Source organism: Haemophilus sputorum HK 2154 (assembly GCF_000287615.1).
Lineage (GTDB): Bacteria > Pseudomonadota > Gammaproteobacteria > Enterobacterales > Pasteurellaceae > Haemophilus_A > Haemophilus_A sputorum.
Genome location: NZ_ALJP01000019.1, coordinates 1 through 57,671 on the forward strand (window position 1 = coordinate 1; position 57,671 = coordinate 57,671).

At 39.5% G+C, this 57,671-nt stretch carries 50 protein-coding genes and 1 pseudogene (1 of these 51 running past the window's edge); 22 read left to right on the plus strand and 29 right to left on the minus strand.

Features of this window, described 5'->3' with window-relative positions; translation table 11 throughout:
* Positions 1 to 255: 255 nt before the first annotated feature.
* Positions 256 to 2,205: an exodeoxyribonuclease V subunit alpha gene (recD, locus tag HMPREF1128_RS08210; RefSeq protein ID WP_007526380.1), complete on the minus strand. Its 1,950-nt coding sequence runs from the start codon at positions 2,203 to 2,205 to the stop codon at positions 256 to 258.
* A 119-nt stretch (positions 2,206 to 2,324) separates the two neighbouring features.
* On the opposite strand from recD, the gene alr reads away from it, so the two are divergent.
* Complete coding sequence (gene alr / locus HMPREF1128_RS08215; RefSeq protein WP_007526386.1) at positions 2,325 to 3,449, plus strand: alanine racemase; 1,125 nt, start codon at positions 2,325 to 2,327, stop codon at positions 3,447 to 3,449.
* Between the two features lie 42 nt (positions 3,450 to 3,491).
* Here alr and HMPREF1128_RS08220 read toward each other — a convergent pair whose 3' ends face one another.
* The 5 genes from HMPREF1128_RS08220 to HMPREF1128_RS08240 form a co-directional block, all read right to left on the minus strand.
* Positions 3,492 to 4,673: an aspartate aminotransferase family protein gene (locus HMPREF1128_RS08220; protein WP_007526298.1), complete on the minus strand. Its 1,182-nt coding sequence runs from the start codon at positions 4,671 to 4,673 to the stop codon at positions 3,492 to 3,494.
* Between the two features lie 24 nt (positions 4,674 to 4,697).
* Entirely contained in the window at positions 4,698 to 5,552 is an 855-nt protein-coding gene (gene argB / locus HMPREF1128_RS08225; protein WP_007526287.1) for an acetylglutamate kinase, read from the minus strand.
* A gap of 12 nt (positions 5,553 to 5,564) precedes the next feature.
* A complete protein-coding gene (gene argC / locus HMPREF1128_RS08230; protein WP_007526346.1) occupies positions 5,565 to 6,506 on the minus strand; it encodes an N-acetyl-gamma-glutamyl-phosphate reductase in 942 nt (313 codons plus the stop codon).
* Positions 6,507 to 6,661: 155 nt separating this feature from the next.
* Complete coding sequence (deoD, locus tag HMPREF1128_RS08235) at positions 6,662 to 7,384, minus strand: purine-nucleoside phosphorylase (protein WP_007526416.1); 723 nt, start codon at positions 7,382 to 7,384, stop codon at positions 6,662 to 6,664.
* A 120-nt stretch (positions 7,385 to 7,504) separates the two neighbouring features.
* Positions 7,505 to 8,767, minus strand: coding sequence for a NupC/NupG family nucleoside CNT transporter (locus tag HMPREF1128_RS08240; RefSeq protein ID WP_007526343.1), 1,263 nt, complete (start codon positions 8,765 to 8,767; stop codon positions 7,505 to 7,507).
* A 220-nt stretch (positions 8,768 to 8,987) separates the two neighbouring features.
* Between HMPREF1128_RS08240 and yczE the strand changes: the two genes are divergently transcribed.
* Complete coding sequence (yczE, locus tag HMPREF1128_RS08245) at positions 8,988 to 9,644, plus strand: membrane protein YczE (protein WP_007526289.1); 657 nt, start codon at positions 8,988 to 8,990, stop codon at positions 9,642 to 9,644.
* A 37-nt stretch (positions 9,645 to 9,681) separates the two neighbouring features.
* Here the strand turns inward: yczE and priA are convergent, their stop codons facing one another.
* The 5 genes from priA to HMPREF1128_RS08270 form a co-directional block, all read right to left on the minus strand.
* Entirely contained in the window at positions 9,682 to 11,895 is a 2,214-nt protein-coding gene (gene priA, locus HMPREF1128_RS08250; RefSeq protein ID WP_007526365.1) for a primosomal protein N', read from the minus strand.
* 8 nt (positions 11,896 to 11,903) lie between these two features.
* Positions 11,904 to 12,524 (minus strand): LysE family translocator, encoded by a 621-nt coding sequence (locus tag HMPREF1128_RS08255; protein ID WP_035530476.1) that lies wholly within the window; start codon positions 12,522 to 12,524, stop codon positions 11,904 to 11,906.
* Positions 12,525 to 12,537: 13 nt separating this feature from the next.
* Positions 12,538 to 13,398, minus strand: a complete 861-nt coding sequence (rarD, locus tag HMPREF1128_RS08260) for an EamA family transporter RarD (protein WP_081496170.1) — start codon at positions 13,396 to 13,398, stop codon at positions 12,538 to 12,540.
* A gap of 6 nt (positions 13,399 to 13,404) precedes the next feature.
* Entirely contained in the window at positions 13,405 to 14,295 is an 891-nt protein-coding gene (rarD, locus tag HMPREF1128_RS08265) for an EamA family transporter RarD (RefSeq protein WP_007526286.1), read from the minus strand.
* A gap of 134 nt (positions 14,296 to 14,429) precedes the next feature.
* On the minus strand, positions 14,430 to 15,647 hold the full coding sequence (locus HMPREF1128_RS08270; RefSeq protein WP_007526357.1) for a pyridoxal phosphate-dependent aminotransferase: 1,218 nt from the start codon (positions 15,645 to 15,647) through the stop codon (positions 14,430 to 14,432).
* Between the two features lie 149 nt (positions 15,648 to 15,796).
* Between HMPREF1128_RS08270 and HMPREF1128_RS08275 the strand changes: the two genes are divergently transcribed.
* From HMPREF1128_RS08275 to HMPREF1128_RS08310, 8 genes are all read left to right on the plus strand, one after another.
* Positions 15,797 to 17,077 (plus strand): isochorismate synthase, encoded by a 1,281-nt coding sequence (locus tag HMPREF1128_RS08275; RefSeq protein WP_007526360.1) that lies wholly within the window; start codon positions 15,797 to 15,799, stop codon positions 17,075 to 17,077.
* Positions 17,078 to 17,176: 99 nt separating this feature from the next.
* Positions 17,177 to 17,518 (plus strand): YggL family protein, encoded by a 342-nt coding sequence (locus tag HMPREF1128_RS08280; protein WP_007526399.1) that lies wholly within the window; start codon positions 17,177 to 17,179, stop codon positions 17,516 to 17,518.
* Between the two features lie 82 nt (positions 17,519 to 17,600).
* Positions 17,601 to 18,140: a YggT family protein gene (locus HMPREF1128_RS08285; protein WP_007526362.1), complete on the plus strand. Its 540-nt coding sequence runs from the start codon at positions 17,601 to 17,603 to the stop codon at positions 18,138 to 18,140.
* The gene (yggU, locus tag HMPREF1128_RS08290) at positions 18,140 to 18,448 is read left to right on the plus strand and encodes a DUF167 family protein YggU (protein WP_007526421.1); all 309 of its coding nucleotides are present in this window, start codon (positions 18,140 to 18,142) and stop codon (positions 18,446 to 18,448) included. The genes HMPREF1128_RS08285 and yggU overlap by 1 nt, the downstream gene beginning before the upstream one ends.
* Positions 18,449 to 18,495: 47 nt before the next feature.
* The gene (gene glmM, locus HMPREF1128_RS08295) at positions 18,496 to 19,827 is read left to right on the plus strand and encodes a phosphoglucosamine mutase (RefSeq protein WP_007526317.1); all 1,332 of its coding nucleotides are present in this window, start codon (positions 18,496 to 18,498) and stop codon (positions 19,825 to 19,827) included.
* A 74-nt stretch (positions 19,828 to 19,901) separates the two neighbouring features.
* Positions 19,902 to 20,561, plus strand: coding sequence for a ribose-5-phosphate isomerase RpiA (gene rpiA, locus HMPREF1128_RS08300; RefSeq protein WP_007526411.1), 660 nt, complete (start codon positions 19,902 to 19,904; stop codon positions 20,559 to 20,561).
* Positions 20,562 to 20,726: 165 nt separating this feature from the next.
* Complete coding sequence (serA, locus tag HMPREF1128_RS08305) at positions 20,727 to 21,959, plus strand: phosphoglycerate dehydrogenase (RefSeq protein WP_007526285.1); 1,233 nt, start codon at positions 20,727 to 20,729, stop codon at positions 21,957 to 21,959.
* Between the two features lie 319 nt (positions 21,960 to 22,278).
* Positions 22,279 to 23,595 (plus strand): MFS transporter, encoded by a 1,317-nt coding sequence (locus HMPREF1128_RS08310; protein ID WP_007526325.1) that lies wholly within the window; start codon positions 22,279 to 22,281, stop codon positions 23,593 to 23,595.
* Positions 23,596 to 23,635: 40 nt separating this feature from the next.
* On the opposite strand, the gene HMPREF1128_RS08315 is transcribed toward HMPREF1128_RS08310, so the two are convergent.
* The gene (locus HMPREF1128_RS08315) at positions 23,636 to 26,122 is read right to left on the minus strand and encodes a class I adenylate cyclase (protein WP_007526302.1); all 2,487 of its coding nucleotides are present in this window, start codon (positions 26,120 to 26,122) and stop codon (positions 23,636 to 23,638) included.
* A 251-nt stretch (positions 26,123 to 26,373) separates the two neighbouring features.
* Here HMPREF1128_RS08315 and fabB point away from each other — a divergent pair, with 251 nt between their 5' ends.
* Positions 26,374 to 27,591, plus strand: coding sequence for a beta-ketoacyl-ACP synthase I (fabB, locus tag HMPREF1128_RS08320; RefSeq protein ID WP_007526292.1), 1,218 nt, complete (start codon positions 26,374 to 26,376; stop codon positions 27,589 to 27,591).
* 113 nt (positions 27,592 to 27,704) lie between these two features.
* Here fabB and aldA read toward each other — a convergent pair whose 3' ends face one another.
* Positions 27,705 to 29,150 (minus strand): aldehyde dehydrogenase, encoded by a 1,446-nt coding sequence (aldA, locus tag HMPREF1128_RS08325; protein ID WP_007526342.1) that lies wholly within the window; start codon positions 29,148 to 29,150, stop codon positions 27,705 to 27,707.
* Positions 29,151 to 29,238: 88 nt separating this feature from the next.
* Positions 29,239 to 30,117, minus strand: coding sequence for a cupin domain-containing protein (locus HMPREF1128_RS08330; RefSeq protein WP_007526336.1), 879 nt, complete (start codon positions 30,115 to 30,117; stop codon positions 29,239 to 29,241).
* 102 nt (positions 30,118 to 30,219) lie between these two features.
* Here HMPREF1128_RS08330 and HMPREF1128_RS08335 point away from each other — a divergent pair, with 102 nt between their 5' ends.
* Positions 30,220 to 30,561 (plus strand): carboxymuconolactone decarboxylase family protein, encoded by a 342-nt coding sequence (locus HMPREF1128_RS08335; protein ID WP_007526339.1) that lies wholly within the window; start codon positions 30,220 to 30,222, stop codon positions 30,559 to 30,561.
* Between the two features lie 36 nt (positions 30,562 to 30,597).
* Here the strand turns inward: HMPREF1128_RS08335 and HMPREF1128_RS08340 are convergent, their stop codons facing one another.
* Entirely contained in the window at positions 30,598 to 31,509 is a 912-nt protein-coding gene (locus HMPREF1128_RS08340; RefSeq protein ID WP_007526419.1) for a lysine exporter LysO family protein, read from the minus strand.
* A 93-nt stretch (positions 31,510 to 31,602) separates the two neighbouring features.
* On the opposite strand from HMPREF1128_RS08340, the gene dinB reads away from it, so the two are divergent.
* Positions 31,603 to 32,685: a DNA polymerase IV gene (gene dinB, locus HMPREF1128_RS08345; protein ID WP_007526409.1), complete on the plus strand. Its 1,083-nt coding sequence runs from the start codon at positions 31,603 to 31,605 to the stop codon at positions 32,683 to 32,685.
* Positions 32,686 to 32,769: 84 nt separating this feature from the next.
* Positions 32,770 to 33,639, plus strand: a complete 870-nt coding sequence (htpX, locus tag HMPREF1128_RS08350) for a protease HtpX (RefSeq protein ID WP_007526321.1) — start codon at positions 32,770 to 32,772, stop codon at positions 33,637 to 33,639.
* A 63-nt stretch (positions 33,640 to 33,702) separates the two neighbouring features.
* Here the strand turns inward: htpX and HMPREF1128_RS08355 are convergent, their stop codons facing one another.
* Positions 33,703 to 34,200: a YqaA family protein gene (locus HMPREF1128_RS08355; RefSeq protein ID WP_007526304.1), complete on the minus strand. Its 498-nt coding sequence runs from the start codon at positions 34,198 to 34,200 to the stop codon at positions 33,703 to 33,705.
* Between the two features lie 204 nt (positions 34,201 to 34,404).
* Here HMPREF1128_RS08355 and focA point away from each other — a divergent pair, with 204 nt between their 5' ends.
* The 3 genes from focA to pflB all read left to right on the plus strand — a co-directional run bounded on the left by focA (position 34,405) and on the right by pflB (position 38,105).
* The gene (gene focA / locus HMPREF1128_RS08360) at positions 34,405 to 35,229 is read left to right on the plus strand and encodes a formate transporter FocA (protein WP_007526377.1); all 825 of its coding nucleotides are present in this window, start codon (positions 34,405 to 34,407) and stop codon (positions 35,227 to 35,229) included.
* 2 nt (positions 35,230 to 35,231) lie between these two features.
* The gene (locus HMPREF1128_RS08365) at positions 35,232 to 35,687 is read left to right on the plus strand and encodes a hypothetical protein (protein WP_007526382.1); all 456 of its coding nucleotides are present in this window, start codon (positions 35,232 to 35,234) and stop codon (positions 35,685 to 35,687) included.
* Between the two features lie 93 nt (positions 35,688 to 35,780).
* Positions 35,781 to 38,105: a formate C-acetyltransferase gene (pflB, locus tag HMPREF1128_RS08370; protein ID WP_007526284.1), complete on the plus strand. Its 2,325-nt coding sequence runs from the start codon at positions 35,781 to 35,783 to the stop codon at positions 38,103 to 38,105.
* 67 nt (positions 38,106 to 38,172) lie between these two features.
* On the opposite strand, the gene HMPREF1128_RS08375 is transcribed toward pflB, so the two are convergent.
* The 5 genes from HMPREF1128_RS08375 to HMPREF1128_RS08395 form a co-directional block, all read right to left on the minus strand.
* Positions 38,173 to 40,227 (minus strand): ATP-binding protein, encoded by a 2,055-nt coding sequence (locus HMPREF1128_RS08375; protein WP_007526296.1) that lies wholly within the window; start codon positions 40,225 to 40,227, stop codon positions 38,173 to 38,175.
* Positions 40,228 to 40,290: 63 nt separating this feature from the next.
* Positions 40,291 to 41,532, minus strand: a complete 1,242-nt coding sequence (locus HMPREF1128_RS08380; protein WP_007526341.1) for a PD-(D/E)XK nuclease family protein — start codon at positions 41,530 to 41,532, stop codon at positions 40,291 to 40,293.
* Between the two features lie 18 nt (positions 41,533 to 41,550).
* Positions 41,551 to 42,303, minus strand: coding sequence for a PP2C family protein-serine/threonine phosphatase (locus HMPREF1128_RS08385; protein WP_007526300.1), 753 nt, complete (start codon positions 42,301 to 42,303; stop codon positions 41,551 to 41,553).
* Positions 42,303 to 43,148 carry an SIR2 family NAD-dependent protein deacylase gene (locus tag HMPREF1128_RS08390; protein WP_007526327.1) on the minus strand — a complete coding sequence of 282 codons (846 nt, stop codon included), beginning with the start codon at positions 43,146 to 43,148 and terminating at the stop codon, positions 42,303 to 42,305. Before HMPREF1128_RS08390 ends, HMPREF1128_RS08385 begins: the two co-directional genes overlap by 1 nt.
* On the minus strand, positions 43,145 to 43,345 hold the full coding sequence (locus HMPREF1128_RS08395) for a DNA translocase FtsK (protein WP_007526313.1): 201 nt from the start codon (positions 43,343 to 43,345) through the stop codon (positions 43,145 to 43,147). The genes HMPREF1128_RS08390 and HMPREF1128_RS08395 overlap by 4 nt, the downstream gene beginning before the upstream one ends.
* Positions 43,346 to 43,576: 231 nt before the next feature.
* Between HMPREF1128_RS08395 and rhuM the strand changes: the two are divergent.
* A pseudogene (gene rhuM, locus HMPREF1128_RS08400) lies at positions 43,577 to 44,578 on the plus strand (RhuM family protein).
* A gap of 51 nt (positions 44,579 to 44,629) precedes the next feature.
* On the opposite strand, the gene HMPREF1128_RS08405 reads toward rhuM, so the two are convergent.
* The 3 genes from HMPREF1128_RS08405 to HMPREF1128_RS08415 are packed head-to-tail and all read right to left on the minus strand — an operon-like array spanning position 44,630 to position 47,243.
* Entirely contained in the window at positions 44,630 to 45,340 is a 711-nt protein-coding gene (locus HMPREF1128_RS08405; RefSeq protein ID WP_007526311.1) for an SIR2 family NAD-dependent protein deacylase, read from the minus strand.
* A gap of 3 nt (positions 45,341 to 45,343) precedes the next feature.
* Positions 45,344 to 46,234: a 5' nucleotidase, NT5C type gene (locus tag HMPREF1128_RS08410; RefSeq protein WP_007526395.1), complete on the minus strand. Its 891-nt coding sequence runs from the start codon at positions 46,232 to 46,234 to the stop codon at positions 45,344 to 45,346.
* A gap of 58 nt (positions 46,235 to 46,292) precedes the next feature.
* Positions 46,293 to 47,243 carry a helix-turn-helix transcriptional regulator gene (locus tag HMPREF1128_RS08415; protein ID WP_007526390.1) on the minus strand — a complete coding sequence of 317 codons (951 nt, stop codon included), beginning with the start codon at positions 47,241 to 47,243 and terminating at the stop codon, positions 46,293 to 46,295.
* 162 nt (positions 47,244 to 47,405) lie between these two features.
* On the opposite strand from HMPREF1128_RS08415, the gene pflA reads away from it, so the two are divergent.
* From pflA to HMPREF1128_RS08435, 4 genes are all read left to right on the plus strand, one after another.
* Entirely contained in the window at positions 47,406 to 48,146 is a 741-nt protein-coding gene (pflA, locus tag HMPREF1128_RS08420) for a pyruvate formate lyase 1-activating protein (RefSeq protein WP_007526375.1), read from the plus strand.
* 146 nt (positions 48,147 to 48,292) lie between these two features.
* A complete protein-coding gene (gene prlC / locus HMPREF1128_RS08425) occupies positions 48,293 to 50,320 on the plus strand; it encodes an oligopeptidase A (RefSeq protein ID WP_007526338.1) in 2,028 nt (675 codons plus the stop codon).
* 114 nt (positions 50,321 to 50,434) lie between these two features.
* Positions 50,435 to 51,592, plus strand: coding sequence for a prephenate dehydratase (gene pheA / locus HMPREF1128_RS08430; protein WP_007526347.1), 1,158 nt, complete (start codon positions 50,435 to 50,437; stop codon positions 51,590 to 51,592).
* A gap of 44 nt (positions 51,593 to 51,636) precedes the next feature.
* Entirely contained in the window at positions 51,637 to 52,206 is a 570-nt protein-coding gene (locus HMPREF1128_RS08435; protein WP_007526344.1) for an anthranilate synthase component II, read from the plus strand.
* 38 nt (positions 52,207 to 52,244) lie between these two features.
* On the opposite strand, the gene HMPREF1128_RS08440 is transcribed toward HMPREF1128_RS08435, so the two are convergent.
* The 5 genes from HMPREF1128_RS08440 to proQ all read right to left on the minus strand — a co-directional run.
* Positions 52,245 to 52,874, minus strand: coding sequence for an MBL fold metallo-hydrolase (locus tag HMPREF1128_RS08440; protein ID WP_007526337.1), 630 nt, complete (start codon positions 52,872 to 52,874; stop codon positions 52,245 to 52,247).
* 13 nt (positions 52,875 to 52,887) lie between these two features.
* Positions 52,888 to 53,445 carry a YcbK family protein gene (locus tag HMPREF1128_RS08445; protein ID WP_007526340.1) on the minus strand — a complete coding sequence of 186 codons (558 nt, stop codon included), beginning with the start codon at positions 53,443 to 53,445 and terminating at the stop codon, positions 52,888 to 52,890.
* A gap of 140 nt (positions 53,446 to 53,585) precedes the next feature.
* Positions 53,586 to 55,139 carry a L,D-transpeptidase family protein gene (locus HMPREF1128_RS08450; protein ID WP_007526367.1) on the minus strand — a complete coding sequence of 518 codons (1,554 nt, stop codon included), beginning with the start codon at positions 55,137 to 55,139 and terminating at the stop codon, positions 53,586 to 53,588.
* Between the two features lie 90 nt (positions 55,140 to 55,229).
* The gene (gene prc, locus HMPREF1128_RS08455; protein ID WP_007526401.1) at positions 55,230 to 57,245 is read right to left on the minus strand and encodes a carboxy terminal-processing peptidase; all 2,016 of its coding nucleotides are present in this window, start codon (positions 57,243 to 57,245) and stop codon (positions 55,230 to 55,232) included.
* 139 nt (positions 57,246 to 57,384) lie between these two features.
* Positions 57,385 to 57,671, minus strand: the 3' portion of a protein-coding gene (gene proQ / locus HMPREF1128_RS08460) for an RNA chaperone ProQ (RefSeq protein ID WP_007526350.1). The gene runs 283 nt beyond the window's last position; only the last 287 of its 570 coding nucleotides appear in the window; the start codon falls outside the window, past its right edge — the gene reads right to left on this strand; it ends in the stop codon at positions 57,385 to 57,387.

The following is a 57,671-nucleotide window of genomic DNA, read 5'->3' on the forward strand; positions in this document are numbered from 1 at the left end:
TAGTTAGCACCTATTAAGACTTCAAAATTAAAAAATATTTTTAAATCAAGTCAATCAACAAGTGCCCACACAGATTGTCTGATATGTTGTTAAAGAACAAAAATAAACGACGCACTGCTTTTTCTAAAGATTCACAACAGCGCGTCGTTGTGTGGGGTGCATTATAGAGAAATCTCAAATCCTTGCAAGTCTTTTTTGCAAAAAAATTTAAATTTTTTACTGATTGTTTACATTTAAACCGATCAGAACAATTTCTTATCCGATCATACGGTTTAATTGTGCACCTAGTCCGCTTTGTCGTTCGATGGCACTTTTAACACCTTGAATCCAAGTTTTTTGTGCACTGAACAAGGTAAAATGCGATTTTGCTCGGGTAATCGCAGTATAGATCAATTCTTTTGTCACTACCGGTGAAAAATTCAATGGCATTATAAAGTAGACATCTTCGAATTCTGATCCTTGAGATTTATGCACTGTCATCACGTAAGCTGGTTCAAAATCAGGTACGCGGCTAAGCGACAAACTATAATGCTCGCCATTTTCTTGCAATGTATCAAAATAAACGCGCAAATTTTTCTCTTCATCATAAAGGATCAACCCAATATCCCCACTATAAACCTGATTCATTGGAGAATTTTGGGTAATTAAAATTGGTTTTCCATGATAACGATCCCGACTATGATTAAACTGAATCAATCTTGCCTGACGTAACGCTTCCGCAATCCCCTGATTCAGGCTCTCTACGCCAAATTCACTCACTCGTAATGCTGATAAAAATCTCACGCGTTGAAATGCAGCAAAGATCTCACTAATTGAAACACTTTTGGGATCTCTTTCTCGCTTGGCTGCAAGCATTAAATATGCGCGATAAGATTCAACTGCTTTTTTTATAATTAACTGACGACAGTATGCTTGCCATTGCCCTTTGTCTGGAAAGTCGGTTACTGATGGATACTCCACACAGGCTAAATCTTCAAAATCTGAATTTGCAAAAATCTCCCAAGATTTGCCCGCTTGCTGAGCATTGACTAATGCAGCCAAATGCCCAATACCTGATTGCTCGTGGAATCGATAACTTTTTCGCAAGTGACAAAGTGAATCACTAATTGCCGAAGCTTGTCCGCTTGATTGTAATTTCTCACCCGTTACTGCATTCAAATAGTCACAATGTGCTTGGCTGTATCCTTGAGTAATAAAATCACCGAGTTCCCCCATAATTGCGCCAGCTTCAACCGAAGCTAATTGATCTTTATCTCCCAATAAAATTAGTCTTGCCTGCGGTTTTAGAGCATTCATCAATTTTTCCATCAACGTTAAATCGATCATTGAAGCTTCATCAACCACTAACAGCCCTATCGGAAGTGGGTTTTGTTGATGATAAGTTGGTAAATCACTTTGCGGACGAATACCAAGTAAGCGATGAATCGTTGATGCTGATGTTTCAATCGCGATATCAGTTTCAATTTGTTGTAAACTTTGATGCAACGACTCTTTTAATCTTGCTGCCGCTTTACCCGTGGGCGCAACTAAAGCAATGTTAAATAATGGTTGTTGTTGATGCTGTTGTTTTTCTTGAAGCGCAACTAAAAGCTTCGCTACTGTTGTGGTTTTCCCAGTTCCTGGCCCGCCAGAAATTACACTAAAGCGATTTTTTAAGGCTGTTGCAACTGCCACTTTTTGCCAATTAATATCGGGGTGTTTTTCTGGAAAAAGCTTTTCTAAAACCGCCCGCTCAAACGCCCAATCACTTGAGCTGCTCTCTTGTGGCAAACTCACCGCATGCTGTAAATAGGTTGCGACGCAATTTTCAGATTGCCAATAGCGGTAAAAATAAACAAGCTCGCCTTGAAACAACATCGGCGCAACTGTTTCTGGTGAATCACTAAAGGCAATATGATCTTTTAAATATTTCGGCCATTCAAGCGGTGGAATTTGATCAATTTTTTGCAAAATTTCTGCCAAGAAATCTCGTTCACTCTTATTTGCCAATAAACCAAACGGATTTTTCAACGCCGTTTCTAAATGCATCGCTGTATGACCTTGCATCATGTGGTAAGAAAGCAACGCAGCAAGTAATATTGCTAAATTTTGCTGAGTTTGCGTGTAATGATAAGGCTGCTGTTTTCGATCAATAAATTTGGCAAATTGGAAATTTAATTCAGAGAGCCATTTTTCAGCTTTGAGATCTTCAAGTAACGCTAGCATAGGCGATAAATCAATAATGATAAAATAGCCAAATTATCCAATTTTCATTCTAGATTGTCCATTTATTCCGAGCAGGCGTATAATAACCACCACATTAATTTTCAACTTAAACAAAACTCATGAAACCTGCAATTGCAACAATCAACCAACAAGCCCTTCGTCATAATATTGAACTCATTAAATCTTTTGCGCCTCAACAAAAATTACTCGCCATGATTAAAGCCAATGCTTACGGGCAAGGTTTATTACCCGCAGCACATGCATTATGTGATTTAGTTGATGGTTTCGGTGTAGCTCGTTTGCGTGAAGCACTAGAAATTCAAGAAACTGGCTACCAAGGCAAAATTTTATTGGTTGAAGGTTTTTTTGATCGGGAAGAATTGTTAAAAACGCTCTCTCGCCGTTTTGATACCGTTATTCACTGCATGGAGCAACTTGAGTTATTAGAACAAGTAGCAAAAGAATGGAATGAAGAACAACAAAAAGGATTTTGGAAACGCAAAGCAAAAATTTATTTTCCCATTCATGTTTGGTTAAAAATCGATACGGGTATGCACCGTCTTGGCGTCCACCCTGAACAAGTCGATCAATTCTATCAACGTTTAAAAGCCTGTTCATTAGTTGAAAGCATTAGTTTCGTTAGCCATTTTAGCCGTGCAGATGAACTAGACTGCGGTTATACCGAAAAACAAATTGCTACCTTTGAAGCGGCAACTGCGCCTTACCCTGAACATCAACGCAGTATTTCTGCCTCAAGTGGTATTCTTTACTGGCCAAGCGCGCATTACGAATGGGTTCGTCCTGGCATTATTATGCATGGCATTTCGCCTCACTATACCCCAATAACGAATTTAGGCTTTAAACCTGTTATGACGCTTTCCTCTTCGCTTATTGCCGTTCGTACTCACAAAGCTGGCGAACCTGTTGGTTATGGTGGCGCTTGGGTTAGCCCGAAAGACACCAAGCTTGGTGTGGTTGCAATGGGCTATGGTGATGGTTATCCTCGTAACGCACCTGAAGGCACACCCGTTTTAGTAAATGGACGAATTGTACCGATTGTTGGTCGTGTTTCCATGGATATGCTGACGGTTGATCTCGGTGCAGACAGCCAAGATAAAGTCGGGGACGAAGTTATTTTCTGGGGGGAAGATCTCTTAATTGAAGACGTCGCTAAACATATTGGCGTGATTAGCTATGAGCTCATTACTAAGCTTACGCCAAGAGTAATTTTTGAATACAAATAGTCAATTTTAAGGTGGGGTTCTCCCACCTTATTTATTGTATAACTACATTTCCGCTAGCACACTTTTTAACACCTTTATCCCTTCAGCTATTTGCTCTTCATTAATGATTAACGGTGGAAGCAAGCGTAACTTCATTTTTGCAGTCAGGAAAAGCACACCTTTTTCGATACATTTTGCTACCACATCAGCGGCTTTAACCTTTTCATCAAATTCTACACCTAGCATCAATCCCATGCCTGAAACTGATTTAACATGCGGAAGTACTTCAAGTGCCTGACGTAATATTTCGCCCTTGTATTGGACTTGTTGCAAAAATGCCGAATCAATGCTCTCAAGTACAGCATTCGCTGCGGCACAACTTACTGGATTTGCTCCAAATGTTGAACCATGATCGCTTTTGCCTAGCGTATTCTCTACTTTTTCGCCTAATAAGAAAGCCCCAATAGGTAAACCACCACCAAGTCCTTTAGCAAGAGTCACAATATCAGGGACTAAACCAAATTGTTGATAAGCAAACAATGAACCAGTTCGCCCGATCCCTGTTTGCACTTCATCAATAATCAGCAATACATCTTTCGCTTGGCATAATGCTTGTACGCCTTTTAAAAATTCAGCACTTAATGCGCAAACACCGCCTTCACCCTGTACAATTTCTAGGATTAACGCACAAACATCCGCTTGTGCTAAACGGGATTCTAAGGCTTCCAAATCATTTGCAGGCAAATGCTCAAACCCTTGCGTGAACGGGAAAAAGTGCTGATGAAAAACAGCTTGTCCAGTCGCTGATAACGTTGAAATAGTACGTCCATGGAATGAGTTTACCAAACTTAATACTGTGGCTCGTCCATCGCCATATTTATCATGGCTATATTTACGCGCCGTCTTAATTGCCCCTTCATTTGCTTCAGCGCCTGAATTGCAAAAAAAGCTCCGTTTTAGACCGCTTGCGTTCACTAATTTCTTAGCTAACTGTGCTGAAGGTGCGGTATAAAATAAGTTAGAGGTATGCGCTAATTGACTGGCTTGTTCAATCACCGCTTTCAACCACTGCTCATTGCCCCAACCTAGGCTATTCACACCAATGCCACTGGTAAAATCTAGATAACGTTTGCCATCAAAATCCCACACTTCACAGCCTTTGCCATGTGAGAGCGCAACATCAAATCTACCGTAAGTTTGTGCAATATAATCTTGATCTAATTGTTTAATTTGTGTGTTTGTCATATTTTTCTCTTTTATAATGAAAGACTAAGGAATAAACCGCGTACCATGTGCAACGCTACCAAGCAATTCAATCAGAATAGCATGATCGACTCGACCATCAATGATGCTCGCCTCTTCTCCTCCCGCTTGTAAAAATTCGGTGCAGCAAGCAATTTTAGGAATCATTCCTCCCGCAATGACGCCCGCTTGGGTTAATGCCTCTACTTCTTTTCGCGTCACTTGTGAAATTAACGTACTTTCATCAAAACGATCGCGTAACAAGCCTGCAATATCAGTCATCGATACCAATTTTTCAGCCTTTAATGCAATCGCAATTTCGCTTGCTGCAGTATCTGCATTAATGTTGTAAGCTTGTCCCTCTTGATCCACCCCAACAGTAGAAATAACTGGAATAAAGCCAGAATCTAATGCCAATTGAATCAGCTGCGGATTTACTTTAGTAATCTCGCCAACAAAGCCATAATCAACTTCAGCTTGTAATTTTTTGCATTGCAACATTGCACCATCAATGCCACACAGTCCAATTCCTTTTCCATGCAACATAGCAACCAAGCTCTTATTCACTTTGCCTGCTAACATTTGCAAAACTACATTGATAGTATCTGCATCGGTCACTCGCAAACCATTGATAAATGTTGGTTCTTTGCCTAGTAATTTCACACCTTGCGAAATTTCTGGCCCACCACCATGGACTAAAACAATCCGAATACCTAAAGCATTGAGTTGATAAATATCTTGCATCACTGATTGCTTCAATGCTTCATTCAGCATTGCATTCCCGCCGTATTTCACAACGACGGTTTTTCCTTGCCATTTTGCTAAACAAGCGGTCGATTTTTCAAAAAGATTTGCAAGTTGATAGATTTCTTGTGTTTGCATCATTTTTCCTTGTTATAACGCCAATCCAGCAGTTTCTTCACGACCCAGCATAATATTCATACATTGAATCGCAGCGCCTGAAGCCCCTTTGCCTAAGTTATCAAAACGAGCCACTAAAAGTAGCTGAGTTGCATTACCATAAACAAAAATTTCTAGATTATCTTTGCCACTTAATGCATTGGCATTGAGCATGCCATCTTCAGGTAATTGTGCAAAAGGATGCACCTGAATCAATGGCGCACCTTGATAATAATCGGCTAACATTTTTGCAATTTGCTTACCAGATTTGACTGCTTGTAACGCAGAAAGTGGAATCGGCACAGTTACAAGCATTCCACTATAATAATCAGCCACAACAGGGGTAAAAATTGGAGGTTGTTGTGCACCAGTTAACGCTTGCATTTCTGGCAAATGTTTATGGGTAAGGCTTAGCCCATAAGCACGTGGTGCATCATATTTTTCAGCCCGAATATCTGCTTCATATTCTGCAATCATCGCTTTTCCCCCACCAGAATAGCCTGTTAAGGAGTGACAAGAAAGTGGGTAATCCGCAGCTAAAAGGCCTTTTTCGATTAACGGACGAACCAAAGCAATATACCCTGTGGCATGACAACCTGGTACTGCTAGGCGGTTAGCCGTTTTAATTTTTTCATGTTGCCCAGTTAATTCTGCAAACCCATAAACCCAATTTGGGTTCACACGATGAGCCGTAGAAGTATCACAAATTTTTGCCGTTTCAGGCGCTTGAGCCACTAATTCTTTTGCAGCCTCATCAGGTAAGCAAAGAAAAGTTAAATCTGCTTCAGCGACTTTTGCTAAACGTGCAGAGAGATCTTTACGTTCTGATTCAGGCAAACTCAGTAATTCAATATCTTCTGCTGCCCCTAAACGTTCAAAAATACGTAACCCTGTGGTGCCAACTGCGCCATCAACAAAAATTTTATATTTGCTCATTATTCCCCTCCACATCATTGAATGTATTCAGTGTAGGCTTATTTTCATAAAAATTCAACAAAAATGAATAATTATGCTTAGTTTATGCATGTATATTCTTTACCCCATAAAAAAATCCCTTAACTAAAAAGTTAAGGGATGTTATCCATTCTAAATTAGTCTTGTTTATCGCCGATTAACACAGACTCTAATGCAATCTCAATCATGTTATTGAATTTTAATTGGCGCTCTTCTGCTGTTGTCACTTCGTGAGTACGGATGTGATCTGAAATCGTACAAATTGCAAGGGCTTTTGCACCATATTCCGCAGCAACACCGTAAACACCAGCCGCTTCCATTTCTACACCAACGATGCCATATTTTTCCATATAGTCAAACATTTCCGGATCTGGTGTATAGAATAAATCAGCACTGAATAAGTTACCTACTTTTACATCAACACCTTTAGCTTTAGCTACTTCAACTGCTGCTGCTACCATGTTGAAATCTGCGATTGCTGCAAAGTCATGGTTTTTAAAACGAATACGGTTTACATTTGAATCAGTACACGCACCTAGGCCGATAACAACATCGTAAACATGGATGTCATGACGAACTGAACCACAAGTCCCAACGCGAATAATTTTTTTCACGCCATATTCGGTAATTAATTCCTTCGTATAGATAGAAGCAGATGGAATACCCATACCGTGTCCCATTACAGAAATACGACGACCTTTATAGGTACCAGTAAAACCGAACATATTACGCACGTCGGTAACTAGTTTTGCATCTTCTAAGAAAGTTTCTGCAATATATTTTGCACGAAGTGGATCGCCTGGCATGATTACTACGTCAGCAAATGCGCCTTCAGGAGCGTTAATATGTGGAGTTGGCATAATTTAATCCTCTATAAAAATGACTATACAGTCGGGTTAAAAAAATTTTTCAAATAACGCAAACGTTTTCGCTTGCCATATAGCACAACACCACGAACAAGTCGTGGTGTTGATTTTAAATTATAAGACTGCGCCGCCTAAGCCGATGAATAAACCAGCAATGGTTGCACTCATCAAGTTCGCAAGGGAACCTGCAAGTACTGCTTTAATCCCTAATCGCGCAATATCTCCGCGTCTGTTTGGTGCCATTGCACCTAAACCACCGATTAAGATTGCAATCGAGCTAAAGTTTGCAAAGCCGCATAATGCGAAAGTAATAATGGCTTTAGTTTTTTCACTTAATACCATTGGTGCTTCAGGTGTTAAGTATTTCGAAAAGTCTAAATAAGCTACGAATTCGTTAATTGCTAATTTAGTACCAATCATTTGACCCGCAACTGTTGCCTCTTCCCAAGGTACACCAATTACCCAAGCTAGTGGTCTGAAAATCCACCCAAATAGCATACCAAGTGATAATTCTGGCATACCGAACTTCGCACCTACGCCACCTAAAATACCATTTAATAAAGCAATCAATGCAACGAATGCAATTAACATTGCGCCTACGTTTAAGGCTAATTGCATACCTGAACTTGCACCACCTGCTGCTGCATCAAGAATATTTGATGGTTTTTCAAGTTCTACTTTAGACATGTCATCATTAAATTGTTCAGTTTGCGGTACTAAAATTTTCGCAAATAATAAACCTGCTGGTGCAGCCATAAATGAAGCGGCAATTAAGTAGGTTAATGGCACGCCCATACCTGCATAACCTGCCATTACAGAACCGGCAATTGAAGCTAAACCACCACTCATAATTGCGAAAAGTTCAGATTCAGTCATGTTGCTAATATAAGGTTTAACAATTAATGGAGCTTCAGTTTGACCAACGAAAATATTCGCTGCTGCTGACATAGATTCTGCTTTTGAAGTGCCTAATAATTTTTGCAAGCCACCACCAATGATTTTGATGATCCATTGCATTACACCAATATAGTAAAGAAGAGAAATTAATGCGGAGAAGAACACAATTGAAGGGAGAACACGGACTGCGAAAATGAAACCATCACCGCCCATTACTTCGAAGATTTTATCGCTGGCTAAACCACCAAAGACGAATTTAATCCCTTCAAAGCCGTACCCGATAACGTTATTGACGCCATCTGCTAACGCTAGTAAAAACGCACGACCTTGTTCTACATAAAGAACTAATGCGCCCAAGCCGATTTGTAATCCTAATGCGCCGAAGACTGTACGATAATTGATTGCTTTTTTATTGTTTGAAAATAAAAAAGCAATAAAAAGCAACACAAAAATTCCTAGAAGGCTATTTAGTGCACCCATAAACACCTCAAAACTAAATAATCTTTACTAATTTTTAAATAAAAAATCAGCACCCAAACATAAAGTTACACTACTATACCTATTTTCTGTTAAAAAATCTCCTTTTTTTTCAAGATTTTAAGCAAAAAAAAAGTATTTCTCCATTTGATATGCCAAATTGATCTAACAATTTCAATGCTTTATGTTATAGTTGAATTGCTCTTTTCTTTAGGTGAAATGTATGTCTAAAAAATCTCCAATTCCACTTATGCCATGGGCTGCACCACATCAATGGTCATTAAAATGGCAAACGCTACTGATTATTTCTGTAGCAATGGCATTTATGGGCGTTGGAGAGGGATTTTTAGTGCAATCAAAACTAGGCAATGCCCCTTGGACAGTGCTTTCACAAGGCTTATCTCTTCAAACAGGCATGTCGCTAGGCATGGCAATTGGGCTGATTAGCGTGATAGTTTTACTGGCATGGATTCCATTTAAACTACGCTTTGGTTTAGGCACCATTTTGAATATTTTGATTATTGCCTTTTTTGCGGATCTTACAACCAAAACTATCTCAACACCGCCAAGCATAGCAGGGCAATTTACACTGATGTTAGCTGGATTATTCATTTTTGGCATCGGCACTGCATTTTATCTCTCGTGTAAATTAGGTGCTGGCCCGCGTGATGGACTAATGGTCGGTATTTGTCAACATTATGGCTGGCAAGTAGGGCGTGTACGTACAGCTATCGAAGTGGGCGTCTGCGTTTTTGGGATTTGGCTTGGTGGCACTTTCGGTATCAGCACGATTTTATTCGCACTTTCTGTCGGTTGGATTATTCAAGGCTGTTATTTATTATTAGAACGAATCTTTCCTGAATCCGCCCTCTCTTCTTAATCTCTCAGGCAGCACATAGCTGCCTGTTTAAACTGATTTAATTCCACTCTAGCGGATCAACATCTAAGCTCAATCGAATTGAGCTTGGTATCGCAAGGTTTGCCTTATCTTGCTCAAATTGCGCTAAAAGCTGCTGCAATAGACGGCGAGAAGGATGTTGAATCAACAACAACCAACGGTAAGCACCTGCTTTTTTTGGCATTGGCGCCGAAAAAGGTGGCAAAATTTGCATTCCTTGAAACCCTAATTCAACCGTCTTTTGCTGAAAGTAAGCGGTCAGATTTTGCAGAAAATTTGCAATTTGCTCGTTATGTTTACCTGTTGCGCGAAATAACGCTTGAGCACAAAACGGCGGCAGCTGCATGGTTTGACGAAGCTGCAATGCACTTTGTGCAAAAGCCTCATAGCCTTCATTGAGCAATACTTTTAGCAAAGGATAATCAGGATAATGCGTTTGTAATACCACTTCTCCCGGTTTTTCAGCTCTTCCTGCTCTGCCTGCCACTTGCAAATAAAGCTGCGCCAAGCGCTCTTCTGAACGGAAATCGGTAGAAAACAGAGCCGAATCCACATTCACAATTGCGACCAAAGTCACATTCGGGAAATGATGCCCTTTCGCCAACATTTGCGTGCCAATTAAAATTTGGCTTTTACCCTGACGAATGGCTTGCAACTCTGCCTCTAACGCCCCTTTTCTTGCCGTAGAATCTCGGTCAATTCGACTAATTTGGTAATCAGGGAATTTCTCAGCTAATACTTGTTCCAGCTGTTCTGTTCCCACCCCAGTGGTCACTAAATTGGTTGAGCCACAATGCCCGCACTGGCGAGGAACAACTTTTTGCGCAGCGCAATGATGGCAACGTAAAACCCGCTGTTTTTGGTGGTAGGTATAAGGTTTCTCACACGCTTCACACTCACACATCCAACCGCATTCATGACATAGCAACACAGGTGCAAAACCACGGCGATTGAGAAACAACATGACTTGATTGCCTTGTGAAAGGTGCTTTTGCATCATTGCCAATAGGCTATCAGATAATCCCGCATTAACCCGTTGAGTTTTTAAATCAATCACTTGATGTTTTACATTTTGTGATCCACCCGCCCGAGCGGAAAGGGTAAGCTCAACATATTTGCCACTTTTCGCATTTTGAATGCTTTCTAAACTTGGCGTTGCCGATCCTAAAACAATGGGAATTTGTAAATTTTTCGCCCGTAGAATGGCTAAATCGCGGGCATGATAACGCCATCCTTCTTGTTGTTTAAATGAGCTATCATGTTCTTCATCAATAATAATCATGCCTAAATCGGCAAATTGAGTAAATAGCGCCGAACGCGTGCCAATCACAATCGCACTTTCGCCATTTTTTGCGCGCAACCACGCATTCAACCGTTCGGTTTCATTTAAATTCGAATGTAACACATCGATTTCAACATGAAATCTCGCCTTAAAACGTTGTACTGTTTGAGGTGTTAAACCAATTTCAGGCACAAGCACGAGCACTTGCTTACCTTGATTGAGCACACTCTCAATCGCTTGTAGGTAAACTTCTGTTTTGCCAGAACCTGTAACACCATTAAGCAAAAAGGCTTCAAACCCTTGTGTATAAGAAAGGCGACTAACTACTAACGTTTGCTGTTTGTTTAGAACAAGACGATTTTGACTGTTGACAAGCGGTCGATTTTCTAATTTTTTTTGCCAACTTTCCGCTACATAAGGCTGCTCAAATTGAGCAATGTAGCCTTTTTCTATTAACCCTTTCCAAGCCGATGCTGAAAACGCTGCAGATTTTACAAACGGCGCATTGAAACCCGCCAATATTTTTAGCAAATTTTCCTGCTTTTTCGCCCGCTTGTTTTCGCCTGTGGTTAAGGCAATTTTGCCTTTTTCAGTTACTATAAAATGATCTAGCTGTTTACGCTCAGCCACTTCACCGTTACGCAATTTAACTGGCAATGCATTAAACAATACTTCGCCGATTGCACCGTGATAATAATTTGCCGCCCAGTGCAAAAGTTTTTCTATCTCTGTATCAAAGAGCGAATCTTTATCTAACACTGCTTGAATAGGTTTGATTTTTTCAATTGGCAAATCACTTTCTTGAGGAAAATCCACCACAATGCCAATTTGAGTTTGGCGACCAAAAGGCACAACGACACGACAACCTTTTTCAACGCTTAACATTTCAGGCAGCAGATAATCAAAATAGCGATTTAATGGCACAGGAAGTGCGATACGAACAATTTTCATCGATTTCTTTAACGATCTAGCCCGATTTTAGCAGCCAAGCCAATAAAAATCGTGCCACAGATTTTATTCATGAAATTTCCGACCGTTGGGCTGGAACGTAAAAAATGACCTAACGGACTAGCCGCCATAACCAGCACAATAACCCAAACAGTACTGGTGCCCAGTAAAGTTAGCCCAAGTAATAAGAACGGCAGAAAGGTATTTTCTAAATTAGCACTAACAAATTGAGGCAAGAATGCCAAGAAAAATAGTACAACTTTTGGGTTTAAGACATTCGTGAGCACACCTTGACGATAAATTTTAGCCAGTGGCAATTTATCTAGTGCAACTGAATCTACATTAAGCGGCTCTTTCCACATTTTAAAACCAAGATAAAGTAAATAAAGCACGCCCGCATATTTTAAGCCCATAAATAACATTGGTGAATGGGCAACGATACCAGCTAGACCAAATGAAACAGCAAGAACATGAATGAGCATGCCAGTTTGGATCCCGAGAGATGAGACAATACCTGATTTTTTTCCCTCTGCAATCGTGCGGGTAATAATATAAATAGTATCCGAACCCGGAGTAAGATTCAGCAAAATACAAGCGGTCAGAAATCCCCAATAATTAACAATATCTTGCATCATGATTCTCCGATTATTTTCGTCTAAAGCTGTCGAGTGTTAATAAACCAATTGCGAAAGCAAGGCAAATCATTAAAAGGTAAGATTTTGCTTCTAACACTTCCCCAATAGCGAAGGAAATAAATAACATCACAAGTGGCTCGACATAGCCTAACATGCCTAACACATTAACAGGGAGCATATTACTTGAAGCAATATAAAGAATAAATGCAGCACCATTTACAATGCCAAACAACGCTAGAAAATAAAATAGAAACGGATTTTGCGCAACCATTTCGGTTACATTCGTTTGCATAGCAAAATAAGCTGCAAAAGGCATAATAAAAAGCAATTCTACAAAAAAAGTCGCAAGATTGTTGATCTGGAAATAGCGACGCAAAGTAATATAAATAGGATAACCAACCCCTGCCGCTAAAGTTGCCCACGAAAAAGTGCCCGTTAACCAAATATTTGAGCACACGCCCAATGCTGCAAAACTGATCGCAAGCCATTTTAGTGTGGTGAATCGTTCTTTAAAGACCATTTTCCCTAACGCCACAGCCACAATCGGCAATAATAAATAACCGATAGAAACTTCAATCGCTTGTCCATTATTTGGTGCCCATAAAAAGAGCCATAACTGAAAGCCTTGAATAAAAGCTAAAAGCGCAATGAGCAATACAAGCGGTGGATTTTGGCGAATTTTTTGCAAAAGTTCTGAAAATTTACCCGCTTGTTTAAACAAAATAATCGCTAATAAAATAAAAGGGGCTAACACAAAAATACGATAGCCAAACATACTCTCGCCACTTAATGGTCGCAGCAAAATAGCAAAATAGTAGCCCAACCCAAATAGAAAATTGGCGCTCATGCAACAAAGTATGCCTTTTAACATAAATTCCTAACCACGTTTAAAATGTTTGCGTTGTCGGCGTAAAACAGAAAGCCCGTCTAACGTGAGTAATAAAATTGCCACTAACAATGAACTCATTAACAAATAAGATTCTTGCGCCAGTCTTTCGCCAATTAAAAAAGAGATAATGAGCATAAAGCAAGGTTCAACGTAACCTAAAAGCCCAAGCACGTTAAACGGTAAAATGGTGCTTGCCATCGTATAAGAAATGAGTGCCGATCCGCTAATTAAGCCTAATAATGCAATGAAAACATAAATATGGCTATTTTCGCTTTCAATATATGCCATATCCACTTGCTGCATAAAATAAAGTGAAATAGGAATTAGGAAAACAATTTCTAGCACAAAGCTATGTAAATGACTGATGCCGAATTTACGGCGCAAGTGGAAATAAATCGGGTAACCTGTGCAAACAAACAAACTTTCCCAAGAAAGTTTCCCTGTCAATAGAATATTGCTCAACACCCCAACAAGCGCAAAGCCAATCGCCCATTTTTTTAGACGAGAAAGAGGCTCTTTATACATAAAACGCCCAAATGCCACCATCACAATCGGCATGAGCAAATAGCCCATTGAGACTTCAATGGCTTTTCCACTATTCGGTGCCCATAAAAAAAGCCACATTTGCGAACCGACTATGGAAGAAGTCAACAACATCACTAGCAATAAACTAGGTTGTTGCTTGATTCGTGCTAAGAAGGCTAAAAAAGCATCTGTTTGTTTAAATAAAAAAAGTGATAAAAATAGAAAAGGTAAAGTAACGACCATTCGAATGCCAAAAACCCCTTCCCCAGATAAAGGGCGCAAATGAATTGCGAGGTAATACATTAACCCGAAAAGTAAGGAAGCAAAAAGGGAAAAAGAAACACCTTTTAACATAAATTATCCAATAATATTCTTGTTTAATCTTTCCTCAATAAATATTTTATAGGGTGTTTTTAATGTTAAAAGGGCGTGCACCACACGCCCTTCTAAGTGAGAAAAGATCGTTTGATAAGATTAATACAGGAGAACTAATCCTGTTTATAGGTTTTTAAGAATCTTGCTAAACGTCCGATAGCTTCTTCTAATTGGTGAACATAAGGTAAGGTTACAACACGGAAGTGATCCGGTTTATGCCAGTTAAAACCTGAACCTTGTACCAATAACACTTTTTCAGTTTGAAGCAAATCGTAAATAAATTTTGCATCATCTTTAATGCCAAACATTTCAGTGTCAATTTTCGGGAACATATACATTGCTCCTTTCGGTTTCACACAAGAAATCCCTGGAATTTGGGTAAGTAGTTCCCACGCTTTGTTACGTTGTTCTAATAAACGCCCACCAGGTAAAATAAACTCGTTAATACTTTGGTAACCACCTAATGCAGTTTGAATAGCATGTTGCATTGGTGTGTTTGCACATAAACGCATCGAAGCCAACATATCTAAGCCTTCAATAAAGCCTTTTGCATGGTTTTTCGGGCCATTTAACACCATCCAACCTTGACGGAAACCCGCCACGCGATACGCTTTAGACAAACCGTTATAAGTTACGGTTAACACATCTGGCGCAAGAGCCGCAATATGATGATGAACCGCACCATCATAAAGAATCTTTTCATAAATCTCGTCTGCAAAAATAATTAAATTATGCTGACGAGCAATTTCAGCAATCTCTAACAACACGGCACGACTATACACCGCACCCGTTGGATTGTTTGGGTTGATGATTAAAATCCCTTTAGTATTTGGCGTGATTTTAGCTTTAATATCAGCAATATCAGGGAACCACTCGTTTTCTTCATCACATAAATAATGCACCGCTTTACCGCCAGCTAATGTCGCTGCTGCCGTCCAAAGTGGATAGTCTGGCATTGGAATAAGGATTTCATCACCTTCATTAAGCAATGCTTGCATAGACATCGTAATCAATTCTGATACACCGTTACCGATATAAACATCGTTTACATCCATGTTGCGCATGCCTTTAGATTGGTAATATTGCACAATCGCTTTACGCGCAGAATAAAGCCCTTTGGAATCACAATAGCCTTGGGCGGTTGGAAGGTTACGAATTACATCAACTAAAATCTCATCCGGTGCTTCAAAACCGAATGGCGCAGGGTTGCCGATGTTAAGTTTTAAAATTTTATTGCCTTCTTCTTCTAAACGTAGTGCTTCTTTGTGAATCGGGCCGCGGATGTCATAGCGCACTTGAGCGAGTTTGTTTGATTTTGGAAAACGTTCCATATCTCTTCCTATATAAACTATATAAAAATGGTGCTGTGTAAAATGCTGCAACTCTACTCCGATTTTAGAGGAATTTAAAGAGAAAATACGTTAAAATATAGCCTTTTTAATATTCCCATAAAAAGCGGTGGATTTTCACCTTTTTACGCATGTCGATTTTAACCCAATTAAAGCAACAACTTTGTGAGCAAATGGCACAACTTCACGCTAATCAAGGCGTTGTTGCGCTGACGGCTGAATGGCAATTAACGGATGCTGATTTTTCTTTACTCGGTTGGTTAAAAGCTCAGTCACACAGTTTTCCGCATTACTTTTTGCAACACCGAGATGCCCCTCAAACGCTTATCGGTATGGGGCAAATGATCTATTTTGATGATAAAGCTCTGGCTCAACAGTTTGTTTCACAAACTGGCTTTACGCTACTTGGGCGAGTAGCGTTTGAAGGTAAAGCTTGCTTTATTCTGCCGCGCTTAATGGGAGAGCTACAGGCAGCAAAATTACGCTTTACGCTTTATATCGATAGCGATCAATTAGCCTCTGAACAACGACAACTTGCGCTATTTTTTGCAAATTTTGAAAAAATTGAACCGCTTGTATTTGCGCCCAACACGCTATTAAATCGTCAAGAAGCCATCAGTGAAGACGCTTGGCAAGCGCATGTTGAGCAAGCCACTCATGCTATTAATGCGCACCAATTTAGTAAAGTCGTCTTGGCAAATGCTTATACGTTATCATTTGCGCACCCGATTTCGCCTTATGATTTGCTCCAAGAAAGTCTTAAAACCAATCTTGGTTGTTACCAATTTTTATGGGCAGAAAACAGCGAACAAGCATTCCTTGGCGCTACGCCTGAACGGCTTTATGCCCGTGAAGGTAACCAACTCTTTACTGAGGCGCTGGCGGGAACCGTTGCTGCTTCAAGCGAAAATACACAAACTGAAGCCAATGCAGCATGGTTATTAAACGACACCAAAAATCAAATTGAAAACCAGCTAGTTGTGGAAGATATTGCCATTCACTTAGCTGATGAAGTGGACGATTTTCAAGTTGGGCAGGCAGAAATCAAACGTCTTAACCATGTCCAGCATTTACGCCGCCCGATTCGTACCACACTTAAAACTGGGGTAAGTGATATGCGCTGTTTAAGTCGCCTTCACCCCACCGCAGCGATTGCAGGTTTACCACGCTTAGCCGCAAAACAATTTATTGCCCAAACTGAGCCATTTAAACGTAATTGGTATGCTGGTGCACTAGGTTTCGTTAGCCCTGAGCGAAGTGAATTTTGTGTGACCTTGCGTTCAGCCCAAGTTCACGGCAATAAACTGATTGTTTATGCGGGCGCAGGTATTGTTGCGGGTTCAGAACCACAAGCGGAATGGCAAGAAATTGCGCGTAAATCACAAGCAATGATTAAATTATTTCACACTTAAACCACAGATTCAGGGGTTTTGTTTTACATCATAGGCAGACTCCGCTAAGATAATAGCTTGCACACCATTTAGGTGTAATGATGAGATAGGAGAATCAACATGGCAATTCAACGTAATGCACGTCAACGTAAAAAAATGCACTTAGCCGAGTTCCAAGAACTAGGTTTTTTAGTGAAATTCCAATTTGCAGATAATACTGGCATCGACCAAATCGATACTGTCGTAGATCGCTTCATTAACGAAGTAATCAAACCAAACGGCTTAGCTTATGAAGGCAGCGGCTATTTACATTGGGAAGGTTTAGTTTGCTTAGAAAAATTAGGCAAATGTGATGCTTCTCACCAAGCTTTAGTAAAAACTTGGTTAGAAAACAATGGTTTAACCCAAATCGAAATCAGCGAATTATTCGATATTTGGTGGGATTACCCAACAGCGTCTTAATTGCTGATCTAGCAAGCGGTCAATTTTTTGCAAAAGTTTGCTAAGAATTGACCGCTTGTTTATCTACCCTCAAGAGAAAATTATGGATACCTTTTTCATTCAAATTTTAACAATTATTACTGGCTTTATTAGCTTTATTTTAGTGTTGCGCAGTTGGTTCCAATTCTGCCGTGTTCCTGTTCATCTTCCCATTTCTCAAACACTATTACGGATGACCGCGCCTGTGGTAGATCCACTAACACGCATTATTCCAACCGTGAAAGGCATTAACTTTGCCGCGATTTTATTAACGGTTATCGTATTAGTCATTGAAAAATTAGTGGCTTACTCTGCCCCAATCACACTTGGTGTGTTTATGGCTTTATTAGGTGTGTTAAAAATTTTCGGGCAAATTCTCTTTTTTACCACGCTAATTCGTGCGCTCATGAGTTGGGTGACTCAAGGAAATCATCCGCTAGATTATGTGGTAGCTCAAATTACTGAACCCGTTTTAGGCCTGATTCGCCGTATTTTACCAAGAACTGGTATGTTAGACTTTTCTGTGATGGTACTTGGGTTTATTCTGATTTTTGTAAATCAGCTTTTCTACTCACTATTTGGTGCAGTTTGGGCGCTAGCTTAATGAAGCCCGTCGAAAAGCTAGATGCGCCTGATGGTTTACGGCTACGCATTTTTCTGCAACCCAAAGCGAGCCGAGATCAAATTGTTGGGTTACACGATAATGAATTAAAAATTGCTATCACGGCACCACCCGTAGAAGGTGCCGCCAATGCGCATTTATTGAAATTTTTAAGTAAGCTGTTTAAAGTCCCTAAAAGTACGATTTTGCTTGAAAAAGGCGAATTACAACGACACAAGCAGCTTTTTATTCCGAATCCAAAGCAAATTCCTGCAGAAATTCAGGAATTATTAGCAAAAAATGACGTCTAAACTCGTTATTAGAACTTTTTAACTCTCATTTATTCAAGAAGGTTTTTATGGCAAGAAAATATTTTGGCACCGACGGTGTACGTGGCGAAGTAGGAAAATTTCCAATTACTCCTGAGTTTGCCCTCAAATTAGGTTGGGCTGCAGGTAAAGTACTCGCAACCGAAGGCACTAAAAAAGTGCTAATTGGTAAAGATACCCGTATTTCTGGCTATATGTTGGAATCTGCACTTGAAGCAGGTTTAGCCGCTGCCGGCCTTTCAGCTGCATTCGTCGGCCCAATGCCAACGCCAGCAATTGCTTATTTAACTCGCACCTTCCGTGCAGAAGCAGGTATTGTTATTTCAGCTTCACACAACCCTTACTACGATAACGGTATCAAATTCTTCTCATCTATCGGTGAAAAATTACCAGATGAAGTTGAAGAAGCGATTGAAGCTTTACTTGAAGAGCCGATGGACTGTGTTGCTTCAGCAGAACTCGGCAAAGCGACCCGAATTAACGATGCCGCTGGTCGTTATATTGAATTCTGTAAAGGTACATTCCCATCTCACCTGAATTTAAAAGGTTATAAAATTGTGGTCGACTGCGCAAATGGTGCAACCTACCATATTGCCCCAAATGTAATGCGCGAATTAGGTGCAGAAGTTATTGAGATTGGTACACATCCAAACGGTTTAAACATCAATGAAAAATGTGGTGCAACTGATGTTTCAGCATTACAACGTGTTGTGGTTGAAGCTGAAGCCGATGTTGGTTTAGCTTACGATGGAGATGGCGACCGTTTAATCATGGTTGATCACTTAGGAAACAAAGTCGATGGCGACCAAATTCTCTTTATTATTGCACGTGAAGCATTACGTGCCGGTAAATTAAAAGGCGGTGTAGTTGGCACTTTAATGAGTAACATGAGCCTTGAAATTGCCCTAAAAGAATTAGCGATTCCATTTACCCGCGCAAACGTAGGTGACCGTTATGTGTTAGAACAACTTAAAGCACGTGGTTGGAAATTAGGGGGGGAAAACTCTGGTCATATTATTGTGTTAGACAAAAACACCACAGGTGATGGCATTATTGCCTCTCTTGAAGTATTAGCGGCCATGGCACAACACAAATTAACGCTGAACGAATTAGCCAAAGCGGTTCCACTCTTCCCACAAGTGTTGTTAAACGTACGCTTTGCCGGTGGTGCAAATCCATTAGAAAGCGAAGAAGTTAAAGCAGTCGCTGCAGAAGTTGAAAAACGTTTAAGTGGCAAAGGTCGCATCTTATTGCGTAAATCAGGAACTGAACCTCTGATTCGCGTAATGGTGGAATGTGAAGATGGTGAATTAGCGCAAAGCTGTGCTGAAGAAATCGTTGAAGCAGTAAAACGTAATTAGCATTTGACAAGCGGTTATTTTTGCAAAAAAATGAGCAAAAATGACCGCTTGTTTTTTTACTCAAGGAATAAAAAATGACTCAACAAGAAATGAAAAAAATTGCGGCAAAAGCTGCGCTTGCATTTGTCACTCCTGATACCATTGTTGGTGTTGGCAGCGGTTCGACAGTCAATTGCTTTATTGATGAACTAGCTTCAATGAAAGATAAAATTAAAGGTGCAGTAGCGGCTTCTAAGGCTTCTGAAGAACGTTTACGCTCACACGGGATTGAAGTATTTAACGCCAATGAAGTAACTGAGCTCGATGTTTATATTGATGGGGCAGATGAAATCACCCCACAAGGTGCGATGATTAAAGGCGGTGGTGCTGCATTAACTCGTGAAAAAATCGTAAGTGCTTTAGCGAAAAAATTCGTTTGTATTGTTGATGGTTCTAAACAGGTCAATGTGTTAGGCTCGACTTTCCCGCTTCCAGTAGAAGTGATTCCAATGGCGCGCTCTTACGTTGCTCGTGAACTCGTTAAATTAGGCGGTTCTCCAGAATACCGCGAAGGTGTAGTAACCGATAACGGCAATGTCATTTTAGATGTACATCATTTCGAAATTCTTGAGCCACTCAAAATGGAACACACCATCAATAATATTGCTGGGGTCGTCACAAATGGTATTTTTGCACAACGTTTTGCCAATGTGACCATTGTTGGCACGCCTAAAGGGGCAAAAATTATTGAATAATGACAAGCGGTGGATTTTAGTCAAAGTTTTGCAAAATCGCACCGCTTTCTTATTTCAGTACATTTGGTCATAACGCATTACATTTTATCTGTGAATTTTCTCACACTTAATGGTAAAAAAGAGGTATCCTCCCATTACCAATAATCCATTACATAAGGAATCACCATGCTCGAAAAAGTTTCTTTAGATAAATCTAAAATTAAATTCGTTCTCTTTGAAGGCGTGCACCAAAATGCATTAGACGTGCTTCATGCTGCTGGCTACACCAACATTGATTATTATAAAAAAGCCTTAGACGGTGAAGCGTTAATCGAAGCAATCAAAGATGCACACTTTATTGGTTTACGTTCGCGCACTCACTTAACTAAAGAAGTGTTAGAAAAAGCGCCTAAATTAGTTGCTATCGGCTGTTTCTGTATTGGAACAAACCAAGTTGATTTAGCAGCCGCAAAACAACGCGGGATTCCGGTTTTTAATGCGCCGTTCTCAAATACTCGCTCTGTAGCAGAATTAGTGCTTGGCGAAATTATTTTACTCATGCGTCAAGTGGCAAAAGCGAATATGGAAGTTCATCGCGGTGTGTGGAATAAATCTGCTAGCGGCGCAAACGAAGTGCGTAACAAAAAATTAGGCATTATCGGCTACGGTCATATCGGTTCTCAATTAAGCGTGATTGCAGAATCACTAGGGATGAATGTTTACTTCTACGATATTGAAAACAAACTTCCGCTAGGTAATGCACAGCAAGTTGCAAGCCTTGAAGAGTTGCTTTCTAGTTGCGATGTGATCTCTTTACACGTGCCTGAAAATGATTCAACGAAAAATTTAATGAACAAAGAACGCATTGGCCAATTAAAAGAAGGGGCTGTTTTAATCAATGCCGCACGTGGTACGGTCGTTGATATTGATGCACTGGCAGCACGTTTAGCTGATGGCAGCTTACGTGGTGCAGCTATTGACGTTTTCCCTGAAGAACCGGCTTCAATTAACGATCCGTTTGAATCTCCATTACGTCAATTCGATAACGTGATTTTAACCCCGCACATTGGTGGCTCAACAGCAGAAGCGCAAGCTAACATTGGGACTGAAGTCGCAAATAAATTTGTGAAATACTCTGATAACGGTTCAACCTTATCAGCCGTTAACTTCCCAGAAGTTTCTCTGCCTGTACACACCAAAGCGAAACGTTTATTACACATTCACGAAAACCGCCCAGGTATCTTAAACAAAATCAACCAAGTGTTTGTGGACTTAAACGTAAACATTGCATCACAATTCTTACAAACCGATCCGAAAATCGGTTATGTGGTCATTGATGTAGAATTAGATGATGCACACGCAGCGCTTGAACAGCTAAAAGCAATTGATGGCACCATCAAAGCGCGCGTATTGTACTAATTGCTTTTCCTAAACGGTTGCTGCGATAATTTCTTGTTTTTCTTAAACTGAACAAAAAATTGTCAAAGCAACCGAATTTCTCTTTCTTTCAGAAAAAATCTTCACTTCTCTTCAAAAAAAATTATTTTGTTTCACAATCTCATTCGGCAAGATACGCCCATCAATCTTTCTCATAAAATCAGCACAACAAACTAAAAACAATTAAATTTGCAAGATTTTATAAAAATCCCACCGCTTGTAAGAGCAATCCTCGCGTTGCTCTTAGCATTTTAACATGTTAGGATTTTGCTACTTTTATTTATTTTACAAGAGAAATTAAATGACAACTCAACTTCGTAACGATCCCAAGAAGGTTGCGCTTGCCTCAATGGTAGGAACAGCAATCGAATTCTTTGACTATTATATTTATGCCGCAGCTGCAGTATTAGTATTCAATACCCAATTTTTTAAAAGTGGCGACCCTGTTTCTGATGAGCTCCTTTCGCTTTCAACACTTGCGCTTGCATTTTTTGCGCGTCCAATTGGTTCTGCATTATTCGGTCACTTCGGTGATAAAATCGGTCGTAAAAAAACCTTAGTAGCTTCCTTATTATTGATGGGTGGCTCAACCGTAATGATCGGTTTATTGCCTAACTATGAAACAATTGGTATTTGGGCGCCAGTCCTACTTTGCTTATGCCGTATCGGTCAAGGCTTAGGTTTAGGCGGTGAATGGGGTGGTGCGGCATTAGTTGCCACAGAAAACGCACCAGAAGGAAAACGCGCATGGTACGGTACTTTCCCACAATTAGGTGCGCCAATCGGCTTATTTGTGGCAAATGGCGCCTTCTTCTTAGTCAGTTACAGCTTTGGTCATGAAGCCTTAGTACAATGGGCGTGGCGTATTCCATTTATCTCTTCGATCATATTGGTTATGGTTGGTTTATGGGTACGTTTAACCTTACATGAAAGCCATGTTTTCCGTGAAGCAGAACAACAAGGTAAAACACAAAAAGCACCAGTAAGTGCCGTATTCCGTCATCACTTAAAACCATTGATTTTAGGTACATTCATCATGACAGCAACTTATGTGTTGTTCTATATCATGACTGCTTTTGCACAGGTTTACTCTCGCACACCTGCCACACTTTCTGAAGCAGGCCACCCAATGGGATTAGGTATTGCACCTAACACCTTTACTGGCTTATTACTCTTAAGTGCAATTGTATTTGCTATTTTCACCAGCATTTCTGGTTTATACGCAGATAAAATTGGTCGCCGTAAATTCTTATTATGGGTTACCTTTGCGATGGGAATCTTCGGTTTAGCAATGCCATTATTCTTATCAAACGGCACGCCAACTTCTATGTTCTTATTCTTAATTATTGGTATGGCGTTAATGGGCTTCACTTTCGGACCAATGGCGGCATTATTACCGGAGCTTTTCCCAACAGAAGTACGTTATTCAGGCGCCTCTCTTGCTTATAACTTTGCATCTATTGTTGGAGCAACCGTGGCGGCAACCTTCGCAATTAAAATCAATGCCAACTACGGTGTTTTAGGAGTAGGTATTTATTTAGCAATCAACGCTGTCATCACATTCTTAGCGCTTTGGGCATCAAAAGAGACTAAAGATGTCGATTTAACTAACGCTTAATCCTAAATGCAAAAAGCGTGATTTTGCTAAATCACGCTTTTTATTGTTGTTTACGTTGTTGATATTCCCGATGCTGTTTGCTTTGAAAAGGCACAATCTGAACATTATCGCTTAATTCAATAAGCTGATAATACTGCGGAAAATTAAACCGCTCTCCCCATTCCCGCTCCTCTTTTTTGGCATAGAAACGATTGATTTCTTTGACTTTTTCTTCTTTGCTTCCCAAGCAATTGAAATAACTTTCTAGCTTATTTTGTTCATCAAGAATATAAACATTAAACAGTCCGTTAGCATTATCTTCAAAGAAGAACTGCAAAAAGCCTTCGCTGGCAAAATCGTTAATCACTTTGGGATAACGGGTTTTATATACGGCATTTTCATCGCGTTCACTTTTTGCAAAATCTTCGCCTAAATCGACCGCTTGTGGCAAACAAAACAGAGCAAATGGCGCTTCTTCAAAAATAAATCCCCAATGTTTTTCTTGCTCAACTTGCACTTCGATAATCGTTTTATCGTAAATAGTTCCCGTGTGAATACTAATACAACGATCCACCAGTTCCGCAATAGATTCTCGTAATTCCAAACGCAATTTTTTGCTATAACAGAACACATTAACTGATTGCGGTGGCGCTGAACCACGGTAGATTTTATTCGACAGGAATTTTAACGCCTTAAGTAAGGCTTCTTTACCTTCTACGTGCTGCGTGCGGATTTCATTCCACATATTACGATAAATAATATCCACACTGCCAATCAACTGCGCTTCCCCACCCGCAAAATTGAATAAATCCGCTTGGGTAATTTTGCGAATACGTTCTGTCTTAATATGTTCGGTCGGATCAACCGTCAAATTCACCGCAAAGATTAAATGACGAATCTCATTCGGGTGCAATAGTTCTTCATTACCGACAATAGGCCCTTTGGTTGGAAAAGAAATGCGTAAATCTGTAATGAATTGACGGAAATTCAGCAAACTTACATGGCGGCTGACAACATGCAAACGACTTTCTGCCGTCAAAATGCCATTAAAATATGCCCATGCAACTAATTTTGTGAGATCTTTTTGATACTCGACAAAGCGATCGGGATTCTCATACTCTGAGCTAGGTGCTTGATTCAGCAAATACCAACCCGGCCTCATCATTGAGCCTTCCCGACCTTCAATAAAGGTAAGATTTTTCTCCGCCAAATTCTGAGAAATTCTCGGATTTAGCAAAGTCACTTTACCCGGCAATACTTCAAACACTGAGTAAAGTTTGCGCATTAAAATATCAATATCGTTTGCCATAATACTTGGATCAATATGAAATTTACGCGCAAATTGAATTAAGTTCCGATAACTTTGTAGCAATAAATCCACCAGCATTTGATGGTGTACTTTCACTTGCTTCGTTTTCCAACTGGCTCGCTGATTAAGGATTTCAAGCTCTTCTTCATCCCACTCCCAACTTTTTGCTAATTGTTGCAGTTGATAAGTACGCCAGTTCTCTTCATTTTCACCTTCCATTGCTTTTAAATAAAAGCATTGACGAATTCGATTTAAACGTACGAACTCTTTACGCTCAATTAAATATTCACTGACCTGATCTAACATAGCCAAATATGGGTCAAAGTGATAACGCACTTCCGTTTTACTTAACCATTTTTGCTTGAATGATTTAGAAATCAGTACAGTTTGTGGATAGTTATGCGCATAGCTTTCTAACAAGACAATTTTAATGGCGGATTTATATGGATTATCAATTCCCTTATAAAGCTGCCATAAACTGGCACCAAAAAATTCAGCGGTGGAAAGCGCAGAAAAATCACCAAAATCTACCCACGCCTGCATATCAATTTCTGACAAATGATGGCGTTGTTGGTATTGTTCATCGGTTAAATGTAACCAAAGTAAACGCTTACCAGCAAGGCGAATGGCGGAGCGATAAAACTCATCTAATAAGAAAAAATGCTGTGCTGAACCACTATGCTCTTCACTGACACTATGCTGATCTAAATGGGCACTAAAGCGCGCAGGATTCATTAAATAGATAGTTACATCAACATCAAAACCTTTTGCCCAAGCGCAAAGACGTGCAATTTTTTGCTCCATCAGCTGAAGCTGTTCTGCACTTAAATGTTCAGGATAACAAAGCCATAAATCCAAATCGGAATATTGTGTTTGTGTAATCGACCCCGTACTGCCCATTGAATAGAGAGCATCGAAAGCGGTAGTTTTTTCTAAATGTTTTGCTAATTTGGCTTGTGGCAATAACGCAGTAATAAACCGCTGTTGATAGTGATTAGGAGAAAAGTGCGCAATCCCAGCTGGGGCATTTTCCACATACCCCGGTAACTCTGGTTCATTAAGATGAATCAGAATCGGGATCAGTTGGAAAACATGACGATAATAAGGTTGGTTCGCGGCAAAAGCGCGTTTGATTCGATATTGATTTAACGCTTCGACTCGTTCTATAGCAAAGGCTAATTGGGCTGAAAATGGCGAAACCGCACTTTTATAAGGCAATAAGAGATCGCGAGTTTTCATGCACCTTCCTTAAACGAATCAAAATGCGCCCAATTTAAGCATTTTCACTCCAAAAGTAAAGCCTTCATTTCGGTAAGCACTTGTTCCATTATGTAAAAAAACAGCTCGGATCAGCGCGCTTGTTTTTGCTACACTGTTCAGACCACTAATAAAATAGTGTATTATATTTAAGTTTCTCTAGCTTATATCAGCGAACAAGTGTAAGCTGAACGCAATTTAAATCGTTTTCACATTAAAAAGGAAAAATCAGAATGAAACGTGTTGTAATCACTGGTTTAGGTGTTATCTCAAGTATTGGTAACAACAAAGAAGAAGTTTTAGCGTCATTAAAAGCGGGTAAATCAGGTATTGAATTCGTACCAGAATTTGCTGAAGTCGGTATGCGTAGCCAAGTTGCCGGCACCATTAAATTAAACCCAGCTGAACTTATCGACCGTAAAGTTTATCGCTTCATGGGTGATGCAGCCGCTTATGCTTACCTTTCAATGAAAGAAGCGATTGAAGATTCAGGCTTAACTGAAGATCAAGTTTCAAACGATCGTACCGGCTTAGTCATTGGTGCAGGTACAGGTTCAGCACATAGCCAATTAGTGGCGTGTGATGCAGTGCGTGGCCCACGTGGCGTGAAAGCGATTGGCCCTTATGCAGTAACCAAAACCATGGCATCAAGTGTTTCTGCTTGTTTAGCTACACCTTACAAAATTCGTGGTGTGAACTATTCTATCAGCTCAGCTTGTGCAACCTCTGCACACTGTATCGGTCATGCGATGGAACTTATCCAATTAGGTAAGCAAGATATCGTCTTTGCAGGCGGCGCAGAAGAACTTTCTTGGGAATGTGCTACCGAATTTGATGCAATGGGCGCGGTATCAACTAAATATAATGACACACCAACCAAAGCAAGCCGTGCTTATGATGCGAACCGTGACGGTTTCGTTATCGCTGGTGGTGGTGCTGTAGTCGTGGTTGAAGAATTAGAACACGCTTTAGCCCGTGGTGCGAAAATCTATGCAGAAATCGTAGGCTATGGCGCAACTTCAGACGGTTATGACATGGTAGCACCAAGCGGTGAAGGTGCAGAGCGTTGCATGAAACAAGCGTTAGCAACCGTAAACGGCGAAGTGGAATACATCAACGTACACGGTACATCAACACCAGTAGGCGATGTAAAAGAGCTTGGCGCAATTAAAAATGTATTTGGTGACAAATCTCCTGCGATTTCATCAACCAAATCAATGACAGGTCACTCTTTAGGTGCAGCAGGCGCGCACGAAGCAATCTACTCATTGTTAATGTTAGATAACGATTTCATCGCACCAAGCATCAACATTGAAGAATTAGATGAACAAGCAAAAGGCTTAAATATCGTGACTGAACGTCAAGACAAAGCATTAACTACTGTTATGTCAAACAGCTTCGGTTTCGGCGGTACTAACGCGACCTTAATTTTCCAAAAATATAAAGGCTAATTAACAAGCCTGTGCTAAAAACATTTGCCCCGTGATGAAAACCATCACGGGGCAATTTTTTACAAGCGATCAGATTTTGCAAAACCTTTACGAAATCTGACCGCTTGTCACTATTAGTTAATCTCTTGATCGTATTGGAGATAAACCACGTGAGTTTGGAGGTACTCTTCTAAACCATGTTTACCGTCTGCGCCACCAATACCTGATTTGCGCCAACCAGCGTGGAAGCCTTGCATTGCTTCAAAGTTTTCACGGTTAACATAGGTTTCACCAAATTTTAAGCGAGAAATTACTTTCATTGCTTTATTGATGTTTTGCGTATAAACCGAAGAAGTTAAGCCATATTCACAATCATTCGCTAATTGAATTACCTCATCAACTGTATCAAAGGTAGCCACTGGAATCACTGGTGCGAAAATTTCTTCACGTAAAATCGCCATATCGTTGCTCACATCAGCAATGACCGTTGGCTCAAAATAATGCCCTTTACCTTGAACAGCTTTACCACCAAGCAAGAGCTTACCACCCGCTTTAATGGCTTCATCTACCATTTTTTGAGCATGTTGTTGACCTTGCAGATTCACCATTGGTCCCATGTCTAAACTCTCATCTGCTAATGGATCACCAAAGCGAACTTTTTTCATCAGCTCCACTAATTTTTCAGTAAAGGCTTCTTTTACTTCACGTTGAACATAAATACGTTCTGCACAGTTACACACCTGCCCGCTGTTAATCACACGAGAGGCAACAATCGCTTTCGCGGCTAAATCTAAATCAGCATCTGCAAATACAATCGCAGGCGCTTTTCCGCCTAATTCAAGGTTGACTTTAGTAATGTTTTGGCTTGCCGCTTCCATGACTTTACGACCAGCTGGCTCACTTCCTGTTAATGAAACCAAGCCAACTTTTGGATTGGCTGAAAGCTCATAACCAATTTCGCCACCAGAGCCATGAACAACGTTGAACACACCTTTTGGTAAACCCACTTGATGAACAATTTCAGAAAATAAAACTGCGTTAATTGGTGAATCCACACTTGGTTTTACCACAATAGTATTCCCCGTAACCAACGCTGGCGCCATTTTGCGAGCAATTAAAAAGAACGGGAAGTTCCACGGTAAAATACCGGTTGTTACACCAATAGGTTTTTTGTAGATAAAAATATGCTCATTTGGGCGGTCACTTTGGACGATTTCGCCTTCATAACGGCGCGCCCATTCTGCCATATAATCCATATAGTCTGCAGTAAAGTTAACTTCAACGCGGGCAAGCGGTAAAACTTTACCCATTTCAGCTGAAATGGTACGTGCAATTTCTTCTGATCTTTCGCGAATGCCTGAAGCAATTTTACGTAAATAGCCTGCACGTTCAATTGCAGGTAATTTTTCCCAAGCCAGTTGTGCCTGTTCAGCATAATCAATTGCCGCTCTTGCATCTTCTGCTGTTCCTTTAGTCACTACAGCAATGACTTCTTCAGTGGCTGGGTTAAATACTTCAAAAGTATTACCGCTTCTAGATTCTACAAATTCACCATTGATATACATTTTGAGTGTGCTCATTCTTTTCTCCTTTTGTGTGAATGATGCCGTTATTCTAATGTTATATTTGTGAAAAGAATGTGAAATAGATCACAGAAATCAACATTCGTTATTTACGATATTGGCTCGGTGAAAGCTGATAAGCACTTTTAAACGCTTTAGAAAAATGCGCTTCCGTTTGATAACCAACGGCTAATGCAATTTCCAATACACTTTTTTGCGTGCTCTTCAGTAAATAAGCAGCTTGTTGCAACCGAATTTTTGTTAAAAATTTTGCTGGTGGTAAACCCAGTTGCTGCTGAAATACACGACAAAAATTAGCGCGCGACATATTCGATAGCTCGGCTAACTCTTCCACTCGCCAAGCTGATTCAGGTGTTTGTAAAATAGCCATTAACGCTTGATTAAGCCGTTTATTCTTTAAAGCAAACAAAATCCCTTGGTTTAATTCGCCTTGCCCAGCAACATAACGCAAAATATAAATAAAAAGAATGTTTGAAAGTGCATCAATGACCGATTTTGAGCCCATATTTGCATGATTAGCTTCTTGTAAAAACAGTTCGATTAACGGAAAAATTGGCGTATCTTTTAACCGAATGTGCAAATAATCTGGCAAGGCACTAATAAGCAACGCTTCTTTTTGATAATAAAATCGTCCGCAAAACATTTTAAAATCGGGCGAACTCTGGCCAATTTGATGCACGGTAAAATGCCCTGCTTTTGCCGTTTTGACCAAGCTTAATTCAGTATCTTGTGTTCCTAACGCATGTTGCTGATGTTGAGGTAAGAAAAAAAGATCGCCCGCTTCTAATTCAAAACATTGATTCCCAATACTTAACCAACAACTCCCCTGTTCGATTAAATGGAATAGCCCTTGAGTTTCATAAACCTCACTATGCTGAATCTGCCAGTCGCCTTGAAACAAGCAACGAATATTAATCTCACCTTGAATTTGAGCCAGTTGTATCAATTTATCTAAATAGTCCATTTTGAGCGTTCCATAATAAAAAATGAGTGAATTTGGCAATTATTATAGCCAAATTTACTTAAAATAAACGCATAAATTACGCATACAATGGAGAAAAATATTATGTTTGCAGATTGGAAAAACGATGTTGCCCATGTTAAAAAATCTTTTGGCGCACTCGGTAAAAAACACCCTAAAATGTTACAAGCTTACCAAGCACTAGGCGCAGCAGCAGCTGAAGGCAATGTATTAGATGCAAAAACGCGCGAGCTTATCGCGCTTGCGGTTGCAGTTACAACGCGTTGTGAAAGCTGTATCGGCGTACATGCAGAAGAAGCGGTAAAAGCTGGCGCAACGGAAGAAGAAGTGGCAGCAGCATTAGCAATGTCAATCGCGTTAAATGCAGGGGCAGCTTATACCTATTCTTTAAGAGCGTTAGAAGCCTATAACGCACAAAAAGAATAAGATAAAAACAGGGCGCTATCAGAAGCGCCCTTTTGTTTAACTCGCTAAATGGATAAATAAACTCAATAAAATCGGCGGAAGTAAATTCGTGATAAACCCAAAACTAATTGAAAGTGGTACCATTTGCGTTCCACCTGATTTTTGAATAACAGGTAGCATACAATCTAATGAAGTTGCGCCACCTAGCCCGATAGCCGTTGAAGGCAAACGCGGCATCAATAATGGAATTAAAAATAGACAAACGATCTCGCGGGAAATGTCATTGAAAAAAGCGATACTACCATCAACCGCGCCCCAAGCATCATAAACCAACACGCTAGAAAGCGAATACCAACCAAAAGCTGAAGCAAATGCCATGCCCTTCATCACAGGTAAGTCTAAATAACATGCCGCTAATGCCCCACCAAGCAAGCTAGTTACCATAAAAATGAGCGCCGTATAAATGCCTCGCTGATTGAAAAAGACCTGTCTAAGTGGAATACCACTATTACGCAGCTGAATACCAACCCCAAACACCATCAGCATTACCGCATAAGTGCTAGTGCCCATTGGAAAAGCAAGCCATCCTTTCGTCCAATATCCAACTAAAGCACCCAATGCAGTCGTTCCAATTAAACGAAACGAATCCCATAACATTCGCCAGTGAGAAGGTTTTTCACCGTTTTGATTTTCTGTCCTCACCATCGGGAAAAACTTATCATAAAGCCCAATACCGATAATATTGCAACTTAGAATAGTGATACTCAATCCAAATGCCGTATGCCCAATCAATGGTAATTTGCTACCAAGATCATCTAACTGCCCCAGTGAAATCCCAATCACTAATAAAATAATATACAAACAAGCGCTCACAACGCGATCCACCCAACGCATGATGCGGGGTTGTGAAACTTTAAAAAAATATCCCAATACAAGCGGGATAAAAACCATCGCTAATCCAAATAACATACGCCCTCCAATAACACTTGACCTTTCCTATTCCGTGATTAAAATAACACTGTTTTTTCATACATTTTTTCATATTACAAGCGGTCTTATTTTATGGCAAATTTGCAAAATTATCAGCGTAAAATTATCCACATTGATATGGATTGCTTTTATGCCGCCATTGAAATGCGTGATGATCCTTCGCTCGTTGGCAAACCTGTGGCAGTAGGTAGCGATGTTTATCAACACGGCGTGCTGACCACTTGTAATTATGAGGCAAGAAAATTTGGCTTACACAGCGCCATGCCAACTGCACAAGCCCTTAAACGCTGCCCAAACTTAATTTTACGCCCTGTTAATATGGCTTATTACAAAAGCGTTTCAGCACAAATTCATCAAATTTTTCGCCACTATACCGACATTATTGAACCGCTTTCACTTGATGAAGCTTTTTTAGATGTAACGGATAGCGCACACTGCTCAGGCTCTGCCACCTGGATTGCAGAAGCGATCCGGCAAGCGATTGCGCAAGAATTACAACTGACTGCCTCTGCTGGCGTAGCGCCTTTAAAATTTTTAGCCAAAATTGCATCTGACCAAAACAAACCAAACGGTATTTTTGTTATTCCCCCTGAAAAAGTGGCTGACTTTATTCATCAATTACCGCTGAAAAAGATTCCTGGCGTCGGCAAAGTCACACAAGAAAAATTAACACAGCTCGGATTACAGACTTGTGCAGATATTCAACAATCTGACCAAGCGTTAATTTACAAAACCTTTGGTAAATTCGGGCAACGGTTATGGGCATTTAGCCACGGCATTGACAACCGTTCAATTGAGCCCAATCGCCCAAGAAAATCTGTTGCAGTTGAAAATACATTAATCACGCCAATAGATAATCTAGATGAGGCAAAAAACATTGTTAGCCAACAATTTGAGACCCTTAAACAACGATTAAATAGAAATTGTAAAGATATTCCTCTTAGCGAATTTAAGAAATTAGGCATTAAACTCAAATTTGATGATTTCAGCCAAACCACTTTAGAAAGAACCATGAATGGGCTTACATTAGCGCGTTTTCTTACCTTGCTAGAACAAATATGGGAGCGGCGCGCCAAACGTAAAATTCGTTTAATTGGCTTAAACGTGCATTTACCAAATAAAAAAATTACTCATCAATTAAATTTATGGGAATAATCGGCGTCTAACGCTTGAAATTACGCAAATTTGCCTCATTATAAGGCAAGTTTTTTTACTTTTCTTTTTTTGGAGAATTCAATAATGGCAAAACGTGTCATTTTATTTTTGTTGATGAACTTAGCAGTGATGTTTGTATTGAACATCGTGCTACAAATTATTTTTAAAGTCACTGGCATTCAAGGTGGAAGCACCGCAGGTATTTTAGTGATGTCTGCTGTCTTTGGTTTCGCAGGCTCCTTGATTTCACTATTTTTGTCAAAAACTATGGCATTACGCTCTGTGGGTGCAGAAATTATTACTACACCACGCACACAAACAGAACAATGGTTATTTAACACCGTGCAACGCCAAGCACAGCAAGCTAATATTCCAATACCAGATATTGCGATTTATCACTCAGCGGATGTTAATGCTTTTGCAACCGGTGCAACGAAAAGCAATTCTTTAGTGGCAGTCAGCACAGGCTTATTAAATAACATGACAGAAGCGGAAGCAGAAGCGGTTATTGCGCATGAAATCTCTCATATTGCCAACGGCGATATGGTTACCATGACCTTATTACAAGGCGTGCTTAACACCTTTGTGCTTTTCTTATCGCGCATTATTTCTACCGCAGCTTCTAGCTCTCGTGATGAAAACGGTAACTCAAGCCAAAACGCTTTAGTTTTCTGGGTGGTTGATATTGTGTTACAAATGGTCTTTGGCGTGATTGCGACCATGATCGCAATGTGGTTCTCACGTTATCGTGAATTCCGTGCTGATGCCGGTTCTGCACAATTAGTCGGAAAAGAAAAAATGATTGCGGCACTAGAACGCTTACAACGCATTCATGAGCCGCAACAACTTGAAGGTTCTTTAGCTGCATTTATGATCAATGCACCAAAAACAAAAGAACTTTTTATGAGCCATCCGCCGTTAGAAAAACGTATCGCAGCGTTACGTAGCTTATAATATTATAATCTAACAAGCGGTCATATTCTGCAAAATTTTTGCGAAATATGACCGCTTGCATATTTAACCGACCACATATTTTAAAAGTGGGTACAGGCTAACTAATAAAATTAAATAACGGCAAAATTTGCCAATAGTAATAAAAATGACACTAGCCACAGCGGGAAAACGTAACCAGCCTGCAATAGCACATAAAATATCACCTACAAATGGCAACCAGCTCAGTAGCAGGACATATACGCCATATTTTTCACTCTTCTCTAACGCCCACTTAACCAATCTCTTTTGACTATTTATTGGCTTTGGCGCAAGCATTCCCATCGCATAAGTCACAATACTACCTAAACTATTTCCAACTGTTGCCACTAACACTAATAACCACAACTCAGCATGCCAAAAAGATTCATGGGCATAGATCGATTTTGAAGCTAATGCACTAAATACAATTTCAGAATTGCCAGGCAAAACTGTCGCACTTAAAAAAGCACTTAAAAACAAGAACAACCACTGATTTTCATTTGAAGAAAAAAAGCCAAAAAAAGCGAGAAGGTAATCAGTCATACGGAGATCTTTGTGATAAATTTGTTAAATTACTGTATCAATTCTTTAATGTAATTTTGCTATTTTGTTTAATTTTGATGTGAATCAATCTTTTTTTCCAATTTAACCAAAATTGAGTAAGAAATAAGTTTGCTCCACCTCTTAAGAGGTCTATAATTCTGACAAACTTTAATTATTATTTAAATCTAAAATTAAGGAATGCCTATGTTTTCTCCTGCTGAAATGGCAAAAATTACAGAAGATGGCGCAGTGTATAAAGCCACTAAACATCAGCTCTATTCTTTTATTTCAGCCATTGTTGCCGGAGGATTTATTGCGCTTGCCTTTGTTTTCTATACAACCACTCAAACGGGCAGTGCAGATATACCATGGGGCGTTGCCAAACTGATTGGCGGCACCGTCTTTTCACTCGGCGTAACGATGTGTGTCGTTTTTGGCGCTGAACTTTTTACTTCTTCTACCCTAACAGCCGTTGCTAAAGCAACTCACCGCATTACATGGGGTCAAATGTTTAAAAACTGGCTTGTTGTTTATGGCGGCAATTTTATTGGCGGATTAAGCGTGGTTGCACTCATTTGGTTTGCTGGACAAATTATGGCTGCCAATGGGCAATGGGGACTCACTATCTTAAAAACTGCCCAACATAAAATCCATCATACATGGATGGAAGCTTTCACGCTTGGTATTCTTTGTAACATCATGGTTTGTGTCGCAGTATGGATGGCAAATGCTGGTAAGTCATTAACTGATAAAGCCTTTATCATGATTTTACCCATTGCTTTATTCGTTTCTTCAGGCTTTGAGCACTGTGTTGCCAATATGTTTATGATTCCAATGGGTATTGCGATTGCACAAGGTGCCGAACCTTCATTTTGGGCTGCAATTGGCGTTGACCCTGCAACTTATGCTGACTTAGATTTATCTCATTTTATCGTGAAAAACCTTATTCCAGTTACCCTTGGTAACATTGTCGGTGGAGTATTCTTTATTGGCTTAGTCCAATGGTTTTTACATATTAGGGAGCATTAAAAATGAAATTACTTCGAATGATTTTTCTGGCATTGATTGTCAGTGCATGTAGTAGCCCTAAAGCTGATAGCTCTGCTACAGCAAAACAAGAATTTGCCCAATTTGCAAAAATGGCAGAAACTTTAGATAACGAATTCATTGATGAATCACGTAATTTCCTTACTGAAAATGGACATCTAACTGGCGATAAAGCAAAAAAAAGCGCACTTAAATGGCTTAAGGAAATTGATAGCAAGCAAATTCAAAAGATGAATAGCTTACAGATAAAAGATCCCCAAGTTAACAGATTGAGAACGCTCTTTATCCAAAATAAACTAGATATTGAAAAAGCGGTTGAGAATAATGGATTTGTAAAAAAACCAAGCGTAAAAGCGATGAAAATAAATCAAAAATTAAAACGTGATAACACCGAATACGACCAGTTATTTGATACTTTGAAGAAAAAATATCCGCTTTAAATAAACATAAGCGGTCAAAAAAGAATAAGATTTTACAAACTCCGATGCTTAGCATCACCCATTTTGGAAATAACATACAGAGGACTTTATAAAATGACTCAACTCACAGATGCCCAACAAAAAGCCTGGGCCGGTTTTGTCGGTGGCGACTGGCAAACTGAAGTAAACGTTCGAGATTTTATCCAAAAAAACTATACCCCATATGAAGGCGATGAGTCTTTCTTAGCTGGTGCAACTCCTGCTACCACTAAATTATGGGAAGAAGTAATGGAAAAAATCAAAGTTGAGAATAAAACGCACGAACCGTATGACATCGATTGCGATATTCCATCTACCATTACCTCACACAAACCGGGCTATATCGACCAAGCGCTTGAAAAAATCGTTGGTCTTCAAACTGATGCACCATTAAAACGTGCAATTATGCCATTTGGTGGGATCAACATGGTAAAAGGCTCTTGCCAAGTTTACCGTCGCGAATTAAACCCTGAAGTAGAAAAAATCTTCACTGAATACCGTAAAACCCACAACCAAGGTGTGTTTGATGTTTATACACCAGACATTCTTCGTTGCCGTCGTTCAGGCGTAATTACTGGTTTACCAGATGCTTACGGTCGTGGTCGTATTATCGGTGACTATCGTCGTTTAGCGATTTATGGTGCAGATTTCTTAATGAAAGACAAACAACGTCAGTTTGCTTCATTACAACCACGCTTAGAAGCGGGCGAAGATATTCAAGCAACCATTCAATTACGTGAAGAAATTGCTGAACAACACCGAGCTTTAGGTCAAATTAAAGAGATGGCGGCAAGCTATGGCTTTGACGTTTCTCGTCCAGCTGAAACTGCACAAGAAGCAGTACAATGGGTATATTTTGCTTACCTTGCTGCGGTGAAATCACAAAATGGTGCAGCAATGTCATTCGGTCGTGTTTCTTCATTCTTAGATATTTATATCGAGCGTGATTTAAAAGCAGGCAAAATTACCGAAACTGAAGCTCAAGAGTTAATCGACCACTTAGTAATGAAATTACGTATGGTGCGTTTCTTACGTACACCTGAATACGATCAACTCTTCTCTGGCGACCCAATGTGGGCAACTGAAACCTTAGCAGGTATGGGTTTAGACGGCCGTACTTTGGTAACCAAAACCAGCTTCCGTATTCTAAACACCCTATACACCATGGGTCCATCGCCTGAGCCTAACTTAACCATTCTTTGGTCTGAACAGCTTCCAGCAGGCTTTAAACACTATGCGGCTAAAGTTTCTATTGATACCTCATCAGTTCAATACGAAAACGATGACTTAATGCGTCCAGACTTCAACAACGATGACTATGCAATCGCATGTTGCGTATCGCCAATGGTGGTAGGTAAACAAATGCAATTCTTTGGTGCGCGTGCAAACTTAGCGAAAACCTTGTTATACGCGATCAATGGTGGTGTAGATGAAAAATCAGGCGACCAAGTTGGTCCAAAAACTGATCCAATTTCAAGCGAATACTTAGATTACGATGAAGTAATGGAAAAAATGGATCACTTCATGGATTGGTTAGCAACCCAATATGTGACTGCATTGAATATTATCCACTTCATGCATGATAAATATGCATATGAAGCTGCGTTAATGGCATTCCATGACCGTGACGTATTCCGCACTATGGCTTGTGGTATCGCGGGACTTTCTGTGGCAGCAGACTCACTTTCAGCAATTAAATATGCGAAAGTAAAACCAATTCGTAGCGATATTGAAATCAAAAACAAAAAAGGCGAAGTGCTTGGTGTAGCGAAAAATGTGGCAACCGACTTCGAAATTGAAGGCGAATACCCACAATTCGGTAACAATGATAACCGTGTAGACGATATTGCGGTTGATTTAGTTGAGCGTTTCATGAAAAAAATCCAAACGCACAAAACATATCGCAACGCAACCCCAACACAATCTGTGCTTACCATTACCTCTAACGTGGTTTATGGTAAAAAAACTGGTAACACCCCAGATGGACGCCGTGCAGGTGCACCATTTGGTCCTGGTGCAAACCCAATGCACGGACGTGACCAAAAAGGTGCTGTGGCTTCATTAACTTCTGTTGCTAAATTGCCATTTGCTTACGCGAAAGATGGTATCTCTTATACCTTCTCTATCGTACCAAATGCATTAGGTAAAGATTATGAAGCACAAAAACGTAACCTTGCAGGTTTAATGGACGGTTACTTCCACCACGAAGCCGTGGTTGAAGGTGGTCAGCACTTAAATGTGAACGTGTTAAACCGTGAAACCTTGTTAGATGCAGTAGAACACCCTGAAAAATACCCACAATTAACTATTCGTGTTTCAGGCTATGCTGTGCGTTTCAACTCTTTAACTAAAGAGCAACAACAAGACGTTATTACACGTACTTTCACAGAATCGTTCTAAGCAACAAAACACAATAGAATGAGCTAAAAAAACCTCCACAAATTGCTTGTGGAGGTTTTATTTTAGGTTAACAGAACCCTATCCGCCTTGTCGTTGCAGAAAACGCTGGTTTCACTTCACACTCACCTTGTAATGCGCTCAGCCAATCTTGCACCTTTTGAAAAGGAGAAAATTGATGACGACGAGCCACCGCAGCAAAATCGCCAGGCGTCAGCAGATTAAGCGATTCAATCTGACCTAAATCCTCTTCCGATAACAACGGTAACCCTAAAATTTCCGCTTGTTGTTTAGCAAAATCTAAACGTTGTGGCAGCGTTAAATAATCAAACTTCAATTTCAAATCAAAACGGCGTAAAGCGGCAGGATCAAGCACTTCAATTAAATTTGTTGATACCACCATCAAGCCCTCAAAGCGTTCAATTTGTGTTAGCATTTCATTCACTTGTGAACGTTCCCAGCTTCGATTTGCTCCTTCTCGAGAAAATAAGAAGGTATCCACTTCATCTAACACTAATAACGCATTATCAGCTTTCGCTTGTTCAAAAGCTTGAGCAATATTTTTTTCTGTCTCGCCTACATAACAATTAAGCAAATCTGAGCCTTGTCTTAACAACAGCGGCATATCCAACTCCTCTGCAAGCCATGCTGCCCAAGCAGTTTTTCCTGTTCCTGGCGGGCCATAGCAACAAATTCGCCCTTTTTTCGACCGTTTTAACCCTTCACTAATGCGATGAATATTGTCATTACAAGCAACATAATCCAAGTTATAGTTGGCTTTGCCTAAAACAAGCGGTTCGATTTTCGGTTTATTTTGCGATTTTAATGTTTGATTAAACATCATGAGCAAAGTCTCAGCAAAATTTGACGTATTGAGTTCCTTTGCCACCCGAATTGTGCGGCTTAAAATCGCAGGCGTTAATGACCGCACTTTAGCAAAATGCTGGACATAAGCCGGACTTAATTTTCCCTCGGCCAACTGCGTAATGAGTGCCGATTTATTTCTCAACGGCAAATCAGGCATTTCTAAAATAAAATCAAAGCGACGTAAAAAAGCAGGATCTATGCCAAAAACAGAATTAGATAGCCAAATCATCGGCACGTTATTATTCTCCAGTAACTGATTTGTCCATGCTTTATTTTTTTGTGCAACAGAACGCTCCATGAGCGAGCCGTTAAACACATCTTCAATTTCATCAAAAATTAAAAGCGCTTGCTTGCCGTTTAATAACGTTTGAGCAAGGCGACTGTAGTTCAGGCGTTGCTCTGCCTTCACAACATCTCCGTCAGAATCCATATAAGTAATGTTATACGCCGAAATCCCTAATGCTTGTGCAAGCAATCCGGCAAATTCGGTTTTACCGGTGCCGGGCTCGCCATAAATTAAAAGATTCACGCCTTTCTGATGATGTTTTAGTGCTTGTTGCAAATAGGTCAACATCATATCTTTCATGCTAGCAATATGTACAAAATCATCCAGTTGCAGACTTGGCACTTGAGGTATTTCTGTACAAGATTTCAACAGAGCATATTCATTTAGAGGCTGTGTTACAAATTCATCAAAATCTAAGGTTTCGCCCCACGCTAAATAATCTTGCACACCATCTAGGCGATAATTCCGCTCAATTAGCCCATAAGCATCAAGTTTACTGCCTTTCTTTAAGGCGGACAGAATCTCATTTTTCGGCTGTTTCAGTAAATCTGCCATGATCGTAGCCGTTCTTTGTAAATCCGATTTCGGCAAGCACTCAAACAAATCCTGCATAGCTCCTTCACTACGTAAATGCATGGCAAAGCGGAGAAGTTCCTGCTCAACGGGATTCAGCTGCAAAAATTCCGCCAAACTTGCTAAATTTTCATAAGCTTGTTTCCATAACTCCGATAAAAGTGCGGTAGATTTTTGAAGTGTTTTATAACGCTCTTTTAAAAGCTGACGAGCAACCGTGCGTAGATTTTTATCATTCTCTAATTCTTCAGGCAGCCCAAACGCACTGGCAATTTCATCACTTCGCCAACTACTCTCTCGAAACACTTCGGAAAAACCTTTATGCTCAAATAAAATTTTGAGCATCATATTTTCAGTATAAGAAGACACTGTCGGTGGGTTTAATTTATATTCGGACATAAAAAATACTCCTTACTGGGTTAGTAAGGAGTATTTTAGTGAGAGGTGCGACAAAAGGTGTCGTTAGAATTTTTTAATATCCAGCTTTTTTATTTTATCTAGATTATCTGTAATGATATCTAATAAAGGTTTACATAAATCAAAAATTTGTTCAGCTAATTCTCCATTAGGAATTTTTCTCAGAATTTCTGCATCCCAATTTCTTAGACTTCCATCAAAATACTTTCGAATAACCCAAGATTTTTTTTTATTAAAGTGAGCTTTAATATCTGGATTATCAAAAATTTCATTCAGTAAATCATATAGTTTTGGGTATTTATCCTTATGACAATATACCCCATAATGTCCGCCTCTAAGATTAGCGTAATCAAATTCAGCCCCAACCCCCCAATAAATATCTTCAGCATCAAAGTAAATTCCAAAACCTTTACCTGTTACTTCTCCATTAAGATCACATTTCCAGCCGTAATTCTTTAACTTTTTATAATCATAAGCAAAACGTTCTTGTAATTGTTCAACTAACCTCTCTATCAAATTTTCATATAGCTGTTCTTTTGAATCGATAACACTCAAGGCAGAATGTAATGCATCATTATTTTCATTTTTCATTAAATATTTAACTAAATCATCATTAGTTTCAGTATTTCCCATAAGTTCCTCACTTAAAAATTTTTTAAAATCCTGACTAAATTGTTTAACCGCCGGTGCTATGATCAATGTGTTATCTAGCCAATCAACCAAATCTTTCGCTGACAGTAAGATAGCTTTTTTAGCGCCGATTAGCTCTTCCCATTTATCTTTTTCAATGGAGTTTTCGGAAGGAGGTTCCTTAAAAACAGGAAGATAAATAAGACAGTATTCAACTTCTCTATATCCCTCTAAATCATCTCGATAATCTTTTAGCTGCTCTTCTTGGTCAGAGGCAAATCTCAATTTATTTTCAATTGAAACTATCCAGCGACGTTTATTATTTAAAAATCCCTCAATAAAAATATCATGCCGACGATTTTCACTTGTTGCTTTTTCAACACACACCTGAATTTTGTCGTATGCTAGAAAGTTATGTTTTTCGATATATTTCAGAAAACTATTTAAAAACAAATCTCCTTGTCCATGAGTTTCTTTCGGATCTAGTAAAAATGCAAGAATTTTTGATAATCCCATCTCATCCGTTCGTAAAAATTGAAACGGATTAAAACGATTTGAGTCGTATAGTTCAGTTTTTTCACGTTGTAATCTAAAATTTTCAATCACTTGATTGATAGAAATTAAAGAATCAACTATCTGGTTAATATTATTTGCCATAGCGGCTCCTTAGGTTAATTAAAACACACAGATTATAACCGACAAATCATCATAAAACCCTTGTTTCGCAATTAATTTACGACACACCGTCAATCGAGATTTATCATTATCATATTGTTTCCAAATCTTTTCTCTCACTTCTTCTGTAAGACCATCTGTTAATCCGTCAGAACACAGTAATAAACTTTCTCCTTGTTTAATTTCAATTTCCTGATAAAAGATTTTATCTTGAAATTCAGAATAATCGGCGACTAAACAAGAAGAAACGCCGCCATAGATCGTGGCGAAATCTTCCTCTTTTTTATTGGGGAAATCAGCTAACAATTCAGAAAGAATAGAATGATCTTGGGTGATTTGTTGCCATTTACCTTGTGCATCAATTAAATAAGCACGACTGTCGCCTACGCTGAGAATTTTCGCTTTACGGGTTATTTGATCAATCTCTGCTGCTACAAAAGTGGTTGCTGAGCCAAAATAATCCTCCGCTAATTCTGCTGATAAACTGGATTGCAAATCGTAGATCGTTTGACGACTTATGCTTTCTATTTGGCTTAATAATTGCATAGCCAACTTGCTCGCTTTTTCAGGTCGGTTGCTATTGGAAATACCATCTGCCACGCCCACAATAAAGTGCGGTCGGTTTTCAAGGCGTTTTTCAGCTGTTTTGAGTTTATATTGAAACACCGCCTCGCCATTAAAAAGGGCATCTTGGTTGTGTCGCTTATTACTGCCAATTTGTTGGCAGAAGGTAATTTCGCAAAAATTTTCCATTATTCAACCGCTTGTTGAGAAGGATTTAGAAGGCGATCAATCGCTTTTAGCGCATCTAACGCTTTCATTTCTAGACTTAAAAAGTGCATTTTCGGCACGCCTGCATCTTGAGGGTTAATACGGATAAATCCGCCCTTTTTTGCTTTTGCCGTACGTTCAGAAAAGCGACGCACAGTTGGAATTGCTTTCCCTGCCCCCAGTTCGATGACGACGAGATTTTGCACTTCTTTTAACCATAAATCGAGCTTATTTCGTTTTAAATTTTGATAATTACTGCTGTAAAAATAATCGTCAAACATAAGCACATTTTGTCTTGCTAAACGCTGACAATAAGGGCAACGAGGCGGCTCACTCAATAAGCGCAAGTTTTCATTATCCACCACAGGTTGAAATTCTTTTGCAGACCAGCTCAGATCCCGGCAATTATGCACACACTGCAAACGCTCTAGTGTGCCATGTACTTCATAAATGCGCCCTTCTTCAAACCCCGCTTTCTGAAAATGCCCATCCACATTGCTTGTAAAAACAAAATAACCATGTAGTTTGCTTTCTGCCCAACGTTTTAAAATTTGGTAGCCATCATGCGGGATTGTTGCGCGATATTGCGATAAGCGATGCCCGTAAAACCAATAAGCTAACTCTTGATGGGTTTCATAAGCCAATGGCGTCGCAATATCTTGGAAATTGATATTACGGCCTTTAAACATTGGATAAGCATTCCAAAATCCGCCAACGCTGCGGAAATCGGGCAGCCCAGAATCCACGCTCATACCCGCACCAGCTGTAATTAAAATGCCGTCTGCCTTGCGGATAAGTTCCACTGCATAATTTAAGTCATTTTTCATAATACTTTTCTCTGCCCATTTCTCATTGGTGAAATAACGCCTGCTTCCTCTAGTTGATCTAAAATTCTCCCTGCCCGATTAAATCCCAAACTAAACTTTCGCTGAATCCGTGAACAAGATGTAAATTTTTCTTGTTGCACAAATTTTTTTACATCCTCAAAAAGTGGATCGCGCGTATCAGTTACTTTCATTGACATAATTTTTCTCCTCTGTCGTTTTTATAACTCCCTAGAAAAAGGCTTAAGAGTGCTATAAGAAGTAAAACCTTTCTTTTATGGAAAAATTATATGGAAGGGAGCGACAGTTCGTGTCGTTAGTGAATATTACAAGCGGTTATTTTTAGAAGGTTTTTTACAAATAATAGCTTCCGTATTGCAATATGCATATTTATCTGTTTATATATACATATAGCTTATTAAGGAAAAAATATGAATAACCAAAATCCGATTGAAATTTACCAAGCTCAAGATGGCACAACGCAAGTGGAAGTGAGATTTGAAAATGATACCGTTTGGCTTTCCCAGGCGCAGATGGCAAATATTTTTGATACTAGCTCAGATAACATAAGCCTACATTTAAAAAATATTTTTAATGAAGCAGAACTTGATGAAAATTTAACTACCGAGGATTTCTCGGTAGTTCGACAAGAAGGGAAAAGACAAGTTACTCGTAAGGTTAAACATTATAATTTGGATGCTATTATTTCTGTAGGCTATCGAGTGAAGTCTAAATCTGCAACAAATTTTAGAATTTGGGCAACTGCACGTTTAAAAGAATATCTGACTCAAGGCTATACCATTAACCAAAAACGTTTACAGCAAAACGCTCACGAATTAGAACAAGCACTTGCACTTATTCAAAAAACGGCAAATTCATCGGAATTAACGCTAGAAAGCGGTCGTGGATTAGTGGATATTGTCAGCCGTTATACGCATACGTTTTTATGGCTATAACAATATGATGAAGGTTTACTTACCGAACCACAAACACAGCAAGGCGGTACGTTACCAACTTATATTGAGGCCTGTTCTGCACTAGCAGAGTTAAAATCACAGCTGATGACAAAAGGTGAAGCGAGTGATCTGTTTGGACGTGAACGAGATAATGGCTTATCTGCGATCCTAGGTAATTTAGATCAAAGTGTATTTGGTGAACCCGCTTATCCAAGCATTGAAGCAAAAGCAGCACATTTACTTTATTTTGTCGTCAAGAATCATCCTTTTTCAGATGGTAATAAACGTAGTGGCGCATTTTTATTTGTAGATTTCTTACATAGAAATGGGCGTTTGTTGGATCATAATGGATACCCAGTTATCAATGATACTGGGCTTGCAGCACTCACTTTATTAGTTGCAGAATCTGATCCGAAACAAAAAGAAACGCTTATTAGGCTTATTATGCATATGCTTAAATATAAGCAAGATAAGTAATGAAAAATAGCGACCGAAGTCGCTATTTGTTTAAAAAGTGCGGTCGATTTTCTATGATTTTTTAATTTTCTCCAATAACTCAGCGACCACTTTCGGAACGCCCTCGCCCGCTTTTTCTTTTATTGCAATCACTTGCTTACGAACAAATCCTGTATTTGGGTTAGGATCAATCAAATAAATTGGCGCTTTGCTTGGGGCTTCATTGACCAAGCCATTGGCTGGATACACTTGTAAAGAAGTGCCAATCACTAACACAATATCTGCTTGTTCCACAATATCAACCGCTCGTTCTAGCATCGGCACCATTTCACCAAAAAAGACGATGTAAGGGCGCATTGGGTGTCCATTTGGATCTTTATCTTCTAATTTCTGATCACCAAAACAATCCACAACATAACTTTCATCAAAACTACTGCGAGCTTTATTTAATTCACCGTGTAAATGCAACACTTTCGAGCTGCCTGCACGTTCATGTAAATCATCAACATTTTGCGTGATGATTCTCACATCATAGGCTTTTTCTAGTTCAACCAAGGCGAGATGCGCTGCATTAGGCTTAGCTGCTGCCGCATTTTTACGGCGTTGATTATAGAAATCAAGCACTTTCGCGCGGTTCTTTTGCAAGGCTCCAGGCGTGCAAACTTCTTCTACTTTATGCCCTGCCCACAAGCCATCTTCCGCTCTAAAAGTTGGAATACCACTTTCGGCACTAATTCCTGCTCCTGTTAATACCACGCAAATTGGTTTATTTTTCGCCGTCATTTTTCACGCTCCTTTTTGTTCTAAAATTTCATCAATCTGTCTATCTCTAGCCATCATGCCAAATATATTTCCCGCTTTATAAAGTGGTTGATAAGCATAGTTTTCAATATGTAAGAACGGCTTATCTGAAAGGCGTTGGAAATATTGTTTTAGCTGTGATTTTGAGCGTAATAACACGTCATATTCGGCTTGAATATGAACACTCATTGCTTCAATACGCATTTTAAAGTCATCACTGAGATAAGGGCTGATAATTAAATAGACCGTTTTCTGTTCGGTTGTTGTTTCATTCGCATAAACACATGCCAAATTAAACACTTGCCATTTATAGCGATCTGCAAAAGCACCAATGATTCGACTTTGCTCTTCATTTTCAACTTGCACGAGAGCGGCCGGCTTTTTCAAGCAATCTTGCAAAATATCACTTGGTGTAAAAGACCCACAGTCCAAATAAGATAGTACGCAGTTCCAGTTAGCAAATTGTTCAGTACCAAAATGTAAGTGTTTACCTTCGAATTTATCCGCGCCATTTTTAGTGCGATCATCAATTAAATAATCGCCTTGGTTCAGGTTTTTATGGTGAGATAAAATTAACCGCTTGTATAATGCCGAGCCTTTTTCTTCGCCAAAATAACGCTGAATCCATTTTACTTTATCGCTCCACGCCGATGGATTATGCCAAGGCGCGGTAGAAAGTGCGTAAATATGATATTTCTTCATCAATTTATGAACCGCAGAAATCGCGTTTGGCATGGGTTCCATTAAGCTAAAAATACCCTCGACTTCATCATATCGCCCCTCATACTCTTGCTTGGTTTTCTCATCTAATTTTGCAATACCAGACGGGAAATCAACCATCACATTATCCATATCAATATAAACAATTTTCTTCATTTTAATGCCCTCTCTGTTGATGGCTTAATGATAAAAGATGAAGCGACAATTTATGTCGTTAGGTATTTTTGTCTAAATAAGTGCGGTCAATTTCTTGGTAATCTTCACCAAAATGGGCAATCCACCATTCCAGCATGGCGCTCTCAATCACGGTCGCGGAAATTTCATATTCAGTTCCACAATCTTTTACAGTTTGATCGGCTGAAAGCGGGGTTTCTGTCAAAAAGCCTCCCGTTTGTTTATCAATACGGAACGTTAAACGAATCTTTCTACCAGAGCTAAAGCCAAATTTTTGGCTTTCAACATAAGCTTTTAGATTAAATTTCGGGCGTTCAAATTGCATTGTGCTGACATTTACTTCAAGTAAACGATGCAAGGCTAAATGTAAAATATCGCCATGTTCATATTCTGCCACCACATAACTGCTAGGGCCTTGTTGCACAAGGGCTAGAGGCTTAACTTTTGCCTTATGTTCTTTGCCGTGAATACTACGATAATGCACTTGCAAAAAGCGGTTTTGATAAAGTGCGGTACTAATTTGCTTAAAAATTTCAGGATCAATTTTTGCTGGCAACAATGGTTGGCTAGTTGGTGCAATAGCCACTTTATTGAGCCATTCTGAAGCCCCTTTTTTATGCAGTTCATAAGCAAGATTGTAATCTGCTTGTTTAAAGAACCCCTCCATCGATTGCATAATATTGGCAGGTAAAATGCCAGCTAAATATTGCTTTGCCAACATCAAAACCAACGATTGCTGTTCATTTAAAATTGGCATATCTAAGCCTTTTGCATCGGGTTTCCAACGATAGCTATAAGGCTTATCACTCCGATTACAGTCAATTTCAAATTGTTCACATAACGTATTCAATGCACGCTGAATACTACGCACATCTCGCTCAATGCCTAATGCGAGCAATTTTTCTTGTAATTCTGATGTGCTAATGGAAGTGTTTTTCGGAATTAAACGTAATAATTCAAGATAGAATTTTAGGGAGGATGATTCGGACATATTTTAAAATTAAATAAAAATTAGCATGGTCATTATTCTAGCAAAAATGGAGAAAAAACATACTCAACAAATCTGCAATTATTTTGTGAAATCTGACCGCTTGTAAGGCATTTCTGCTAAAATACACCGTAATAGTTAATTTAATCATTTAAGGAAAGCATCATGTCTGTTTTAGCTCGCTATCACTCCTATGAATCTTGCGGAACCGTTGATGGACCAGGTATTCGCTTTATCCTCTTTTTACAAGGGTGTTTAATGCGTTGTAAGTATTGTCACAACCGCGACACTTGGGATTTAGATGGTGGCAAAGAAATTAGTGTAGAAGATCTGATGAAAGAAGTAATCACTTATAAACACTTCATGAAAGCAACCGGCGGTGGTGTTACTGCTTCTGGTGGTGAAGCCGTATTACAAATGGAGTTCGTGCGCGACTGGTTTAGAGCCTGTAAAGCAGAAGGCATTGATACTTGTTTAGATACCAACGGCTTTGTCCGCCATTACAGCCCTGTGGTTGATGAAATGCTAGAAGTGACCGATTTAGTGATGTTGGATTTAAAACAACTCAACGATGAAATCCATCAAGACTTAGTCGGCGTTTCTAACAAACGTACGCTAGATTTTGCACGTTATTTACAAAAACTCAATAAACGTACTTGGATTCGCTATGTTGTGGTGCCCGGTTATACTGATGATGATGATTCTGCTCATCGATTGGGTAAATTTATTGAAGGTATGCAAAACATCGAGAAAGTCGAGTTGCTTCCTTATCACCGTTTAGGCGCACATAAATGGAAAACGCTTGGCTACGACTATGAGTTAGAAGGCGTGTTACCACCGCCAAAAGAAACCTTAGAACGAATTAAAAGCATTATTGAAAGCTACGGACACGTAGTAAAATATTAAGAAAACAAGCGGTCGGATTCAGTTCTTTTTTTGCAAAAAGAAGAAAAAATCTGACCGCTTGCGTTTTTTTCTTGAACTCCCTGCCATTTAGCCTCATATTGTGAAAGTTTTACAACCTTATCGCATGATAAAAGGATGAATTTTATATGTCTAATCCACTTTTAAATTACACTGGCTTACCTGCCTTTTCAAAAATCAAACCTGAACATATCAAACCAGCCGTAGAAGCCGTCATTAAAACTTGCCGCGAAACGATTGAAGAGGTTTCACAAATTGAAAATCCAACTTGGGAAAATTTCTACTTACCGCAAGCCGCCGCTGGTGATCAATTTAGTCGCGCATGGTCGCCTGTTGGCCATTTAAATGCGGTGAAAAACTCGCCTGAATTGCGTGAAGCTTATCAAACTTGCTTACCGTTATTATCAGAATACAGCACTTGGGCAGGACAACATAAAGGGCTATATGAAGGCTATTTAAAACTTAAAAACAGCCCAGCTTTCGAAAGTTACTCTTTAGCTCAGAAAAAAGCGATTGAAAACAGCCTGCGTGATTTCGAGCTTTCTGGGATTTCTCTGCCTGAAGATAAACAAAAACGCTACGGCGAAATTTCTGCCCGTCTTTCTGAATTAAGTTCCGATTTTAGCAATAACGTCTTAGACGCAACAATGGGTTGGGATATTGTGATTACAGATGAATCACAATTAAAAGGTTTACCAGAATCTGCACTAGAAGCTGCAAAACTTTCTGCTGAAAGCAAAGGGAAAAAAGGCTATCGCTTTACCTTAGAATTCCCAAGTTATTACCCTGTCTTAACCTATTGCGAAAACCGCGAATTGCGTGAAATGATGTATAAAGAATATGCGACTCGCGCATCAGATCAAGGCAGTAATGCGGGCAAATGGGATAACTCAGCCAACATTGATGAAAAACTAAAACTCCGCCGTGAATTAGCGCAATTACTCGGCTTTGCCACCTATGCGGATTATTCGCTGGCAACCAAAATGGCTGAAAATCCACAACAAGTGGTCGAATTTTTAGAAGATCTTGCAAGTCGTGCTAAAAAACAAGCAAAAGAAGAACTTTGTGCCTTAAAAGCCTTCGTAAATCACGCTTGTTCAGAACAGCTAGAACCTTGGGATATTGCTTATTACAGCGAAAAACAAAAACAAGCACTTTATGCGATCAACGATGAAGAACTTCGCCCGTACTTCCCTGAAGATCGCGTACTTTCTGGCTTATTTGAGCTAATGAAACGCATTTTTGGTTTACGCATTGAAGAAAAATTTGGTATCGACACTTGGCATAAAGATGTACGCTTTTTCCAAATCTACGATGAACAAGGTGAAGAACGCGGTGCATTCTATTTAGATTTATATGCACGCGAAAATAAACGTGGTGGTGCGTGGATGGATGATTGCATCAACCAAAAACGCTTTGCCGATGGCAGCTTACAAAAACCTGTTGCTTACTTAACCTGTAATTTCAACAAACCTATTGGCAATAAACCAGCACTATTTACGCATGATGAAGTTACTACCCTCTTCCACGAATTCGGTCATGGCATCCACCATATGCTGACTCAAATTGAAGTGGGCGATGTCGCAGGCATTAACGGCGTGCCTTGGGATGCAGTAGAATTACCAAGTCAATTCTTAGAAAACTGGTGTTGGGAAGAAGAAGCGCTGGCATTCATTTCAGGCCATTATGAAACAGGCGAACCACTACCAAAAGAGAAATTAACTCAACTGCTCAAAGCGAAAAACTTCCAAGCAGCCATGTTTGTGGTGCGTCAATTAGAATTTGGATTGTTTGATTTCCGCTTACATTTAGCTGAACCACGTGAAGGCTTAGTGCTAGACACACTAAAAGCGGTCAAAGCTGAAGTTGCTATTGTGAAAACGCCTGAATGGGTACGCACACCGCATAGCTTTAGCCATATTTTTGCAGGCGGTTATGCTGCAGGCTATTACAGCTATTTATGGGCAGAGGTGTTATCAGCAGATGCCTTCTCAAAATTTGAAGAAGACGGTATTTTCAACCGCGAAACTGGGCAAAGTTTCCTCGATAACATTCTTACTCGTGGCGGTAGCGAAGAACCTATGGTGTTATTTGAACGCTTCCGTGGGCGTAAGCCAACGTTAGATGCACTATTGCGCCATAAAGGCATCGCTTAAACATCATCCAAGCGGTCATTTTTGCAAAAAAATTTGCAAATTCGACCGCTTGTCTTTTCTTTGATAAACAAATCGCTATAATCTTTCCCATTCCATTTGTAACGAGAAATAGACATGTCTTTAGATTTATCGGATATTCGCACGCAGATCAGCCAGCTTGATCGCAATCTTCTAAAATTGCTTGCTGAACGCCATCGCCTTGCTTTTGATGTGGTGCGCAGTAAAGAAATCACACAAAAACCGCTACGCGATATTGAGCGAGAAAAAGAGCTACTCCAAGCGTTAGTCAACCATGCAGAATCAGAAAACTATCAACTTGATCCGCAATATGTGACGCAAATTTTCCAACGTATTATTGAAGATTCCGTGCTCACGCAACAAAACTATTTGCAAGATAAGCTCAATGCGCAATCTGATGAAAATGTCTCTATTGCTTTTTTAGGCATGCGTGGCTCTTATTCAAACATGGCTTCACGCCAATTTGCGAAAAAATTCCAAGCTAACCTTGTCGAATTAAGTTGCAATACCTTCGCTGAAGTGTTTGAAAAAGTCTCACAAGGCGAAGCAAAATTTGGTGTGCTGCCGTTAGAAAATACCACCTCAGGTTCAATCAATGAAGTTTACGATTTATTACAGCACACAGATTTGGCTGTGGTAGGTGAACTTGCCTATCCCATCAAGCATTGCTTATTAACCAATGGGAATGTTGATCTCAATGAAATTGACACTATCTACACCCATTCTCAACCAGCACAACAATGCAGCCAATTCTTAGCACAGCTGAATCGCGTACATATCAAGTACTATGAAAGTAGCTCACACGCCATGCAAATGGTGGCTAGAATGAATAAACCCAACGTGGCGGCGATTGGAAATGAAGATGGTGGCAAACTCTATGGCTTAACCAATATTCAATCAGATATTGCCAACCAACCCAATAACCTAACCCGTTTTATTGTGGTGGCAAAAGAAGCGGTAAAAGTATCTCCTCAGGTACAAACTAAAACACTACTGCTGATGACTACCACGCAACAAGCTGGGGCATTAGTGGATGCGTTAATGGTATTCAAAACGCATGATATTCGAATGATGAAACTAGAATCTCGCCCTATTTATGGCAAACCTTGGGAAGAGATGTTTTATGTGGAATTAGAAGCGAATATCCATGCAGACAATATGCAACAAGCACTTAAAGAACTTGAAAGCGTAACCAGTTATTTCAAAATTCTAGGTTGTTATCCAAGCGAAATTATTCAACCAGTTAAACTCTAATTTTCAAGCGAGCTTTAGGCTCGCTTTTTTCATAGGACATCCCTTTGCTACTTATTATTGATAATCACGATTCATTTACGTTTAACTTAGTCGATCTGCTTCGAAAACTTGAAGTAGAAATGGAAATCGTCTCATCTGATGCACTTGATTTAGATGAAGTGGAGCAATTCAGCCATATCCTTATTTCGCCGGGCCCTGATGTCCCACGTGCCTATCCGAAAACATTTGAAATGCTTGAACGATATGCCAACCATAAACCGATTCTTGGGATTTGCCTAGGACACCAAACACTTTGCGAATTTTTTGGAGGCACACTTTACAATTTGGCTCAAGTTCGACACGGCGAACAACGCCCTGTGCAACAAATTCTTGATAACCCATTATTTGAAGGACTACCTGAGCATTTCTTAGTTGGGCTTTATCACTCTTGGGCAATTTCGCAAGACTCCTTAAAAAATACACCGCTTGTTACGACTACATTATGCGATCAAAACGTCCTCATGGCATTTAAACATCAATCTCTGCCTATCTACGGCGTACAATTCCATCCCGAATCTTTTTTAACAGAATATGGTGAGCAAATGTTACGAAATTGGTTAGCCATGAAAAACTAACTAAAAAAATAAAAACCTTGCATCAAGCAAGGTTTTATTTATTTAAAGAAAGGATTGTGTACTTTTTCACGACCAATAGTCGTATGTGGGCCATGACCGGGAACGATAATAAAATCATCAGGCAAATCAAATAACTTGGTTCGAACGGTAGCTAAAAGTTGCTCTAAGTTACCCATATATAAATCCGTACGCCCAATGCTATCTTTGAATAACACATCACCAGTAAAAGCAATTTTATTTTCCATATCAAAAAAGCCAATATGCCCTGGTGCATGCCCAGGCAAATGACGAATTTGATAAGTTAAATTCCCAACCTGAACACTTTGCCCTTCTTCTAACCAATGATCTGGCAAAAAGGCAGGAACAGGAGGAATTCCAAACATTTCGCACATTTGAGGCAATTGCTCAAATAAAGGCTTATCCGCCAGATGTGAGCCATAGACTTCTACACCGAAATGTTGATGCAAGGCCTCAACTGCCATAATGTGATCAAGATGAGCATGGGTAATCAGTAATTTTTCTACCTTAAGCCCTTCTTGTTCTACAAAGTGAATGATTTTTTCTGCCTCATCCCCTGCATCAATAATAGCGGCATTTTTATTTTCATCCCAAATCACCGTACAATTTTGCTGAAATGGGCTAACAGGAATAATTTGTAAATTAAACATAAATTTTGACCGCTTACACGCCAACCCAAGTTCTTACAGGGCCAGTGTCCACGTGAACGAAATTGCTTCTTGGATAATACCCAACGCCACCGTTATTCAGACTAAGTGCTGCATCTCTCACTTTCGCTAATGGCACGCCTGAAACTTGGAAATCGACTGCTTGACCACGAATATGGAAGCTATTGCTCGCTACACCGCGATGGTTACGACGCATTGCTGCATTGGTTTTCGCTGAGCGGTATCCGCTTAACACTAAAATTTCTGCATTACGAAAACCTAAACGACCTTGAAGTTGGTTTAATTTAACAAAAAGATTTGGGTCAATGGTTTTCACTTGATTGGTATGTCGATCACGCATTAAATAATTCAAAGCATTTAGATCTTTCGGCCCTAAACGTCCACCGAAAAAATTGACAGCGTGTTGTTCGCCAGTATTGATATTATGAAAACGTAATGCTAAAGGGGTTGATGTAGATAAACTTGCCATCACTTTACTAGGCAAAATTGTAGCGCCTAATACTAACCCGCCTAGTGATAACCATTTACGGCGTTGTAAATTAATTTGATTCATTTTAATTTCCTCAATGTAACTTGAGTGTATAGCGTTTATTACGCTAGAGATTTAATCAATCTATACTAAAATAGGTCGATTATAAAAATAAAATATCTGAGAAACGAGCCCGTTTCTCAGATTTTTCTCAAAAATGCGACTTAAATCACATTTTTCACTTGTTCCCAACTAATTGCTGTTTTCGGAATGTTGGTATCTAATTTATAAATATCCGGTAAGCTGTACACGGTTCCGTTTTCCACCCATGAGGTCACATAATAAAGATAAACTGGGTTATCTGAACGAATTTGTGCCGAAGTGGTTTTTTGGCTTGCTAACACCTGACCTTTCTTATCAACTGACCAACCAGCTTCTTTTAATAAGATTGTCGCTAAAGCATCAGCTTGTTCTACACGGACACAGCCAGAACTTAATGCACGATCTGTACGACCGAATAGCCCACGATTTGGCGTATCATGCAGATAAATCGCATTTGAACTAGGCATATTGAACTTATAACGACCTAATGCACTATCATCACCTGCTTTTTGGCGGATACGATAAGGTACGCTTTTCGCATTAATATACTGAGACCAATTCACGCTGCGTGGGTTCACTTTATTTCCAGCACCATCGAAAATTTCATAGTTTAAGCTATCCGCAAGTGCAGGATTACGCGCTAACTTTGGTACAATGTCTTTGGTTAAAATAGTTGTTGGTACGTTCCAAGGTGGGTTAACAACCACATTACTCAATTTACTATACATTACCGGTGTACGGCGATCATCGCGTCCAACAATTACTTTAGATTGCAGCGCTAAATTACCATCACGGAAATAGAAAAGCTGATAGCTTGGAATGTTCACAAAAATTCCGTTATTAAAACTTGGAATAATGCGTAAACGTTGAGCATTTAATGCTAACTTATAAAATGAGCTAGATGTTACAGAGTTACTTGCGCCAGCACTTGCAGTCTGTCCTTTACCTTTTTTAGCTTTAGCCGATTTCGTTGCTACACTACCGTTTGGAGACATAGCAAATAAACGCTGAACAGTTTCTTGATAGATGTGATTTTTCGGTACTAAATTAGCCACAAATTGCGCTGAGTTACCTTTTTTTACTGCGCTCATCCAAGCTGCAATGTGTTCAGCACTTGGTGCTTTTGTATTATATGAACCTAAATTGTATAACCAGCTGTTTGCATTTTGATATACATTTTTGTTGTAATAAAGATAATCTAAGAAACTATCTGTTAACAACATATCACGCGCTAAACCTTCTGGTTGACTTAAAATTTGTTGCAATGCTTTTGCTGATTTTGCAGAAACACCACTTGCAGCAAATGCAGCATACTCTTTTAAGAACTGGCGAGTTGCTGTTTTATCTTCCCACATTGGTTGGAAATCGTTATCTAGATAAACTTTCGCAGTTGCATTCGTTAACAACAAGCTATTAGCACCTACTGTTTCTCTGACTTTGGTTTCTGCTTCAGCTAATTTTCTTGCTTGTTCTTGGCGTAATTGTTCTTGCTCATAGGCATAATCAGCACGCTTTGAAAGTTCTGCCGCGCGGGCTTGTTGTGCTTCAAAACTTAATTGAGGTAAAACAGTATCTCCGGCACTTACCGCCGTTACCGCAGGGGTTGCCACATTAGCTGTTTCAGCCACTGCGATGGTAGAAAACATCATCAGCGGTAATAGTTTAAATTTCTTCATAAATAATCAATTTTGCAAATCTTTCATAAAAATATGACCGCTTAGCTAAGCCATCGCTAAGCGGCAAGTTCGGATATTATAACAATTTTGTTATTTTGTATCAATTTCCAACCAATCGACCATCATTTGCTCAGCTTCTTTCAAGAAGAAATCTGGTGCTTCATAGTCTTTCGGTAAGTCATCAATATGTTTTAACAATTTTTTGCCTTCACGTTTAAAACGTTCATTGATATTTTTCAAGCGACGAGCATCATCTTCCGCTTCCTCTTTTTGGCGTTCAGCTAAATTTAAAGAGGTAAACTTACGATTATCTCGCTCTCTAGCAATCTCAATTTCTTTATTTAATACGATAAATTCTGGAGATTGCTCAATTCGTGCTTCATGTTTGTCAGTCAATTGTGAAACAACATCACGAGCATGACCCGCTTCAGCATATTTTGCCGCTGGAATTTTATCCCAAGGTAACGCATTATCTTCGAAACTTTCGCCTGTTTTTTCAGCATTAATCACTTCTGGGAATTTAATATCTGCATCCACCCCTTTTAACTGGGTACTTCCACCGTTAATTCGGTAGAATTTTTGGATCGTGTATTGAATATAACCCAATGGCTCTTTATCTAAATCATAAATAAAGTTTAATGAGCGACTTTGCTGTACGGTACCTTTACCAAAGGTTGTCTGTCCAACGATAATCGCACGATTATAATCTTGTAATGCTGCCGCAAAGATTTCTGAAGCTGAGGCACTATGGCGGTTAATCATTACCATCATTTTGCCGTCATATAACGATGTATCTGCATCAGGATCTTCATGCACTTTAATCCGGTCGAAAGCATCACGGACTTGTACCACTGGGCCTTCTTTAATGAATAATCCAGTAAGTTCAATAACTTCAGTTAATGAACCACCGCCATTTTCACGTAAATCAATAATCAAGCCTTCTGCTTTTTTTCCCTTCATTTCGCTTAACAATTTACGCACATCTTCTGTTAAACCAATGTAGAAAGTAGGAATTTTAATTACCGCAATATTTTTACCGTCGATTTTATCTACCGTCAGTTTGGCAGCACTATCTTCAATACGCACTTTATCGCGGACTAAAGTAATAATTTTGGTTTTTCCACCTTTTTCTGGTTCAATTTCTAGGCGAACTTTTGAACCTTTTTTCCCTTTAATTTTATCGACCACATCATCTAAACGCCAACCGATAACATCCTCGATTGGTCCACTTTCACCTTGTCCAACACCAACGATTTTATCATTTACCGCAATACGTTTGCTTCGTGCTGCAGGCGCACCAGGTACGAGTGATTTAATTGTCGTGACATCATCTTCCATTGAAAGCGTTGCCCCAATTCCTTCTAAAGAAAGGTTCATACTTTCTTGGAAAGCCTTCGCTGAACGAGGCGATAAGAAGTTAGTATGTGGATCAATCTCTAGCGCAAATGAATTTAAATAAGTTTGTAAAATATCGTCTGCTTTCGTTTGAGTTAATCGTTTGATTGCTAGGTTATAACGTTTGGCTAAAGTCTTTTTAATTTCCGGCCATTTTTTATCTTTAAGATGTAAATTGATAATTTCATATTTCACGCGCGCTTCCCATAATTTATCCGCTTCTTCTACGGTTTTTGGGAATGGCGATTTTTCACGATCATTTTCAATTTCATCATTACCTTTTAAATCAGGCTCATTATCTAATAGAGACAAAGCAAATTTATAACGCTCATAACGGCGTTTTAAAAGTAAATCATAAATTGCAAATGCAGCATCTAACTGACCTTCATACAGTTGGTCATCTAAAACCGAAGCATATTTCTCTCGCAATTCGTCTATATCTGACTGTAAAAACGTCATATGCATACTATCAAGCATATTGATATAGCGATCAAAAATCTTACCCGCAAATTCATCATCTAATTTAAATTTGTGGTAATGCGATTGTGTTAGGCGAGCTGTAACACGTTTAGTCGAAATTTTGTGTTGTTCGCTCGGTTTAGGTAAAACAATTTCATTTTGTTGAATTTGCGGTTCAATCGCAAATACTTGACTGGTAAATAATCCAATCAACCATACTGTCATGAATCGGCTAAATTTATTCACTTTCATTAGCATTTCTCTTCACAATTAAAATCTACTTTTTAAAAGCAGTTAGGAGGCTCGGCCTCAAATATTCTTTGCAGAAAAAAGAACAACTACAAGCGGTCAGTTTTGCAAAAACCTTTACAAAATCGACCGCTTGATTGCATTAACGACCAAATTTGGTGGCTAATGCTGCAAGGCTTTCTGCAGAAGCTTTTCCATTATTTTGTGCGTTTTGTGGTTTTTTCACTTTATTGAATGGGCGTTTTTTAGCTTGTTCACTCGCTTTCTTTTTAAATGATTCTTTACGCTGTGCTTTACGTTGTTCTGCTTTACGTGCGTTAAAAGCTTCTTTCGCTTGCGCTAAACTTTGTGCTGCGTGTTCTGCTTGTTGAGCATCGACTACACCAGCTTCTTCACCTTGTAAGCCAACACGTACTGCATTTTCTTGAC

What these genes read in the sequence shown, in the direction of transcription:
- focA (WP_007526377.1), top strand. Translation starts at nt 34,405, where the DNA reads ATGTTTTCTCCTGCTGAAATGGCAAAAATTACAGAAGATGGCGCAGTG.
- HMPREF1128_RS08315 (WP_007526302.1), bottom strand. Translation starts at nt 26,122, where the DNA reads ATGAAAACTCGCGATCTCTTATTGCCTTATAAAAGTGCGGTTTCGCCA.
- prc (WP_007526401.1), bottom strand. Translation starts at nt 57,245, where the DNA reads ATGAAAGTGAATAAATTTAGCCGATTCATGACAGTATGGTTGATTGGA.
- rarD (WP_007526286.1), bottom strand. Translation starts at nt 14,295, where the DNA reads ATGTTAAAAGGTGTTTCTTTTTCCCTTTTTGCTTCCTTACTTTTCGGG.
- HMPREF1128_RS08405 (WP_007526311.1), bottom strand. Translation starts at nt 45,340, where the DNA reads ATGACGGCGAAAAATAAACCAATTTGCGTGGTATTAACAGGAGCAGGA.
- HMPREF1128_RS08330 (WP_007526336.1), bottom strand. Translation starts at nt 30,117, where the DNA reads ATGGACTATTTAGATAAATTGATACAACTGGCTCAAATTCAAGGTGAG.
- HMPREF1128_RS08240 (WP_007526343.1), bottom strand. Translation starts at nt 8,767, where the DNA reads ATGGGTGCACTAAATAGCCTTCTAGGAATTTTTGTGTTGCTTTTTATT.
- prlC (WP_007526338.1), top strand. Translation starts at nt 48,293, where the DNA reads ATGTCTAATCCACTTTTAAATTACACTGGCTTACCTGCCTTTTCAAAA.
- rarD (WP_081496170.1), bottom strand. Translation starts at nt 13,398, where the DNA reads ATGTTAAAAGGCATACTTTGTTGCATGAGCGCCAATTTTCTATTTGGG.
- HMPREF1128_RS08310 (WP_007526325.1), top strand. Translation starts at nt 22,279, where the DNA reads ATGACAACTCAACTTCGTAACGATCCCAAGAAGGTTGCGCTTGCCTCA.
- HMPREF1128_RS08280 (WP_007526399.1), top strand. Translation starts at nt 17,177, where the DNA reads ATGGCAATTCAACGTAATGCACGTCAACGTAAAAAAATGCACTTAGCC.
- HMPREF1128_RS08410 (WP_007526395.1), bottom strand. Translation starts at nt 46,234, where the DNA reads ATGAAGAAAATTGTTTATATTGATATGGATAATGTGATGGTTGATTTC.
- HMPREF1128_RS08395 (WP_007526313.1), bottom strand. Translation starts at nt 43,345, where the DNA reads ATGTCAATGAAAGTAACTGATACGCGCGATCCACTTTTTGAGGATGTA.
- yggU (WP_007526421.1), top strand. Translation starts at nt 18,140, where the DNA reads ATGAAGCCCGTCGAAAAGCTAGATGCGCCTGATGGTTTACGGCTACGC.
- HMPREF1128_RS08385 (WP_007526300.1), bottom strand. Translation starts at nt 42,303, where the DNA reads ATGGAAAATTTTTGCGAAATTACCTTCTGCCAACAAATTGGCAGTAAT.
- HMPREF1128_RS08355 (WP_007526304.1), bottom strand. Translation starts at nt 34,200, where the DNA reads ATGACTGATTACCTTCTCGCTTTTTTTGGCTTTTTTTCTTCAAATGAA.
- recD (WP_007526380.1), bottom strand. Translation starts at nt 2,205, where the DNA reads ATGCTAGCGTTACTTGAAGATCTCAAAGCTGAAAAATGGCTCTCTGAA.
- HMPREF1128_RS08270 (WP_007526357.1), bottom strand. Translation starts at nt 15,647, where the DNA reads ATGGAACGTTTTCCAAAATCAAACAAACTCGCTCAAGTGCGCTATGAC.
- HMPREF1128_RS08375 (WP_007526296.1), bottom strand. Translation starts at nt 40,227, where the DNA reads ATGTCCGAATATAAATTAAACCCACCGACAGTGTCTTCTTATACTGAA.
- HMPREF1128_RS08255 (WP_035530476.1), bottom strand. Translation starts at nt 12,524, where the DNA reads ATGCAAGATATTGTTAATTATTGGGGATTTCTGACCGCTTGTATTTTG.
- argC (WP_007526346.1), bottom strand. Translation starts at nt 6,506, where the DNA reads ATGAGCAAATATAAAATTTTTGTTGATGGCGCAGTTGGCACCACAGGG.
- glmM (WP_007526317.1), top strand. Translation starts at nt 18,496, where the DNA reads ATGGCAAGAAAATATTTTGGCACCGACGGTGTACGTGGCGAAGTAGGA.
- pflB (WP_007526284.1), top strand. Translation starts at nt 35,781, where the DNA reads ATGACTCAACTCACAGATGCCCAACAAAAAGCCTGGGCCGGTTTTGTC.
- HMPREF1128_RS08220 (WP_007526298.1), bottom strand. Translation starts at nt 4,673, where the DNA reads ATGACAAACACACAAATTAAACAATTAGATCAAGATTATATTGCACAA.
- deoD (WP_007526416.1), bottom strand. Translation starts at nt 7,384, where the DNA reads ATGCCAACTCCACATATTAACGCTCCTGAAGGCGCATTTGCTGACGTA.
- alr (WP_007526386.1), top strand. Translation starts at nt 2,325, where the DNA reads ATGAAACCTGCAATTGCAACAATCAACCAACAAGCCCTTCGTCATAAT.
- HMPREF1128_RS08275 (WP_007526360.1), top strand. Translation starts at nt 15,797, where the DNA reads ATGTCGATTTTAACCCAATTAAAGCAACAACTTTGTGAGCAAATGGCA.
- HMPREF1128_RS08390 (WP_007526327.1), bottom strand. Translation starts at nt 43,148, where the DNA reads ATGAAAAATGACTTAAATTATGCAGTGGAACTTATCCGCAAGGCAGAC.
- pheA (WP_007526347.1), top strand. Translation starts at nt 50,435, where the DNA reads ATGTCTTTAGATTTATCGGATATTCGCACGCAGATCAGCCAGCTTGAT.
- argB (WP_007526287.1), bottom strand. Translation starts at nt 5,552, where the DNA reads ATGCAAACACAAGAAATCTATCAACTTGCAAATCTTTTTGAAAAATCG.
- HMPREF1128_RS08415 (WP_007526390.1), bottom strand. Translation starts at nt 47,243, where the DNA reads ATGTCCGAATCATCCTCCCTAAAATTCTATCTTGAATTATTACGTTTA.
- HMPREF1128_RS08450 (WP_007526367.1), bottom strand. Translation starts at nt 55,139, where the DNA reads ATGAAGAAATTTAAACTATTACCGCTGATGATGTTTTCTACCATCGCA.
- fabB (WP_007526292.1), top strand. Translation starts at nt 26,374, where the DNA reads ATGAAACGTGTTGTAATCACTGGTTTAGGTGTTATCTCAAGTATTGGT.
- HMPREF1128_RS08340 (WP_007526419.1), bottom strand. Translation starts at nt 31,509, where the DNA reads ATGTTATTTGGATTAGCGATGGTTTTTATCCCGCTTGTATTGGGATAT.
- HMPREF1128_RS08380 (WP_007526341.1), bottom strand. Translation starts at nt 41,532, where the DNA reads ATGGCAAATAATATTAACCAGATAGTTGATTCTTTAATTTCTATCAAT.
- HMPREF1128_RS08285 (WP_007526362.1), top strand. Translation starts at nt 17,601, where the DNA reads ATGGATACCTTTTTCATTCAAATTTTAACAATTATTACTGGCTTTATT.
- aldA (WP_007526342.1), bottom strand. Translation starts at nt 29,150, where the DNA reads ATGAGCACACTCAAAATGTATATCAATGGTGAATTTGTAGAATCTAGA.
- HMPREF1128_RS08365 (WP_007526382.1), top strand. Translation starts at nt 35,232, where the DNA reads ATGAAATTACTTCGAATGATTTTTCTGGCATTGATTGTCAGTGCATGT.
- rpiA (WP_007526411.1), top strand. Translation starts at nt 19,902, where the DNA reads ATGACTCAACAAGAAATGAAAAAAATTGCGGCAAAAGCTGCGCTTGCA.
- serA (WP_007526285.1), top strand. Translation starts at nt 20,727, where the DNA reads ATGCTCGAAAAAGTTTCTTTAGATAAATCTAAAATTAAATTCGTTCTC.
- dinB (WP_007526409.1), top strand. Translation starts at nt 31,603, where the DNA reads ATGGCAAATTTGCAAAATTATCAGCGTAAAATTATCCACATTGATATG.
- yczE (WP_007526289.1), top strand. Translation starts at nt 8,988, where the DNA reads ATGTCTAAAAAATCTCCAATTCCACTTATGCCATGGGCTGCACCACAT.
- HMPREF1128_RS08445 (WP_007526340.1), bottom strand. Translation starts at nt 53,445, where the DNA reads ATGAATCAAATTAATTTACAACGCCGTAAATGGTTATCACTAGGCGGG.
- htpX (WP_007526321.1), top strand. Translation starts at nt 32,770, where the DNA reads ATGGCAAAACGTGTCATTTTATTTTTGTTGATGAACTTAGCAGTGATG.
- HMPREF1128_RS08440 (WP_007526337.1), bottom strand. Translation starts at nt 52,874, where the DNA reads ATGTTTAATTTACAAATTATTCCTGTTAGCCCATTTCAGCAAAATTGT.
- priA (WP_007526365.1), bottom strand. Translation starts at nt 11,895, where the DNA reads ATGAAAATTGTTCGTATCGCACTTCCTGTGCCATTAAATCGCTATTTT.
- pflA (WP_007526375.1), top strand. Translation starts at nt 47,406, where the DNA reads ATGTCTGTTTTAGCTCGCTATCACTCCTATGAATCTTGCGGAACCGTT.
- HMPREF1128_RS08335 (WP_007526339.1), top strand. Translation starts at nt 30,220, where the DNA reads ATGTTTGCAGATTGGAAAAACGATGTTGCCCATGTTAAAAAATCTTTT.